At 48.1% G+C, this 57,671-nt stretch carries 55 protein-coding genes (1 of these 55 running past the window's edge); 19 read left to right on the forward strand and 36 right to left on the reverse strand.

The features are described from left to right. Positions 1-332: 332 nt before the first annotated feature. Positions 333-614, forward strand: coding sequence for a hypothetical protein (locus tag HPY27_RS21195; protein WP_007720859.1), 282 nt, complete (start codon positions 333-335; stop codon positions 612-614). Between the two features lie 68 nt (positions 615-682). Here HPY27_RS21195 and HPY27_RS21200 read toward each other — a convergent pair whose 3' ends face one another. Genes HPY27_RS21200 through HPY27_RS21210 form a run of 3 tightly spaced genes read right to left on the reverse strand, consistent with a single transcriptional unit; the run spans position 683 to position 3,896 of the window. Beyond that, positions 683-1,459 carry a fumarylacetoacetate hydrolase family protein gene (locus HPY27_RS21200; RefSeq protein ID WP_174225881.1) on the reverse strand — a complete coding sequence of 259 codons (777 nt, stop codon included), beginning with the start codon at positions 1,457-1,459 and terminating at the stop codon, positions 683-685. A 42-nt stretch (positions 1,460-1,501) separates the two neighbouring features. Next, positions 1,502-2,701, reverse strand: coding sequence for a tRNA uracil 4-sulfurtransferase ThiI (gene thiI / locus HPY27_RS21205; protein ID WP_017250400.1), 1,200 nt, complete (start codon positions 2,699-2,701; stop codon positions 1,502-1,504). Between the two features lie 25 nt (positions 2,702-2,726). Beyond that, entirely contained in the window at positions 2,727-3,896 is a 1,170-nt protein-coding gene (locus tag HPY27_RS21210) for a cysteine desulfurase family protein (RefSeq protein ID WP_174225882.1), read from the reverse strand. Between the two features lie 276 nt (positions 3,897-4,172). Between HPY27_RS21210 and HPY27_RS21215 the strand changes: the two genes are divergently transcribed. Beyond that, the gene (locus HPY27_RS21215) at positions 4,173-4,319 is read left to right on the forward strand and encodes a hypothetical protein (RefSeq protein ID WP_017250402.1); all 147 of its coding nucleotides are present in this window, start codon (positions 4,173-4,175) and stop codon (positions 4,317-4,319) included. A gap of 113 nt (positions 4,320-4,432) precedes the next feature. Here the strand turns inward: HPY27_RS21215 and dapF are convergent, their stop codons facing one another. Next, positions 4,433-5,293: a diaminopimelate epimerase gene (dapF, locus tag HPY27_RS21220; RefSeq protein WP_174225883.1), complete on the reverse strand. Its 861-nt coding sequence runs from the start codon at positions 5,291-5,293 to the stop codon at positions 4,433-4,435. Positions 5,294-5,434: 141 nt separating this feature from the next. Between dapF and HPY27_RS21225 the strand changes: the two genes are divergently transcribed. Then, positions 5,435-5,965, forward strand: a complete 531-nt coding sequence (locus tag HPY27_RS21225; protein ID WP_017250404.1) for a DUF84 family protein — start codon at positions 5,435-5,437, stop codon at positions 5,963-5,965. 64 nt (positions 5,966-6,029) lie between these two features. Here the strand turns inward: HPY27_RS21225 and HPY27_RS21230 are convergent, their stop codons facing one another. Then, on the reverse strand, positions 6,030-6,611 hold the full coding sequence (locus tag HPY27_RS21230; protein WP_017250405.1) for a DUF1700 domain-containing protein: 582 nt from the start codon (positions 6,609-6,611) through the stop codon (positions 6,030-6,032). Positions 6,612-6,708: 97 nt separating this feature from the next. Here HPY27_RS21230 and HPY27_RS21235 point away from each other — a divergent pair, with 97 nt between their 5' ends. Next, positions 6,709-7,299 (forward strand): 5' nucleotidase, NT5C type, encoded by a 591-nt coding sequence (locus HPY27_RS21235; protein ID WP_069847542.1) that lies wholly within the window; start codon positions 6,709-6,711, stop codon positions 7,297-7,299. Between the two features lie 61 nt (positions 7,300-7,360). Here the strand turns inward: HPY27_RS21235 and HPY27_RS21240 are convergent, their stop codons facing one another. Beyond that, the gene (locus HPY27_RS21240) at positions 7,361-7,585 is read right to left on the reverse strand and encodes a DUF1540 domain-containing protein (protein ID WP_173623662.1); all 225 of its coding nucleotides are present in this window, start codon (positions 7,583-7,585) and stop codon (positions 7,361-7,363) included. A 52-nt stretch (positions 7,586-7,637) separates the two neighbouring features. Here HPY27_RS21240 and HPY27_RS21245 point away from each other — a divergent pair, with 52 nt between their 5' ends. Then, positions 7,638-8,468 (forward strand): SDR family NAD(P)-dependent oxidoreductase, encoded by an 831-nt coding sequence (locus HPY27_RS21245; RefSeq protein WP_174225884.1) that lies wholly within the window; start codon positions 7,638-7,640, stop codon positions 8,466-8,468. Here the strand turns inward: HPY27_RS21245 and HPY27_RS21250 are convergent. Both HPY27_RS21250 and HPY27_RS21255 read right to left on the reverse strand, forming a co-directional pair. Next, entirely contained in the window at positions 8,445-9,701 is a 1,257-nt protein-coding gene (locus tag HPY27_RS21250) for an MFS transporter (RefSeq protein WP_174225885.1), read from the reverse strand. The genes HPY27_RS21245 and HPY27_RS21250 overlap by 24 nt on opposite strands. Before the next feature lie 135 nt (positions 9,702-9,836). Next, positions 9,837-11,057 (reverse strand): MFS transporter, encoded by a 1,221-nt coding sequence (locus HPY27_RS21255; protein WP_174225886.1) that lies wholly within the window; start codon positions 11,055-11,057, stop codon positions 9,837-9,839. Positions 11,058-11,221: 164 nt separating this feature from the next. Here HPY27_RS21255 and HPY27_RS21260 point away from each other — a divergent pair, with 164 nt between their 5' ends. Both HPY27_RS21260 and HPY27_RS21265 read left to right on the forward strand, forming a co-directional pair. Next, on the forward strand, positions 11,222-11,956 hold the full coding sequence (locus HPY27_RS21260) for a winged helix-turn-helix domain-containing protein (RefSeq protein WP_173623666.1): 735 nt from the start codon (positions 11,222-11,224) through the stop codon (positions 11,954-11,956). Then, positions 11,928-13,247: an MFS transporter gene (locus tag HPY27_RS21265; RefSeq protein WP_173623667.1), complete on the forward strand. Its 1,320-nt coding sequence runs from the start codon at positions 11,928-11,930 to the stop codon at positions 13,245-13,247. The genes HPY27_RS21260 and HPY27_RS21265 overlap by 29 nt, the downstream gene beginning before the upstream one ends. A 70-nt stretch (positions 13,248-13,317) precedes the next feature. Here HPY27_RS21265 and HPY27_RS21270 read toward each other — a convergent pair whose 3' ends face one another. From HPY27_RS21270 to codY, 10 genes are all read right to left on the reverse strand, one after another. Then, entirely contained in the window at positions 13,318-14,754 is a 1,437-nt protein-coding gene (locus HPY27_RS21270; RefSeq protein WP_174225887.1) for a serine hydrolase domain-containing protein, read from the reverse strand. A 25-nt stretch (positions 14,755-14,779) separates the two neighbouring features. Continuing rightward, positions 14,780-15,892 (reverse strand): o-succinylbenzoate synthase, encoded by a 1,113-nt coding sequence (gene menC, locus HPY27_RS21275; RefSeq protein WP_174225888.1) that lies wholly within the window; start codon positions 15,890-15,892, stop codon positions 14,780-14,782. Further along, positions 15,873-16,880, reverse strand: a complete 1,008-nt coding sequence (locus HPY27_RS21280) for an ABC transporter ATP-binding protein (protein ID WP_017250415.1) — start codon at positions 16,878-16,880, stop codon at positions 15,873-15,875. Before HPY27_RS21280 ends, menC begins: the two co-directional genes overlap by 20 nt. After that, positions 16,877-17,866, reverse strand: a complete 990-nt coding sequence (locus tag HPY27_RS21285; protein ID WP_174225889.1) for an ABC transporter ATP-binding protein — start codon at positions 17,864-17,866, stop codon at positions 16,877-16,879. The genes HPY27_RS21280 and HPY27_RS21285 overlap by 4 nt, the downstream gene beginning before the upstream one ends. 22 nt (positions 17,867-17,888) lie before the next feature. Further along, positions 17,889-18,743, reverse strand: a complete 855-nt coding sequence (locus HPY27_RS21290; protein ID WP_173623669.1) for an ABC transporter permease — start codon at positions 18,741-18,743, stop codon at positions 17,889-17,891. A gap of 15 nt (positions 18,744-18,758) precedes the next feature. Beyond that, positions 18,759-19,679, reverse strand: coding sequence for an ABC transporter permease (locus HPY27_RS21295; RefSeq protein ID WP_017250418.1), 921 nt, complete (start codon positions 19,677-19,679; stop codon positions 18,759-18,761). A gap of 17 nt (positions 19,680-19,696) precedes the next feature. Then, positions 19,697-21,295 carry an ABC transporter substrate-binding protein gene (locus tag HPY27_RS21300; protein ID WP_174225890.1) on the reverse strand — a complete coding sequence of 533 codons (1,599 nt, stop codon included), beginning with the start codon at positions 21,293-21,295 and terminating at the stop codon, positions 19,697-19,699. A gap of 25 nt (positions 21,296-21,320) precedes the next feature. After that, positions 21,321-22,199, reverse strand: a complete 879-nt coding sequence (locus tag HPY27_RS21305; protein ID WP_017250420.1) for a MurR/RpiR family transcriptional regulator — start codon at positions 22,197-22,199, stop codon at positions 21,321-21,323. After that, positions 22,200-23,693 (reverse strand): M81 family metallopeptidase, encoded by a 1,494-nt coding sequence (locus HPY27_RS21310; RefSeq protein WP_173623671.1) that lies wholly within the window; start codon positions 23,691-23,693, stop codon positions 22,200-22,202. 206 nt (positions 23,694-23,899) lie between these two features. Then, positions 23,900-24,676 carry a GTP-sensing pleiotropic transcriptional regulator CodY gene (gene codY, locus HPY27_RS21315; protein ID WP_017250422.1) on the reverse strand — a complete coding sequence of 259 codons (777 nt, stop codon included), beginning with the start codon at positions 24,674-24,676 and terminating at the stop codon, positions 23,900-23,902. A gap of 187 nt (positions 24,677-24,863) precedes the next feature. On the opposite strand from codY, the gene yjcZ reads away from it, so the two are divergent. Beyond that, complete coding sequence (yjcZ, locus tag HPY27_RS21320; RefSeq protein WP_007720887.1) at positions 24,864-24,953, forward strand: sporulation protein YjcZ; 90 nt, start codon at positions 24,864-24,866, stop codon at positions 24,951-24,953. 70 nt (positions 24,954-25,023) lie between these two features. Here the strand turns inward: yjcZ and HPY27_RS21325 are convergent, their stop codons facing one another. From HPY27_RS21325 to HPY27_RS21340, 4 genes are all read right to left on the reverse strand, one after another. Further along, positions 25,024-25,800 carry a sporulation protein gene (locus HPY27_RS21325; RefSeq protein WP_017250424.1) on the reverse strand — a complete coding sequence of 259 codons (777 nt, stop codon included), beginning with the start codon at positions 25,798-25,800 and terminating at the stop codon, positions 25,024-25,026. Between the two features lie 56 nt (positions 25,801-25,856). After that, positions 25,857-26,402, reverse strand: a complete 546-nt coding sequence (locus HPY27_RS21330) for a sporulation membrane protein YtrI (RefSeq protein ID WP_017250425.1) — start codon at positions 26,400-26,402, stop codon at positions 25,857-25,859. Continuing rightward, positions 26,399-26,710, reverse strand: coding sequence for a YtrH family sporulation protein (locus HPY27_RS21335; protein WP_007720892.1), 312 nt, complete (start codon positions 26,708-26,710; stop codon positions 26,399-26,401). The genes HPY27_RS21330 and HPY27_RS21335 overlap by 4 nt, the downstream gene beginning before the upstream one ends. A gap of 133 nt (positions 26,711-26,843) precedes the next feature. Further along, positions 26,844-27,068 (reverse strand): hypothetical protein, encoded by a 225-nt coding sequence (locus tag HPY27_RS21340; protein WP_017250427.1) that lies wholly within the window; start codon positions 27,066-27,068, stop codon positions 26,844-26,846. A gap of 331 nt (positions 27,069-27,399) precedes the next feature. Here HPY27_RS21340 and HPY27_RS21345 point away from each other — a divergent pair, with 331 nt between their 5' ends. Both HPY27_RS21345 and HPY27_RS21350 read left to right on the forward strand, forming a co-directional pair. Then, a complete protein-coding gene (locus HPY27_RS21345; RefSeq protein WP_017250429.1) occupies positions 27,400-28,647 on the forward strand; it encodes an MFS transporter in 1,248 nt (415 codons plus the stop codon). Positions 28,648-28,811: 164 nt separating this feature from the next. Then, positions 28,812-28,949, forward strand: coding sequence for a hypothetical protein (locus tag HPY27_RS21350; RefSeq protein ID WP_017250431.1), 138 nt, complete (start codon positions 28,812-28,814; stop codon positions 28,947-28,949). Positions 28,950-29,024: 75 nt separating this feature from the next. Here HPY27_RS21350 and HPY27_RS21355 read toward each other — a convergent pair whose 3' ends face one another. Both HPY27_RS21355 and HPY27_RS21360 read right to left on the reverse strand, forming a co-directional pair. Beyond that, positions 29,025-29,540 (reverse strand): hypothetical protein, encoded by a 516-nt coding sequence (locus HPY27_RS21355; RefSeq protein ID WP_174225891.1) that lies wholly within the window; start codon positions 29,538-29,540, stop codon positions 29,025-29,027. A gap of 41 nt (positions 29,541-29,581) precedes the next feature. Further along, a complete protein-coding gene (locus HPY27_RS21360; RefSeq protein WP_174225892.1) occupies positions 29,582-30,661 on the reverse strand; it encodes a M42 family metallopeptidase in 1,080 nt (359 codons plus the stop codon). A 153-nt stretch (positions 30,662-30,814) separates the two neighbouring features. Here HPY27_RS21360 and HPY27_RS21365 point away from each other — a divergent pair, with 153 nt between their 5' ends. Beyond that, positions 30,815-31,654, forward strand: coding sequence for a GNAT family N-acetyltransferase (locus tag HPY27_RS21365; protein ID WP_173623673.1), 840 nt, complete (start codon positions 30,815-30,817; stop codon positions 31,652-31,654). Between the two features lie 78 nt (positions 31,655-31,732). Continuing rightward, positions 31,733-33,034 (forward strand): BaiN/RdsA family NAD(P)/FAD-dependent oxidoreductase, encoded by a 1,302-nt coding sequence (locus HPY27_RS21370; protein ID WP_174225893.1) that lies wholly within the window; start codon positions 31,733-31,735, stop codon positions 33,032-33,034. A gap of 237 nt (positions 33,035-33,271) precedes the next feature. On the opposite strand, the gene HPY27_RS21375 is transcribed toward HPY27_RS21370, so the two are convergent. The 7 genes from HPY27_RS21375 to HPY27_RS21405 form a co-directional block, all read right to left on the reverse strand. Next, the gene (locus HPY27_RS21375; RefSeq protein WP_017250436.1) at positions 33,272-33,481 is read right to left on the reverse strand and encodes a hypothetical protein; all 210 of its coding nucleotides are present in this window, start codon (positions 33,479-33,481) and stop codon (positions 33,272-33,274) included. Further along, on the reverse strand, positions 33,478-35,925 hold the full coding sequence (locus HPY27_RS21380; RefSeq protein WP_174225894.1) for a septation ring formation regulator EzrA: 2,448 nt from the start codon (positions 35,923-35,925) through the stop codon (positions 33,478-33,480). Before HPY27_RS21380 ends, HPY27_RS21375 begins: the two co-directional genes overlap by 4 nt. Positions 35,926-35,972: 47 nt before the next feature. Continuing rightward, on the reverse strand, positions 35,973-36,575 hold the full coding sequence (gene refZ, locus HPY27_RS21385) for a forespore capture DNA-binding protein RefZ (protein WP_069847576.1): 603 nt from the start codon (positions 36,573-36,575) through the stop codon (positions 35,973-35,975). Between the two features lie 271 nt (positions 36,576-36,846). Further along, the gene (locus HPY27_RS21390; protein WP_026043240.1) at positions 36,847-37,740 is read right to left on the reverse strand and encodes a hypothetical protein; all 894 of its coding nucleotides are present in this window, start codon (positions 37,738-37,740) and stop codon (positions 36,847-36,849) included. Between the two features lie 127 nt (positions 37,741-37,867). Further along, positions 37,868-38,866 carry an MBL fold metallo-hydrolase gene (locus HPY27_RS21395; protein ID WP_017250439.1) on the reverse strand — a complete coding sequence of 333 codons (999 nt, stop codon included), beginning with the start codon at positions 38,864-38,866 and terminating at the stop codon, positions 37,868-37,870. A 66-nt stretch (positions 38,867-38,932) separates the two neighbouring features. After that, positions 38,933-41,173, reverse strand: a complete 2,241-nt coding sequence (locus HPY27_RS21400; protein WP_106834934.1) for a sensor domain-containing diguanylate cyclase — start codon at positions 41,171-41,173, stop codon at positions 38,933-38,935. A 38-nt stretch (positions 41,174-41,211) separates the two neighbouring features. Next, complete coding sequence (locus HPY27_RS21405; protein WP_069847583.1) at positions 41,212-41,793, reverse strand: histidine phosphatase family protein; 582 nt, start codon at positions 41,791-41,793, stop codon at positions 41,212-41,214. 230 nt (positions 41,794-42,023) lie between these two features. Here HPY27_RS21405 and HPY27_RS21410 point away from each other — a divergent pair, with 230 nt between their 5' ends. The 6 genes from HPY27_RS21410 to HPY27_RS21435 all read left to right on the forward strand — a co-directional run bounded on the left by HPY27_RS21410 (position 42,024) and on the right by HPY27_RS21435 (position 51,051). After that, entirely contained in the window at positions 42,024-44,312 is a 2,289-nt protein-coding gene (locus HPY27_RS21410) for an S-layer homology domain-containing protein (RefSeq protein WP_174225895.1), read from the forward strand. Between the two features lie 290 nt (positions 44,313-44,602). Next, the gene (gene rpsD, locus HPY27_RS21415) at positions 44,603-45,202 is read left to right on the forward strand and encodes a 30S ribosomal protein S4 (protein WP_016742106.1); all 600 of its coding nucleotides are present in this window, start codon (positions 44,603-44,605) and stop codon (positions 45,200-45,202) included. A gap of 180 nt (positions 45,203-45,382) precedes the next feature. Next, positions 45,383-48,523, forward strand: a complete 3,141-nt coding sequence (locus HPY27_RS21420; protein ID WP_174225896.1) for a penicillin-binding protein 1A — start codon at positions 45,383-45,385, stop codon at positions 48,521-48,523. A gap of 71 nt (positions 48,524-48,594) precedes the next feature. After that, a complete protein-coding gene (locus HPY27_RS21425) occupies positions 48,595-49,227 on the forward strand; it encodes a hypothetical protein (RefSeq protein ID WP_017250444.1) in 633 nt (210 codons plus the stop codon). Positions 49,228-49,261: 34 nt separating this feature from the next. Continuing rightward, complete coding sequence (locus tag HPY27_RS21430) at positions 49,262-49,906, forward strand: CBS and ACT domain-containing protein (RefSeq protein ID WP_174225897.1); 645 nt, start codon at positions 49,262-49,264, stop codon at positions 49,904-49,906. Then, the gene (locus tag HPY27_RS21435) at positions 49,903-51,051 is read left to right on the forward strand and encodes an acetoin utilization protein AcuC (protein ID WP_174225898.1); all 1,149 of its coding nucleotides are present in this window, start codon (positions 49,903-49,905) and stop codon (positions 51,049-51,051) included. Before HPY27_RS21430 ends, HPY27_RS21435 begins: the two co-directional genes overlap by 4 nt. A gap of 68 nt (positions 51,052-51,119) precedes the next feature. On the opposite strand, the gene HPY27_RS21440 is transcribed toward HPY27_RS21435, so the two are convergent. The 4 genes from HPY27_RS21440 to HPY27_RS21455 all read right to left on the reverse strand — a co-directional run bounded on the left by HPY27_RS21440 (position 51,120) and on the right by HPY27_RS21455 (position 54,756). Further along, complete coding sequence (locus HPY27_RS21440) at positions 51,120-52,052, reverse strand: 5'-methylthioadenosine/adenosylhomocysteine nucleosidase (protein ID WP_174225899.1); 933 nt, start codon at positions 52,050-52,052, stop codon at positions 51,120-51,122. A 44-nt stretch (positions 52,053-52,096) separates the two neighbouring features. Further along, positions 52,097-53,107, reverse strand: coding sequence for a catabolite control protein A (gene ccpA / locus HPY27_RS21445; RefSeq protein ID WP_017250448.1), 1,011 nt, complete (start codon positions 53,105-53,107; stop codon positions 52,097-52,099). A 115-nt stretch (positions 53,108-53,222) separates the two neighbouring features. After that, on the reverse strand, positions 53,223-53,531 hold the full coding sequence (locus tag HPY27_RS21450; protein ID WP_007720961.1) for a metal-sensitive transcriptional regulator: 309 nt from the start codon (positions 53,529-53,531) through the stop codon (positions 53,223-53,225). Positions 53,532-53,658: 127 nt separating this feature from the next. Next, positions 53,659-54,756, reverse strand: coding sequence for a bifunctional 3-deoxy-7-phosphoheptulonate synthase/chorismate mutase (locus HPY27_RS21455; RefSeq protein WP_017250449.1), 1,098 nt, complete (start codon positions 54,754-54,756; stop codon positions 53,659-53,661). 303 nt (positions 54,757-55,059) lie between these two features. Here HPY27_RS21455 and HPY27_RS21460 point away from each other — a divergent pair, with 303 nt between their 5' ends. After that, a complete protein-coding gene (locus HPY27_RS21460; RefSeq protein ID WP_174225900.1) occupies positions 55,060-57,216 on the forward strand; it encodes a cell division protein FtsA in 2,157 nt (718 codons plus the stop codon). A gap of 133 nt (positions 57,217-57,349) precedes the next feature. On the opposite strand, the gene ytxJ is transcribed toward HPY27_RS21460, so the two are convergent. After that, positions 57,350-57,671, reverse strand: partial view of a bacillithiol system redox-active protein YtxJ gene (ytxJ, locus tag HPY27_RS21465; RefSeq protein ID WP_017250451.1) — the 3' portion only. 5 nt of this gene lie beyond the right edge of the window; 322 of the gene's 327 nt are visible here — the last part of the coding sequence; the start codon falls outside the window, past its right edge — the gene reads right to left on this strand; its stop codon occupies positions 57,350-57,352.

The raw sequence follows: 57,671 nt of genomic DNA on the forward strand, positions 1-57,671 counted from the left end.
TTTTTGTGTCATTCGCCCGAAGGCGACTTTTCTATCTTATCATGTCGCAACCGTTTTTGCAAGAGGTTTTTTCAAGCATTTCACTTCGTTCAGCAGCGACAAGATCTAATATAACAAAATCACCAGGCATAAGTCAAGTGTTTCTCTCACTTTTTTATCAGTGATTTTTTATGTGTATTGATTGTTTCAAGCAGAATTTAAATATAAATGAAATGAATGGCGGAGTCAATAGGAAAAACGAATAGTGATTCTCTTTTTATTTCAAACTATAACCGCTGGGCGTTTAAGCTGCGTAACCGTGAAGTACCCAACAAATAAACGGCGGTGTTACTATGGATCCAAAACCAACCTATGAAGAATACGAAAACGACAATTACAGTGAATTATCTACTGTAGAGTCGCAGCGCAATGAAATCCTTCAGGAGGAATTCCCAGAGGGGCCATTTGGAGCTGCCACCAACGAAACTCGCTTAGGGAAAGCAACAGGCTGGGAGCCCGGACAGCATTCCACCACCACTCGGTTCACTTACGAAACACGGCAGATGCATCAAGACCTCCCGCGACAAGACCCATCTGCGCATCCCATTCATGATGATCCGAACAAAGAAGAATAAAATAAAAAAGCCAAGCCCCCACTTCACACAAGCAGGGGGCTTGGTCCATCTTATCAAAGAATGTATGGCTACTCCTCGGCCACTACATGAGTCGTTAAGGTTCCGATCCCTTCAATGGTTACCGAAATCTCGTCACCTGGAACAAGCTTACCTACACCAGATGGAGTCCCGGTTAAAATAACATCGCCAGGACGAAGCGTCATGACCGCAGATACAGCCTCGATCAATTGTGGAATCGAAAAAATCAATTGGTCAGTGCAAGCATTCTGACGCACTTCCCCGTTTACTCGTGTCACGATACGCAAGTTATGATAATCCAGTTTAGCCGCAATAGCAGGTCCAAGCGGACAAAATGTATCAAAACCTTTTGCCCGTGTCCATTGCCCATCGCTCATCTGCAGATCGCGCGCGGTCACATCAATCGCACAAGTGAATCCCAAGATATAATCGTCTGCATCCGCAGCCTTGATCTTCTTGGCCTCTTTCTTAATCACCACGGCGAGTTCGCCTTCATAATGAAGGTTCTGCGTCAGCTTTGGATAGACGATGGGCTCACCAGGTCCAATGACAGTTGTTGACGGCTTCAAAAACATCAACGGTTCTTTTGGCAGGTCAATCCCCATCTCAGCCGCATGGTCCCGGTAATTCAATCCGATGCATACGACCTTGCTTGGATCACTTGGCGCCTTCAACGTGACCTCATCCAAAGGCAGCTCAAGGCCCGTCATGATCGGTTTTGCCGTATGAATTTTGTAAATGTCCCCTTCAATCACGCGTACTTTGTGATCCTCTTCCACCATCCAGCCATGCTTCACCTTACCATTGCGCTCATAACGGATTATCATGGTTCCTTCTCCCCCGTGTCGCGATTTTCTCTATACTTGTATTTAGAACAGGTCGGTTGTCGTTTCTATTGGCTTCGTTGTAATCTCTTCTATTTCAGTTCTCGCTACAGCATCCTCCACTAGCGCTTCTACATCCAGTGCTTCCTCAAATTTTGCAGCGAGGCGAGGCTTCGGTCGCGTGACAGGATTTTTCGGTGTAAACACTGTGCAGCAGTCTTCATACGGCAAAATAGACAGCTCGTACGTATCGATTTGGCGAGAAAGGTCTACAATGTCTACCTTGTCCATGGCGACGAGCGGTCGCAGTATTGGAATCGAAATCACCTTGTTGATCGTATCCATGCTTTCCAAGGTTTGCGATGCGACTTGACCGAGGCTTTCCCCTGTTGCGAGTGCCTTCGCATTGGTATTTTCCGCTACACGCTCCGAAATGCGCATCATAAACCGACGCATGATGGTGATCAAATAGTCTTCTGGGCATTTTTCACGAATGGCAGTTTGAATCTCTGTAAACGGTACGACATGGAGGCGGACTGTTCCTCCCCATTTGGTCAGCTTATGTGCTAGATCCCGTACTTTTTGCAAAGCACGCTCGCTCGTAAATGGGTAGCTGTGGAAGTGAATCGCTTCAAGCGTCACACCACGCTTCAGCATCATCCAGCCAGCTACAGGACTGTCGATACCCCCAGATAGAAGCAGTAGTACTTTTCCGCTCACCCCAACTGGCAAGCCACCTGGTCCCGGGATGGTTTCACAGCTAATGTAAGTACCCTCCGTGCGAATTTCTACATTAACAATCATATCCGGCTCATGCAAATCTACACTGATAGCTGGAAGTGCACGCAAGATGTGTGTTGCCACCATACGGTTCACTTCCATCGATTGAATTGGATAGCGTTTATCTGCACGACGAGAAACCACACGGAAAGTGCGCGGTTGTGGGTCCATTTGACGAACCAAGTCCAGCGCTTTTTCCTTGATCGTTTCAATATCAGGATCTACCTGGATCGTCGGACTAAAGGAAGAAATACCAAATACACGTTTCAAACGCTCCATAACCGCATAAGCGTCCTCGCCATGCAGCTCCACATACATCCGACCGTAATTGCGTCGAACTTTTACTTTAAAAAACGAGCGCAGTACGTTTCTCACACTTTTTACAAGTGCCTCTTCGAATTGATCGCGGTTTTTTCCTTTAAGCGCCAACTCACCATAACGAATTAAAATAACATCGTAGTTCATATTTATCTCCTTTTAGTTGTCCACACTATTTTCTATGAGCGGGGGCAGGTTGTTGTTTTATATAAGAACGAAGCACACTGACGCATTCCTCTAACGCCTTCAAAAACTGCTGAATGTCCTCCGCTGTATTTTCCCGGCCCAAACTAACCCGCAAAGACGACAACGCGCAATCCCGCTCAATGCCAATCGCAGTCAGTACTCTGCTTGGCTCATTGACTTTGGATGAACATGCAGACTTGGTGGATATCAGAAAGCCTTTTTCCTCCAAAGCATGCAACAGGACTTCCGCTTTTACTCCTGGTACTGACAAGTTCATGATATGGGGAGCCGTATTCGCTTCCGGGGTATTCACTATGCAACCTTCAATCGTTGCAATCCCTTGACGAAGCTGTTGATTCAATTGTTGCAGCCTGATCATCTCCACGCTGCCTAGTTCTTCTAAAATCCGGATTGCTTTTGCCATACCGGCGATGGCTGGGAGGTTTTCCGTACCTGAGCGAACTCCGCCTTCTTGGCCGCCACCCATCATCAACGGGTGAATGATCAAGCCTTCCCGTTTATACAAAATGCCGACTCCCCTGGGTCCGTAAAACTTGTGAGCAGAGACGCTCAACAGATCAATCCCTGAATCCTTGATGCGCAAAGGAACTTTCCCAATTCCTTGGACAGCATCGACGTGAAACAAGACTTTCGGGAATTGCTTCAACCATTGTCCGATTTCCAAGATCGGTTGAATGGTTCCCAGCTCGTTGTTCACATGCATGACCGAAACGAGAATCGTATCCGGACGCATTGCTTTCTGAACAGCTTCTACCGATACGCGACCTTCACGATCTACCGGCAGATATGTCACAGTAAACCCTAGGCCTTCCAACTGTTTGCAAACATCGTAAACAGCCGGATGCTCTACCTGCGTCGTAATAATATGTTTCCCTCTGTTTTGATATTGAAAGGCTATACCCTTGATCGCCGTATTGTTGCTTTCCGTACCACCTGAAGTAAAAATAACTTCACTTTCTTTACAGCCCAAATACTGAGCGGCAACCTTTCGCGCCTGCTTCAGTACATTTTCCGCCTCTACTCCTTTTTGATGCAAAGAAGACGGGTTTCCATAGTAGCTTTCCATCGCGCGTCTAACGGTTTCAATCACTTGAGGATGAGGCCGGGTAGTCGCACTGTTGTCCAAGTAAATCACCAGTACACACCTTCCTAAGGGCAAGATGCCCGAATACTACGCTTCATCATAACATGACTTTTCGTAAAGAACATATAAAGTATTACACTTCTCGACCTTATTTTTCCCCGAGTTCGTTGCTCTCAAAAGGCCAAATCAGACAATCTGAACAAGCGTTCACAGACTATTCACGAATAAAACGCTTACATCCAGATATAGGCTATTTACATTGTTTTAGCCTTTCGTTAGAATAGTCAATAAATTTAGATAAAAAACGACAACAAGGAGAGAACCACCATGACAGCACAAGCTATGCAAGAAGAAATCAAGAAGATGGAAGCCGAATTGAAAAGACTGCAAGCGGAACTGGCGAAGATGAACAAAAATACTCCTCAGTACGATCGCACGGACGTCGCATACCTAAATGAGGTGTACAACGCGTGACACTTATTCGAATTCGATAGCGTGGTGACGGCATGAAGGATTCGCCGTGACCACGCTATTTTTTGTGAAAAAACCGCTCCTGTCGATTTCGACGGAACGGTTTTGGCTTGCTGTTATTTAAATGGGATCTCCCCCAAATACTTACCAGAAAAAACTTCAGTAGCCGGACCCGTCATATAGACGCGGTTATCCGCTTCCTTCCATTCAATAAAGAGATCGCCTCCTGCCAGATGAACAGTGACTTTTCTACCGGTCTTTCCACTCAAGTGGGCAGCTACTGCAGCAGCACAAGCTCCTGTCCCACAGGCAAGCGTTACACCCGAACCCCTCTCCCATACACGGAAAAGAATTTCCTCTTGATTCAATATTTGGATAAATTCGACATTAATTCGCTCAGGGAACCATTCGTGATACTCGATCATTGGCCCGTAGTGACGAACATCTTCTTCCTTCACTTCATCCACGAAAAGGATGACATGAGGATTGCCCATCGAAACAGCCGTCATCGTAAACGCAGTTCCACCGACTTCGATTACCTCTTCTCGCACTTGCTCTTCAGGAATGCCTGTCATCGGAATTGCTGCTCGCTCAAAATGAGGCTCTCCCATATCTATGGTTACTTGATCAACCTTACCGTCTGTTCCAAGCGATACAACAGGAGTAACGGTCCCTCCCAACGTCTCCACGGTAAACGTTGTTTGCTGAGTCAAAGCATGATCGTAAACGTACTTACTCACACAACGCAAGCCGTTTCCGCAATTTTTTGCTTCGCTGCCATCATTGTTAAATACCCGCATGCGAAAGTCTGCTCGCTCAGATGGCATAATGAGGATCAGTCCATCGCCACCAATGCCAAAATTCCGATCGCTCACCCTTCTTGCCAGTTCGGGTAAATCTACACCTGACAAGTCTTCCTCAAAACAGTTGACGTAAACGTAATCATTACCCAAGCCATGCAGCTTTGTAAATTTCATCGTCCACTCCTCTTTCTCTTTCGGATGCTAGGTCTGACTTTTCTCTATGCATTATCTTATCACAACCTGAGGAATCGCGGACGAATCAAAAGGTGGTATACTACCACTAGCATCGATGATGGAAAGAGGTGGAACAAGCCGTTGGATTATCATATTTTCCGTTATGCACTCGGAACGAAAAATGAAGCAAAACGTCTCGCTGTACAAAAAGCAACTGGAACGGAACCTTTCTGCTTATCTGTCCCCTCTGGCGTAGCGGCTCAGCCGATGAGTGAAGAAGAGACGATTACTGGAGCGATCAATCGAGCAAAAGCTGCACATAGTCAAACCCCAGAAGCAGAGATTGGGCTAGGTCTGGAAGGCGGACTTATGTACGATGAGCCGTTTACCAAACAGTGGTATTTGATTTCCATCTGCGCAGCCTGGAATGGAAGTGAGCTCTTTATTGGAAAGGGATTGGCTTTTCCTATCCCAAATCAAGCTGTCCACCGAATCCAGCAGGAGCAAATTGAGCTAAGTACCATCATAGATGAATGGGGGAAAACCGTCGGCAGTAATCACCGTGGCGGCGCCTATTCCCTTTTAACGGATAATCGCGTAAGTCGTTCTGATGTATTTTGTGACGCCGTTATCGCAGCGATTACACCTTTCGTCTCCTCCTTGTACAAATAGCAGTGGGGCAACACAAAAACCTCTCCGGCTGAATGAACCGGAGAGGTTTTGCGGTTTGATACTTTTAGCGAGCCGTATAGTACGGGTAGATGACTAATGCGCCCAAAATGGCAATAGCACCTATGATCATCGCCCAGGCTCCCAGCGTCTTCGAGTTGCGTCGATACGCCAGATAGCCAAGCACCATACCAATTGGAGCCACCAAGTACGGCATGAGAAACAGGGACAGGATCGATAAGCCCAAGCCAGTCATTCCAATACCGGTGGCCCCATTTTCCCGGCTGTCCTCGTCTGTGTCGATCTCACTGGCAGCACGACTGGTCGGAAACGGCTCGGCGATCTCCGCCGCTGCCTCGATGTCGTCATCTCTGACTTTGGCGACCCGTGAACGGTCCTCTTTTGTCAGGACAACGCCATCCAAACGCTCCGAAAAGTCGTTACGCTCCTCATCCAGCTCGCCTGTATAGCGCTCTGTAAAGGAGTGGGGGTCATAGTGAACCCTGCGCCTCGACCGCTCTTCCTCTTCGTCAAAAACGGCCTGTGTCCAAGTATTCGCTGCAAACTCCCTGTCGTGCTGATCAACCGTCTCGGAAAAACCGGTATCTTCCTTCCGCTTCGCATCATTACGTTCGTGTCGATCCAACATAGCATGCTCAGCCCCTTTTTTGGTAAAGGATTATTTAAGTGAAGGAAGTAGCCTTATTGTCTGCCTACGTTGTACAATTTAAACGGGAGGCGAGAGAATGAAACCAGACAAAATCCTAACGATTGGCATTGATATTGACGGCACAGTCACATCACCTAGCAGTATTGTTCCGTTGATGAATGAGAGCTTTGGAAGAGATTTACGATATGAAGACTGTGTGGAGTACAATTTAGCCAACGTGTATCAAATCACAGACGCAGAGTTTGAAATGTGGCTGGATCAAAACGGGGAACGCCTTTATGATGGTGCGCCTGTTCACGGAATTGCCGATCAGGTTTTGCGCGATTGGTTTACCTCCCACAAGCTGGTATATATAAGTGCTCGAGAGGATCGTCATCGCGATGTGACCTTACAATGGTTTGCTCGCTACAATATCCCTCACCATGAAGTGGATTTGATTGGGAGCCACGACAAGCTGTCAGCTGCCCGCAAATGGGGCGTGGACCTCTTTTTGGAGGATCGTCTGGAGAACGCTTTGCAATTGTCAGAGGCGCTGCAAATTCCCGTGTTCTTGTTTGACACTCCGTATAATCAAGCGTCCCTACCTCCACTCGTCCATCGAGTCACTTCTTGGGAAGAGGTTGCCCAAAAAGTCAACGAGCTTTTTCCAGCTAGGACAAGCGTATAGGTTGAATAGAAAAAAGACGTATCACCGTTTTGGGATACGTCCTTTTTGCGCCGAGATAGCGTTATTTCTTCGCTGATGTCTTCGGCTTGAACGTCAGACAACAGGTCTCAGACGATGTCTTTGCCTGATCCTGATGCTGGGTGTTTTGACCGTACTCGCCTGCGAATTCTTCTTTCAGGTTTACGGTAGCGTGTGCGTCAATCTCTACCATGATTTCTTCGGCGCTGCAAAGATTGCCCTGCGCCCAGTACTCACAGTTTGCTACAGAACATTTTACTGCTGGCATGTGCATTCACCCCCTAGAGGCTAGCCTTCACATCAACTAGGGGGCTTATACTTTGCCATTTACAGTGGAAATCAAAACTCTACACAAGAAAGAAGTGGATGACATGTCGACTCCCCGTATTGTCGTCATCACCGGGGCTTCTGGTGGCCTTGGTCTAGCTTTGACTCGACTTCATTTAGAAAAAGGTGATTGTGTCATTGCCACGAGTCGCAGAGCTATCAACGAGGAACTCGTTTTGTTACAAAACGCTTATCCGAATCATCTCCATCATTACCCGTTAGACGTCAGCAACAACGAAGACATTCGGCAGTTCGCTGCATGGGTGAACATCCGTTTCGAGCGTTGCGATTTTCTTTACAACAATGCCGGGATGGCTGTCTTTGAACCGCTGATCGACATGCGCGTAGAAGAGCTGGAAGAAACATTGCGGACGAATATTTCCGGTGTTCTCTACACAACCCGCGCCTTTTTGCCGATGATGCTTCAACAAAAGCAAGGTCATATTATCACAGTTGCCTCACTTGCCGGACAGGTCGCAACTGCCAAAGCTGCGGTGTATGCAGCCAGCAAAGCAGCTGTTATCCGCTTTAGTGAAGGATTGCGCCACGAACTGCAAGGCACTGGAATTGCTGTGACGTGTGCGATGCCAGGGCCGATCGACACGCCCTTTTTGGATAAAGCAGACAAAACGGGTAGCTATCGCAGCAAAGTGAGTCGGTATTTATTGACACCGGAACAAACGGCAAGGGCCATTTATCGAGCAGCGGAAGCAAAGCGTCCGGAGGTTGCCATGCCATTTCGTCTGCATGCGCTCTCCCGCATCTACTTCCTATTGCCTCAGTGGCTAAAACATCTCGTCTCACCTCTCCTCAATCGGAAGTGAGGAGGAATCCTCCAAGTTTTTCAATGCCCCGAATGCAAGGAGACCGAAAATGATACATACGGCTGCTCCGGCTCCAATGATCCCTTGAACGCCCAAAAAGGGTATGAGGAAGCCAGAGACAGCCGCTCCTGCTGGCATTCCTGTCCCCGTAATCGTACGAACACTGGTCAATACCCGCCCCAAGAGAGCATCAGGCACCTGTTTTTGCAGATAGCTTCTGTACATGATGTTATAAGGAGCAAAGCAAAAGCCCGCCACAACCATCGAAGCCATCGCGATCTCCAACCTTGAGAATAATGCGATCGGCAATGTGGTCAATCCCCACGCCACGATAATCCCTGCCAGTGTCGAACCCAACGGAAGTTTCCACGTAATCGTTGAGAAAAAGAGAGAGCCTAGTAATGCCCCGACTGCCAAAGAAGACCACAGCATCCCTAATGCAACAGCTCCTCCTGCCAAATCCTGATTCGCATACAGGGGGAGTGCAATTTCAATCGGACCGTACGACATGTTAAATAAAAATGTAAAAAAGATAAGAATAATCAATTGCTTGCGTCCCAATATGTAGCGATACCCTGTCCGCATGTCACTCAAGAGAGAACGAAAGAATACTCCCATTTGACCTTTTACAATCGCAGTAGGATTCGCACTTTTCGTAAGCTCACGCGGCAACCGGGAGAAGCAGAAGGCACATACAAAAAAGCTGGCCGCATCGATCAACAGAACATAAGCTTCACCAATCAACCCGATTAAAACACCCGCGAGTGCCGGTCCAAACATATAAACAATTTGCCATTGTGTTTCCATCACGCCATTTGCTTTGACCAATTGATTTTTGTCCGAAACGATTCTCGGCAACAAAGTCTGCGCCCCAGCTGTGCTCAGCGGAGAAAGGATTCCTGCAATCACAATCAGTACGTATATCACAAAAAGCGGAACTTGTTCGATCTGCAATAATGCGACCAATGCTATAAAAATGAGTCCTCGCGCCACATTGTCCATCATGATGAGCTTGCGTCGATCAAACCGATCCAGCAAAACTCCCGCCACTAAACCAGCAAAAACAGCAGGGAGCATATACGCAAGAACAACTCCACCCATCGCAGCAGGTGAGCCTGTTTTATTCATGACAAACCACGTCAAGCCCATCCAGCCAAACTGATCCCCCAAACCAGATAAAAACATCCCCAGCCAGTACCAGCGAAATGAACGCTGCCGCCATAATTCCTTCATGCTGCATCTTCCTTTTTCTCTTTTTTCCATTCATTGTATAATTGGTTTCATACTTTTTCAATAATTATATTTATTAAATCTAAAAGTTTCATTTTGTATGAAAAAAGAGCCTCTGCTCCAAATAAGCAGAGGAATCTATCCTAAGTCTAACTGTACGTCTGCGAACTTTTGCAATTTACGACGGCTCCAAAGCCACAGAAGTCCTGCTGCTACCCCAAAGAAACCAAGCCACACGGAGACAGCGGCACTCCCGACCTGCTCCGCACTGAATCCGAGAATCAAGCAGCTCGCAGAAAAGCTTCCCATGGTCGCCATTTCCCGAATGGAAAATACGCGAGCCAAATAAGCAGGATCAGACAGTCGCTGAAGCTTCGTTACAGACAATATCGACGAGCCAAACTGAGCCGTTGATGCAAAGAGGATGGCAATGGCCAGCCCAAGTAGTGGTTTCGTATGAAACACAGCGATAATCGAGCAGCCCATCGCAACGAGTGCCCAGCCTTGGACACGCCACGTTCCCTTTTCACTCAGGCTGTCAGACAGCTTGTTCACGGCAATCCCAGCGATCACACCCCCGATTCCCAGCGGAATATCTAAGAGTCCGAATACATACAAGCCCTCTCCCCGCTCCGTAAGAACATAGTACATCAGCATAATGTAATAGGCGCCACATACTCGTTCCGCCATCTGATAGCCGATCACACTGCCAATTTCCCGATGTTTGCCGATATAACGGAAGCCCTCTTTTAGCCTTTCCATAAAAGGTACAGCCGCTTTCGATACAACATGGTTAGCGATATGCGGGAGCGGAAGCAAGATAAACAGCGACAACAAATAACAGGCGGCATCGAGCAAAAAGTTGTAACGGTAGGAGAACAAGTAAACCAGAACTGCTGCCACACCCTGACAAACAATAATGAGAAACGAAGTCGTCCCCTGCAAAAGGGAATTCGCAGCCAGCCTATCCTTTTCCTCCACGGATTGTACGATCGCGACTTGCATGGCTGGTTGAAAAAAAGCACTGCAAATATTGACCAGAATCAATAACAAAAAAGCCACCCATAAGTAGGCCGCGGATGTGATGAAGAAAAACAAACTGACGAGAATGCCGCGAAGCATATTGACAACAATCATGATCCGCCGTTTATCCCAATTCTCTACAAGCGTCCCTGCGAAAAAGCTGGCAAACACATAAGGGATCATGCGAAACACAGTACCTGCCGCAAAAGAAAGACCCGATCCACTTAAATCATGTAAAAGTCCAACGACCGCAATAAATGTAAATTCATTTCCGATGATGTGTACAATGTGGGCCGTATACAAACGACGAAAGACGGGATGTTGCAAGATCGCCACAGGAATGCACCCTCTCACCGTTTTCAATATTGTAGCACTTGTCAAAAAATAAGCGCAAATTGATCTTGCGAAACAGATCGTTTTGTTGTTACAATACGTTCAAATAAAACTGAACGTCTAAAAATAAGAAAACGTTCACGTTCAACGAAACGAGGTTGATCGACTTGAAACGATACGTAGTTGTGGAAACTTTGGATCAATTAAAAGCTGTCAGCGATTCCTTGCGCCTACAGATCATCACGATGCTGGTCAAGGAGGAATACACAGGCAAGCAGCTCGCGACCCTGCTCTCCCTTTCTCCCTCTAAAGTGCATTATCACTTGAAGGAATTGGAAAGCCACGGCTTCGTTGAAGTCGTGCGTACGGAAGAAAAGAACGGGATCGTACAAAAGTTTTATCGGGCTGTTGCTTACGACTTCAAGGTTAGTGATGATTTGCTGCCCTCCCTGCGCGAAGACAGTATCCTGTTGCAGGAAACGATGATAAATCACCTGCGCTCCGGTATTAATCGCCTGTATAACGCACCAGACGAGTCATTCATGCTCTTTTCGGATCAAGAGGATCGTCCTCCTGCTATTGCAGCTAGCTCCGAAGTGAGAGCACCTCGAAAAGAAATATTTGCTTGGCTCAAAAAATATCAGGCTTTACTTGAGGAGCTATCCGAAATGGAAGATCGCTACTTAGGGAGGATTGCTACTGGAGAAGCGGAGGATACGGTTGAAAACTTTTACATGGTCACCGTCGGATTCATGACGAATGAACGTTACTACGTCGCAGAAGACGAATCCTTGCCAGATAACTATGAGCACCAACAGTCTGAATTCAAGCATTACACCAGCAAGATTGTCGTGAAGAAAAAGAAGGAGGAAAATGGAGATGAGCACTCTGGCGACAAATAATTCCCTGTGGAAAAATGGATCGTTTGTCCGGTTATGGTGCGGCACTTTATTTTCGGCAATGGCTGACGGGGCTTTCTTCATCCTGCTCAACTGGTATATCGTGAATGGCTTAGGCTCAGGAGCAATCCTCGGCACGACTTTGATTTGTCTGTCCATCCCCCGTCTCCTCTTTATGCTGGCGGGCGGGGTGGCTGCTGATCGTTTGAATCGAAAATGGATTATGTTTTCCTCCCTTCTGGTTAGGGGCATTATTTTAGCCTGCTTCAGTTTGCTTATGCTTCAAGGAAATGGCGCCTGGTTCCCAGTAAGCCTGTACGTCATGGCAGCTTTATTCGGAACAGTCGATGCATTTTTTTGGCCAGCACGCAGCTCGATTCTGCCCTCTCTTGTCTCTCGAGAACAACTTGCGCCAGCTAACAGCTTAATGGAACTATGCCATCAGATTAGCATGGTTGCCGGACCGGTAGTTACTGCCTTATTAATTGGAACCGTTAGTTATCCGATCATGTTTATGATCTTGGCATGCACCTTCTTCGTAGGAACACTCTTTGTACTCTCTCTCCATTCACACTCATACACCAAAGATACGACTTCAGCGTCTACAACAGAATCACGAGCAAGCTCATATTTCAAAGATATCGTGGGGGGCATTCGTTTTACGTATTCAATCCCGATCCTCGCACTTATTTTAACAACATCACTGTTTACCAACATGATGTTCTCCGGCCCAGTTAACATGATCATTCCCATTCATGTAAATAACCTCGGATGGGACGGGAGTGCTTTTAGTTCACTCAGTACCTCAGTTGGAGTGGGCATGATTGTCGGCGGTATTTTGACTGGATTGTTTAAAGGATTCCGTGGAAAATTTATGTTACTACCTGTCATTCTCGGTTGTATGGGAGTTGGAATCAGCTCGTATTATTTCATTGAGGAGCTTTCCTTTGGACTTGTCTCTCATTTTCTCATCGGAATGGCACTCAGTATGACGAATATTCCGTTTATCACCTACATTCAAAGTATCGTCCCTGCCAACATGCTCGGTCGTGTCATGTCATTGCTTTCCTTGATGTCCGTCGGCTTTGGGCCAGTCAGCTATGCACTGTGCTCCTTTCTTCTCGCCAAAAACATCGCAACACCGGGGCTTCTATTATTCTTTGGCGGTATCATATTTGCAAGTATCAGCCTTAGCCTGTTCTTTTTCCGCTCGTTCCGGCAAATGGAGCAGCATCCGAACTGGAAACGACCTATGGTAGAGGAGCAGCAGTTTCCTGCCACCCTTTCTTCGTAACGCCTCTATTATAAATAGAAAGAACGCGCACCTCGCAAGCATGAGCTCTTGCAGGTACGCGTTTTGCTATTTAAACAGTTTGTTCTTTTTCAGCAAAGACCTTTACCAGCTGACGACCACCAAAGCCCATCCGTGTGACTACTCCGGCCTCATCTCGTACAAAGCGGATAAACATGTCGGTTTCTCCACGTTTCATGACGAAGCTGTCTTCTCCCACTGATCGTAGCGGAATGTTCGTTCCGTTACTTTTTGCTACCAGCTCATTTTCTTCGATTTCAACTGATACGATCGCCCCTTCGGAAGAGCGATACTCGCCTGTAAATGCAGGGAGTGCTTCGACAGCCAGCTCATAATCCGGATATGGGAACGGTACCGTATCCGTAGAACGTCCGTTGGTCGCATTCAAAATACCGTGCATCACATCTGCCATTGGCCCGCCATCTGTGTTCATCAATATGGCTCCTGTCAGGCCCCGCTCCGGGAAAACAAAAATTTGTGCCGCAACTCCCTTGATCGCTCCACCGTGCTCAATGAGTGTTCCATCATGACAATTGGCTATAAACAATCCATAGCCATATGCTTGAAACGGAGAAATCGAGAAATGAGGCGCTATCATGGCCTGCACACTCTCCGGTGAGAGCAAGCGATTCTCTCCTACCAATCCACCCGTTCTGAATATTTCGGTATAGCACAATAGATCGTGAATCGTCGATTTCAGAAAACCAGCGGAGCGCATCGATGGTGAATCCCACCACGAGGGTGAACGAAATACCTCACCGCCATCCTTTGGACTTTTTCGGGTAAACAAGGTAGCTACCTCTGCTCCCTCTGGCAAATCTTCGACGAGAAAGGCACTGTTCTTCATCCCGGCTGGCACCAAAATATGGTCATGCACAAACTGCTCGTAAGAAATCCCGCTCACTCGTTCAATAATCAGACCGAGCATGGCATAACTGTCGTTGGAGTAGCTAAACTCCGTTCCAGGCGCACCTAAAAACTCGTAATCCAGCTTGCCGATGTAGGCCATGAATTCTTCTTTTGTATTGATCTCTTCCACTTTATCGAGATCAAACTCAAGACCGGAGCTAGAGGACTTAACGTCCCCACCCTTCAGAATACTTCTTTTCATCGCACCAGCTAATGTATCCAAAGGAGGGAATCCAGCCGTATGTGTCATCAGATGATGGATGGTCATCTCGCGAGTATAAGCTTCATTAGGTGTGCGTAGCTCTGGGAGATACTTAATGACCGGATCATGAACGGATAGCTTTCCTGTGTCCTGAAGCTGCATAATGGCCACACATGTAAAGGACTTGGTAGCAGAACCAATGCCAAACACCGTATCAGGCGTTAATGCTTTTGCATCCTCTGTGTTGTCTGCCAAACCGAAGCCATGGAAATACCTCAGCTCTCCTTGCTCTGCCAATCCGACCGCTGTTCCTATTACTTTTGCCTCTGCAAGCAGCTTTTGTGCGTATTCCTCAAACGACTGTACCCAATCCGCCATGCTCCTTCTCCCCTTTTCATTTTTTTTAAGGCCGGAAGTTTGCCGTACGAATCACATAATTGCCGATCGCCTTTTGGTTCAGGGTATAACCGATGCCCGGGGTATCTGGAACTGCCAATTGGCCAGGAGCCATCAGTTCTACTCCATTCTCCACGATGTCTTCCTCCCAGTAACGGCTGGAGGCGGCTGTATCACCAGGGATCGTGAAATTCGGCAAAGAGGTAATCGCAATATTGTGCGCGCGGCCGACACCCGACTCAATCATGCCTCCGCACCAAACCGGAATGTCGTGTGCCTGACATAAGTCGTGAATGCGTTTGGACTCTGTTAATCCACCGACCCTCCCCACCTTGATATTAATAATGCCGCAGCTGCCTAGCTCTATTGCTTTTCTGGCATCATCCACATTGTGAATACTTTCATCGAGGCAGATTGGCGTGGACAGCTCCCTTTGCAGCTTGGCATGATCAATAATGTCATCATGGGCGAGTGGCTGTTCGATCATCATCAGCCCATATTGATCCAGCTCCTTCATCACATCCAAATGCTCCATCGTGTATGCGGAGTTCGCATCCGCCATCAGCGGGACACCCTCTCCAAAGCGTTCGCGGATTGCTCGAATCACCTCTACGTCAAAGCCCGGCTTGATCTTTACCTTGATCTTCTTATAGCCCTCACCGAGATGGCGCTCTACTTTTGCCAAAACTTGATCGACAGTCGGTTCAATACCAATGCTGATCCCTACATCGATAACAGATTTCTCGCCTCCTAATGCTTTGGCGAGAGAGATTCCTTTCTGCTTGCTGTAGAGATCCCAGATCGCGCCTTCTAAAGCCGCCTTCGCCATGTTATTACGGCGAATGGGGGCAAAGAGCCGATCCACATCTTCCGGGGTCTCGATTTCGTTCGTGAACAGCTTCGGAATCATAAACTTCTCCATCATGTGCCATGCTGTCTCTGTCGTTTCTTCACTATAATAAGGGGCCGACATCGCCACACTTTCCGCGTGCCCTACCTCTCCCTCTCCATACACACTGACCAGAATGAGCTCCTTGATGGTCGTATATCCAAAGCTCGTTTCAAAACGGAAACGAAGTGGCATGTGCAGTTGCTGCAATTCAATTCGTTCGATTTTCAATGTACTTCATCCCTTCTGTTCCATATAAATGACAAGCAACATAATGTTGTGGCGAAGCAAGTGTAGCGACAGGACGCACTGTGCGGCAAACATCCGTAGCATAGGAGCACCTGGTATGAAACGCACAGCCAACTGGAACATTCGCTGGAGAGGGAACATCCCCGGAAAGAACGATTCTCTCCTTCTTCCGAAACGGGTTGGCTTTGGGAACCGCTGACATGAGCGCTACCGTGTACGGATGCAACGGTCGCGCAAACAAATCCTTTTTGCTGGCGATTTCGACGATTCTTCCAAGATACATGACCGCAATTCTGTCGCTGATGTGGCGAACGACACCTAGATCGTGTGAAATAAACAGATAGCTCAAGCCTAGACGTTGCTGCAAATCCTGCAACAGATTCACGATCTGCGCCTGAATGGAGACGTCAAGTGCTGAAACCGGCTCATCTGCTACGATCAATGAAGGTTCTACCGCCAATGCTCGAGCGATCCCGATTCGCTGCCGCTGCCCACCGCTGAACTCATGGGGGAAGCGAGTGGCGTATTGAGCATTCAGTCCGACCATCTGAAGCAGTTCTTTTACTTGATCGCGCCTTTCTTTCGCAGACATTTGCGGATCTTTGACGCCTAACGCTTCCTCTAAAGCCCCTTGCACGGTCATCCGTGGATTTAACGACGCATACGGGTCTTGAAACACGATTTGCATTCGTTTGCGGAGTGGACGAAATCGTGCAGCCGACATATCCAAAATGTTTTGCCCCTCAAATTCAATCGTTCCACCTGTCGGCTCAATGAGTCGCATGATGCTGCGACCAGTCGTTGACTTGCCACAACCGCTTTCTCCTACCAACCCAAGCGTTTCGCCTTTTCGTAACTGGAAAGAAACCCCATCGACTGCCTTGATCACTTCGTCGCTATTGCGAAACATTCCTTTGCTAATGGGAAAATACGTCTTTAAATCGTTTACGGATAACAAGATATCACTCATACCGCCATCTCCTTGTTCTCGTACAGCCAGCATCGAACGGCCTGTGTGCCTGTGCCCGTTGCCTTAAGCGGCGGTTTTTCTTGGTAACATCGCTCTTCGGCCTGCGAGCAGCGGAAGCGGAATGCACACCCTTGTGTCACTTCACCCAGTAGCGGGACACTGCCTTCAATCGGATCGAGACGTAGCTTCTCCTCCTCATCCAGATCGGGGATACAGCGTAAAAGTCCAATCGTATAGGGATGCTTCGGATTCGAAAACAGACTGGCAACGTCAGCTTCTTCTACGATCTCCCCGTAGTACATGACAAGTACACGATCAGCCATTTCAGCCACCACTCCCAAGTCATGCGTAATGAGCAGCAGGGAGGTATGATCGTTCTCCTTCAGATCGTTCATCAATTCCAAAATTTGCGCTTGAATGGTCACATCCAGTGCAGTCGTCGGCTCGTCCGCGATCAATAAATCCGGGTTACAAGCCATCGCCATCGCAATCATGACCCGCTGCTTCATCCCACCTGATAGCTGATGGGGATATTCCCGTATGATGTCTTCTGCCCGCGGCACGCCCACTTTTTTGAGCATCTCAACCGCTTTTGCTTGGCGTTCTTTTTTCGATAAATCGGTATGCAGCTGATACACTTCCTCCAGCTGTCGTCCGATCGTATGGACCGGATTGAGTGACGTCATCGGTTCCTGAAAAATCATCGCGATATCTTTTCCGCGAATGTTGCGAAGTTCACTGGCACTCAACTGGTTCAATAAGGTATCACGAAACCGAATGCTTCCCTCCATCTGCGCATTTGCCCGTGACAAGAGCCCCATGATTGCCAAGGACGTCACACTTTTTCCACAGCCAGACTCGCCTACCAGCGCGACCGTCTCACCTTTTTTCAGCTGAAAAGAAATGCCTTGCAGCGCTGGTAGCTCGCCCTTATCCGTCTTAAACTGCAAGCGTAAATCAATTACTTCCAAGAGTACCTCTTTCATCAGCTTGTGCCCCCTTCATCCATTACCTCGTTTTCGGGTCGAATGCATCCCGTAATCCGTCACCTAACAGATTGAAGCCAAGGACAACCAGCATAATGGCCAATCCAGGAAAAATGGACATCCACCAGGCCTGACTCAAGAATGCCTTGCCGACAAAAACCATGGCTCCCCACTCTGGCATCGGCGGTTGCGCACCCAGTCCGAGGAAGCTCAAGGCAGCTGCCGCCAAAATACTCACACCGAATTGAATGGTGGAAAGCACGATGATCGGGGAGAGAATATTGGGTAAAATATGCTTCAGTAAAATCTGCCAGTCTCTGATCCCCAGAGCGCGAACAGCCTCAACGTACTCTTTTTCCCTTATGGATAAGACTGCAGAGCGAACGACCCGCACATAAGACGGAATAACGGCAATCACTACCGCAATCATGGCATTCGTTAAACCGGGACCCAAGACCGCAATGACAGCGATCGCCAGAAGCAGAGCAGGAAGTGACATGAGAATATCCATGCCCTGCATGATAAACAGATCCACGCGACGATAATAGCCAGCGATAATACCGAGCGTTACACCTATCAAGGTAGAAAGCACAACCGTTATCAAACCCATCAGCAAGGAAATCCGTCCCCCGTGCAATAAACGGGAAAAAATATCTCTGCCAAAATCATCTGTTCCGAGAAGATGAGTCATACTCGGAGCGCTTAATCGACTGTTAAAGTTCATTTGTTCGACAGGATGAGGGGCAATGACTGGAGCAAGAAGCGAACCCAGTGTGAAGACGATTAGGATAACCACACCCGCCATTGCTGTCTTATTGCGTCTCAGCCGTTTGCCCATCCCACCCCAATACGACTCCGGACGATTACTGTTCACCATCCATCTGCTCCTTCCTTAGTCGAAATGGATTCGCGGATCAATCCGGCTGTAAATGAGATCCACGATCAAATTGGTTAAGGCAAAAATCAACGCCATGAAAAACACCATGCCCTGTATGGTCGGCATATCCCGTTTACTGATCGCCTCAATCGCCAGGCTGCCGATGCCTTGCAGAGAAAACACGGTTTCCACCACCACAGCTCCAGCCATGAGCGAACCGAACTGCAAGCCTAACATCGTGACAACAGGAATAATGGCGTTCGGCAGACCGTGGCTCACTATGATTCGGAAAAGTGCTGCCCCCTTGGCCTCAGCTGTCCGCATGTAATCCTGCTTGATGACTTCCAGCATGCTGGATCGGGTCATACGGGCGATCATCCCCGCTTCCGCCATACCCAACGTAATCGCTGGCAGCAGCAAGGAGTGAATCCCCTCATAGCCGGAAATCGGAAACAAAGCAAGTTTGTAAGCAAAAATCCAGATAAGAAACAAGGCAATCCAGAAGCCGGGTGCCGAAATACCGAGTAACGAGGTAAGCACGACAAGCCGATCGATGATGGTGTTTTGTTTGACAGCAGCAATCGTGCCCAACAAGATACCGAATATTGCGGCAATGATTACACTAAGGATGGCAAGCTGCATGGTGATCGGGAAACGGTTCATAATCTGATCCCATACCTTTTCGCCAGTGAATAACGATGTTCCCAAATCGCCAGCGAACAGGTTTCCAGCAAATCGCATGTATTGCTGCCATAGTGGTTGATCCAGACCTAGCGACGCTCTCATTTGACTGATGGCCTCTGGTGTTGCAAACTGTCCGAGTATTTGTGTTGCGGGATCACCCGGTATGAGGTGCACCATCAAGAAGATCAGGACGGAAACGCCAAACAGTGTACCTACCAGGGAAAGTAATCTTTTTACTACATATCGGCGCATGCCCTCACCCCAGTTGTCTATTTTTCGAGCATGACATCATGCAACGTAATACCTTGCGTGTACGGATTGACCGTGAAGCCTTTAACGCCGCGAGTTGCTATCACCGTCTCACTAACCCATAAAGGGACCCACGGCAAATCATTTAGCAAAATCTCCTGTGCATCTTCGTAAATCTTGAGACGCGCCTGCTCATTCATTTCCAAACGTCCTTTGTTCAGTAAAACATCCAACTCAGGGTTGTTGTAATGAGTACGGCTTGTAGAATTGCTCTTTTCAAAGATGAGGTACAAGATATCAGCATCAAACCAGCCATAGTACATCAAAGCCATGTCATACGACTTTTTCGAAATGCGCTCTTTGATGGTTGTCATTTCTTGCACGCTGATTTTCATATCAATACCTGCTTCTTTCAGCTGGCTCTGCAAAATCTGCACTGCTCGCTGAAATGCTGGCTCTTGAGAGACGAGCATTTCTACAGACAACGGTTTTCCGTCCTTATCTACGATGCCATCCCCATTACTATCCGTCCAGCCTGCTTCTGCTAGCAACTGCTTCGCTTTGCCTAAATCTCTCGTATACAACTGCTTCGCCTTACTTTCAATCGCTTCACTGTAGCCATAAATCGTGGGTGCCAATGGACCATAGACTGGCTTGCCGAATCCGTTCAATGCTACCTGAACAAGTGGATCACGATCTACGGAGAGGGCTATTGCTTTGCGCAGACGAACATCTGAAAACAGCGGGTGCTTATTGTTAAAAGCAATGTATTTGTTTCCAACGTCCATCGCTTTCTCAATCTTGACTCCGGGCAGTGTCTCAAGCTCCGCAACCGAGTTCGGCGGCGCATCATACAACACATGGACCGTACCCTTTTTGAATTCCATCAGGCGTGTATCGTCGTCTTTCATAAACCGGAACATCATGCTGTCGAATTGCAGAGGACCTTTGTTGGTAGCGTACTCCGGTCCCCAGTTATAATCAGGATTTTTCTTGTAGGTGAGCGAAGCACCCCGCTCGCGTTTGTCAAAGATAATCGGCCCCGTTGCAGATGGGTTATCTGAGAAGCCATCCCCTAATTCTTTTGCCTTTTTGGCGTCAAGAGGTGAGACTAATCCACCGACAATGACGTTAACAAAAGGAGCAAATGGTTGGCTAAAATGCACCTTGAGCGTACGCTCGTCTGTTGCTTCCACTTTTTCAATTGGACCTGCAAGCCCCTTCACAGGAGAAATGGCAAGCAAACGGTCAAACGAATCTTTTACGGATGCTGCCGTCATTGGATCGCCAGAGTGATAGCGGACATCTTTTCGGAGGGTAAATGTCCAAACCTTACCGTCCTGCGAGATCTCGTACTTCTCTGCCAAACCCGGATGGAGTTTGCCTGTTGCATCGCGGGTCAATAGAGGCTCGTATATTAAACTGTTTTCCATACTGAGCCAGCTCGTTTTGTGCATATCAAGCGAGTCTGGGTCCGTCAAGGAAGCGATGACTAATGTGTTCCCTTTGGCCGACGTGTCATTCCCCGTTTGATTGGTCGGCTGTGAGGAGCAGCCTGCAATCAACGCCGTTGCCACAAATACACTCAAGGCCCCTTGCTTCCACTTGTGAATCTTCATGTCCCATCCCCCTTATCAATGGCCGTTACACTTCTGTCCCTTCCACAAACGGGTATATTTGTCGACTTGTCTCTTCGTATTCTTTCAGTCTTTGTTGTACCTGTTCACCATCAGCCTGAACCACACCACTGATCAAAATATTCAGCATGGAAAAGATCGCCGTCATTCCTTTTAAGGCAGTAGGAGCAGGTGCGCTGACTTTCAAAATTTGGTCGGCTACCGGTCCAATCGGAGATAGCTCATCGTCTGTAATCCCGATGATTTTGGCACCTCTCTCTTTGGCTGCTTTTGCAAACAGGATGGTTTCACTCGTATAGCGGGGAAAGGAGAGTGCGATCACGAGCCACTCCTGATTGATCTGGGTCAACAGATAGTTGACGTCATCAACTGGCCCATTGTACAGATGCGCGTTTCCTCGGACGACATTCAGTGTAAAGGCGAGCCAATGGGCCGGAGCAAAGGAGCTGCGAAACCCTACGACAAGAATGTGTTTGGCTGCCATAATACTTGAAACCGCTTGCAAAAGTTGGTCCTTTTGTAGCTCCCCTAATGTTTGCCGAATATACGCAACATCCTGCTCCATGTTATAAGAAATCAGGTCTTGTTTCCCCTTCATCTCCACAGCCGCTGTACGAAAACTGTGGATGGCATCAGCTTTTGGGACTTTTTCCAATAAGGAGCTGCGGATCTCGTTTTGCAATTCGCTGTACCCGGAGTAGGCGAGAGCGTATGATAGTCGGATGATTGTGGTTTCGCTTGTGCCGCTCAATGCCCCGACAACTTTGGCTGGTTGCAGTGCAACGCTCTTCGGCTCGGCGAGAATGTATTTGGCTGCGAGTTTTTGTTGGTTGGTCAATTCCGGATAATGCTTGCGGATGCGCTCCTGTACGGATTCCATGATCATCTACTTCCTTGTCAATTGATGTAGGTTCCACTCTGTGGCTGGGTCTAACGGATAAATCGGACGAATGGCGCGCTCGTATTTGAAAAAGCGGAAGTTGAGTGTCGTCAATCCCGGCGAATCAACGGTAATGACGCGTGCGCTGATCGGTTCGAATGATGCCCGGAAATGTGTGCTTGATTTCAAGGCCACGATCTTGTATTTGGTCACGTCAATTCCGTGCAACAGAAAAATTTGCTCATCCAACACTTGCGATTTCACGGAGCAAACCAGTACATCAACCCCGTCAATTTGCAAGCGAACGGACTTGCCAAAATTCTCATGACCGCCTTGCCCCATCGGCGTCGTCGCAATGAATTTTCCATCTGTCAAAGCTTTGACGTAGGCTGTTACTTCAAGTGGCTCTCCATGCAAGTAGTCTGTCTTTCCACCAAGGGATAGCTGTAAGGTAGCGCCTACTCCAGCTTGATGGGCAATCTGTACCACTTCGGGATCGTAAATAAAACCAAAGCATGCATTTGTCAGCTGGGCTTCCAGCATGGCCCGCAGTAAATGCGTTCCGTCTCCGGGTGTGCCTCCGCCTGGATTATCTGAGGTCTCATTGATTACAATGGGCATCCCTTCCGTTTCCAGTGCCATCGCAATTCCCTCGGCAGGCGCGGGCATGTTCAGCTCGAACTCATCCCGCTTTTCCCAAATCAGACTGGCGACATCCTCGCTCACTTTTTTGGCGAGCTCCTGATCGTTATTGGTGACGCTCAAAACAGAAACGCCCAGCTCAGGAATGTCCGTATACGGAAATCCGTGGAAGAATGCACAGTCGATGACGCCTTCTTCCTTTTCCCACGTCCAGCAGGCTTCGTTTATTTCGCGTGCCGGGGAATGATGAGTAGCTGATGTCGGAATCAATAATGGCAGTCTGGTCAAATGCATGGTCGGCTTTATACCTTCCGTAACCATCTTGTGTGCCAGATCGATCGCTTCGATTCCACGTTCATAGCAATCCACGTGTGGGTAGAGATGGACACCCAGGAGCGCATCGGCTTCATCCACCATTTTTTGTGTCATGTTTGCGTGGAGGTCGAGCGTAACAATTAAGGGAATGTCATAACCGACCAACTGACGCACGGATGCCAGAAGGTCACCTTCCAGGTCATCCATTCCTTCTACGACCCCCGCTCCGTGAAGTCCTAGACAAATGGCGTCTGCACCTTCTGTCGCAGCAATGGTGTCAAGAAGCTCCTTTTTAATCCGGTCGTACGCTTCTCGCAAAATCGTCCCCGCTGGATACGTAAAGGTGAGAAAGGTCGGTAGTAGCTCGATGCCCAGCTCTTCGGCGCGATCCACCATCCCTCCTGGAAAGTTCCGAACGCCCCGATTGCGATTCACAATCGTTTCATGATAATCCCACTCATAGCTTTGAAACATCTCAAGCGTCGTGGGCACATTGGAAAACGTGTTTGTTTCATGCGCAATCCCACCAATAATCACCTTCATTCTTAGAACCTCCATTCATTCTTGAAGTATGAACTTTAAATTTTTGATTTTTTTGAAGTTTCAACCTTTGTGGACATTATAAAGGGAAGAAAATCATTTATTCAACCGCTAAATCATGAACGTTTTATCTATTCTGCTATACTCGTTGATTCATAAACAAAAGCTCTCCCTAGTATAGGGAGAGCTTTTTTCGTAGCTCATGCCATTTATGAGGTTTTCCATTTTGCCAATTCAGATGGGAACTTGTCATTCAGCACTTTGATATATGTACCCTTCATCCCTAACGAACGGGATTCCAGCACACCGGCACTTGCCAGCTTGCGAAGAGCGTTCACGATGACAGAACGTGTCAGGCCTGCTTGATCTGCCAGCTGACTAGCTACCAGCAAACCTTCGCGTGCGTCCAATTGCTCCATAATTTTTTCAATCGCGATCTGTTCACTGTAGGACAACGAAGAGAGTGCGATTTTGGCAAATGTTTTGTCGCGCACTTCATTTTCAATCTGTTCTGTGCGCTGACGAACGATTTTCATACCGATCACGGTAGCTCCGATCTCGCCCAAAATCAGATCCTCTGTTTCAAACTGACCGTAAGCACGCAGCAGGACGAGTGTGCCAAGACGGCTTCCCCCTGCATTGATAGGAACAATCGTCGTCATCATTTGCGGGAAGATCGAATTCAACTCTTTTGGAACCAGGCTGTACGGACTGGTAACCGGCTCGTTCGCCAAGGTTTGTGTAACTTCCAGCAGCTTTTGATGTACACCTTCCTGCAGCTGCGTGGAAGAACGACCGTCTTCTTGCAGGGAAATTTCCTGATTCATTCCACTTCCCAGGATCGAGCCATCTGCGGTAATGATGTAAACATTTGCAGAAATCACTTCAGATAAAAGCCTTGCGAGATCCTGGAAGCCTACTCCGCTGCCACCCATTGTTTTTTGAAGCATCACATTAATTTTTCTCGTTTTTTCTAACAAATTCATAATAATATCCTCCTCTGGATTCTTCATGCTCACAGTATTGTCAGAAAAATCCAGCCCTATACATGCAAATCGAAAAATTAAAAAGAAAGTTGTGTACAGGAATTAGGTAGAAGCCTCGACACCGATTCATAGATCAATGACTATCCTATAGGGAATTGACTACGCCTTACGTGTGGGAGGAAAATCGATGAGCTTGTTTAACGGCGGCTTTAATGGGATTGCGCTAATTCTCGTCTTGTTCGTTCTGTTGACTATCGTAGGCGTTGGCGATGATTAAGACCTCCATAAAAGAAAAAAGGCTGACAGAGTGGTCATGTTCACTCCGTCAGGCCTTTTTTGTATATTCTCTATCGAAGCTGCTGCTTAATGAGTGCTTCAATCGCTTCTGCAATGACATGCGTATGCTTGTTCACATCCGCATTCGTTAAACGGAAACGAATATAGCGTTCATCGAGATTAAACGCTTCTTCAAAAGATCCCATAAAGCCTCGCGCACGTTTATCCAGTTCCAATAAAACTTCCAATTCGCCATCGCGAAGATAGAAGACTACTTCGAGTTCCTCCAATTGGCTGCGGTAAGGCCCTGTCGGACGGAATTCAAATTCCTGTACAAACGGATGTTTGCGACCTAGGTGGCGATTGTATTCACAGTCTACCTTATACAGCTGGAATCCGATCTGTTGAACCGCATCCAACACTTTAGACATTAACGGATGTGGGCGAACCTCGATGAAATCGGAATCCCCCGGGTCAATCGCATTTTTAATATCGAGACCTGTCCGCAAGTAAACCGGTTGGCGCCCCATCGTCAATGGCGTCTCGTAAGGTAATTGAAAAGCGAATGGCAGAACGGTTTCTTCTTTCGGTTTCAATTGTACCCGCTCAGACAGACGATATTTTACAAGTGTGCATTCTTCCTTTGTCTTGGTGTCGTTGACTTCTCTTTCATAGTGTGTGACGACATACATGTAAATCTCGTCGATTTCTTGGGCCACATCTCCTCCCTTGATATGGACCTCACCTCTGACCGTATCTCCGGGAATGAGTGAATCCTGCTCAAGACGTGCATCTACTTGCGCAGAGCCAATACCTACACTAGCCAACAATTTTTTGAACATGGACATGTGTTCGCCTCTCCTTTATACCGACCCAGACCTACATAATCTGGCTATCAGATATTCTATATTGAAATATACGGCGGAAGAAATAGAAAGTTTCGCGCAATCTTTTGCCAAACATCATCAGGTATAACGTCCGCTGTCACGAACACATGCAGCGTTCTACTGATTACCACCGTTTTGATTCGTACCTCCACTGTCGTTCGATCAGACAAAATGTATTCGCGGCGTCGCAGCATTTCATGCAAGACCTGATGGACCTCCGCAACCTGCTCAACCTTCTTCCCTTTTAACGAAGCGAGATCCTTTTCCACGCGATCGACTACTTGTACCACAATGGTGGCATGGAGTGGCTGCTTCTGATCCGCAGTGAGTACAGAAGCGCGTACGTCTTCGATGACGGTCTCTTGCTTTTTCCGATAGACCCGCTGATTTTGCTTCAGCTCCAGATTTTCCTCGTACAGTTTTTTATTTTGTAGCTCCAAGCTTTTTTTGATCAGCATCATCTGTTCCATTTCGCGTCCGTATGTAAATAAAATCACGCTTCCGCCCAAGACGCACCCCATGAGCAAAAGTGCGAGGTAACGTTTCCAAAGAGTCACCTTCATGAGCGCACCTGTACCAGCCAATGCACACAAATCGTTCCGATATGGGCACCTAAGAATGCGACGACGATCATCACAAGCTGCTTAAAGACAGGTGTCAAATTTCCCATCAATATTTTTTCGATCTGCAAAAACGAATCAAAGGTTCCGCCCAATGCCCCAACTAATCCCCATATTTTGAGCTGGTCAGCCAATTGGGCCATGGATAACAGCGGGGGCTTTTCTGTGAGAAATGCGCCCACCCCACCTGAAAGAGCGCCGCCGACCACAATGCCATAAGCCACGAAAAACGTCAAAATGACTTGTGCCATGTTGTGCTTCATCCTTTCTTCGAACAAGCTGCACATGCTTATCCCTACGCTCGTCATCCCGGTTTTATAACAGGACTTGTTAGCGTTCCAAATAAAAAAGCGGCATGCTCTATTTGGCAGCATGCCGAATCGGTCAGCGTTGGTTCCTTCTCCATTTCTTCAGTTTCTTTTCAATGCGCGGCGAATTCATGATCATAAGATCCGTGAACAAGTTGACCATTTTCGGATTGCGCAGCATCTGCTTAAACACCTCTGGATTTTGCTTGAACCATTGCTCATTGGCACGAATCCATTTCTTGAAACCGTCGTTTGATTTGTAATAGTCATTCAATTGACGAACCGGCCGATATGCGCTCATCTTAATCTATCCCTTCGTCAAAAAATATAACGAGGAGAAAAACGATCACGATGATCCAGATGATCACTTCGAAACCTTCCTCGTTGAAAAAACCAAATCCTCTCACGTCAGATCCCCCTTTCATCCTGCCGCGCTCCTCGCACCATTCCCTACCGCCCATGGTACCTTTCCCTATAGGTATATGTCGTTCCACGCTTGTTGGATTGGACGCTTGCCTGCCTTCATATCGATTTTGTGTGCTGGCCTATATTTTGTTTGTGAAAACGGCTAGACGTTTTTCATAAAACAGGATGAGCATACTAGGGAGGAATGAATCAAAGAGGAGAAGAACATGACAGCCTCTACTGGATCACTGTTACGCAACAAGCCTTACTTGCTATTACTGATAGTCGTCTTTTTCATGCACATGGCCTCTTATCTGGTCATTCCCGTCTTCCCAATCTTTTTGCAAAAGGTACGGGTTCTTTCTCTCTCCCAAGTCGGCATCATTTTGGCAGCGGGAAGCATCACATACCAAATCGGAAGCTTGGCAGGCGGCTTGATGTCAGATCGCTGGGGCAAACGCTCCATCCTAGCCTTTGGGGCATTCCTTCAAGGATGTGCCATGGCAGGCTATCACTTCAGCCATTCTTATGGTTTCTTCTTGTTATTCTCCGCTGTCAACGGCTTAGGTCTTGGCCTGCTCGCTCCTACCATTAAAGCCATGATCGCGGATGAAGTGGATGAGAGCCAAAGAACCGCTGCCTTCTCGTGGAGAGGGATACTCGCTCATAGCGGGATCATTGTCGCTGGCTTGGTCATTACGTGGATGACTGCGGGTGGAAAACAACCGTTTCTCGTAGCTGCCTTTGTGTACGGAGCACTTGCTGTCTTTTCTCGCTTCATCCTCCCCGATGATCGGTGTGTGGGAACAGATTGCAAGCAAACGCCGATCAAGGAGTATCGTCACATCTTGACCCATCGCAGCTTTCTGCTTTTTTCTGGGATCTCGCTCTTAATCTGGGCGCTTTACGCTCAATTCGCCATGATCCTGCCACTGCGGGGTGAGCATGTCCTGCATTCCGCTACGATGATTGGCCTCATTTGGACGATCAACTCGCTCAGTGTCGTCGTCTTGCAAGGGTTTATCTCACGTTTTGTTCTACAGCGCATCAATCCGTACTTGTCCGTAACCATGGGAACGATCTTGTTGGGTGCAGGGCTTACGCTCATGGGATGGGCGAACCACTTTCTTACACTGTGCGGGGCTGCGATTCTTTTCATTTTGGGTGAGATGCTGTTTATGCCGATGCTGGACAGTCTCGTCACTCATTTCGCAAAGGAAGAATGGCTGGGAGCGTACTTTGGCTTTTCCAATTTCGTATCTGGTCTTGGAACGGCTCTTGGGACGGGATTGGGTGGAGCGATGGTTGAAAAGCTAGGAGGAGTCGGCAGCCATTATCCATGGATCGGCTATGGAGTGCTTACGCTGTTTTTAGCGGCCATTCTTGGTCTGTTTGCCGTATATGCAATTCCTCGCCACAAAAACAATGTGCTTGACTCGCCCTCAAAAAATCGTAGAAGGGAAGGTGCCACATGAACGCAGAGGAACACACACAGTATCAACCCGAAAAGCAAATGGAAGTGCTTAGGCGAGTGCCCCTCACCTCCCTATTCATCCAACTGGAGGACAATGTATCCTCCCGCAATCGCCAAAAAACAAATTCGCCTTGGCAGCCATGGCTCTAGGAAAGGAGTAGTTACATGACCAAGCAAAGCAAGGATTCCTCTGTACAGCAAAATCGACCAGATGAGCGCAATCGCCAGCCCAAAACTGTTCAAAACGATGCACCGGGCTATGGAGACAAAAAACTGGAGGGGCCAAATCGTCCGTCCACCTAACCCTCAGGCAAGCAATCAATAAAAAAAGTCATTTTGCGCCTTCATGCAAGGGCAAAATGACTTTTTTCGTTTCATTTACGCAATCGGCACGAGCATGTACGGCAAAGAAAATCCTTCCAATCTCTCCAAAAATGCTTGGCGAGACTTTTCATCAGGCGCAATCAGTTGCAGATAGCGCGTGAAATAAAACACGATACGATCTGCATTGCCCTCTTTTAAGCGATAGTGGGACAGCTGTGCGATGTCCGTCAAGTTGTAGAAGTATTCATAGTGCTCCTGTGTAAAAGGCACTTGAAAGATCCGGCTGACGACTACACCATTGCTCAGATTTTCCCGCATGTTCTCTTTTGTTGCCCCGAGAAAGCGAAGCAGTTCACCAGCACGCTTCGCCCCGACCTTTTCCACCAGTATGCTATCGTTGTACTCCACTTCCAGATCGGTCAAGTTGTTAGAAACGGCTGCAAGCATTGCCATCAGCACCTTGCGCACTGCCAGATTCTCCGTAGCGAATTGATTGTCAAATACATTAAATTCAAAGGACGTAGCTTCGCCCTGACGCCGTGTATACAATTTGATCGCGTTCAAAAGCACTCCTCCGCTTTCTGTTTCCTCGACGATATTCTCCAGACCATTTATCTAGGCAAAATGGATTCCCACGTGGCACGGTCCAGCTTGCGAATGACACTGAACAAGAGACGCTTGGCTGCCTCGTAATCCTCGCGATCAATGATCGAAGCATGGCTGTGAATGTAACGGGAAGGAATGCCAATAACGGCAGACGGTACTCCCTTGCCATGGTACTGCACGACCCCTGCATCCGTCCCGCCTTTTGCCACATAAATCTGGTACGGAATGTTCTCTTCTTCGCACGTGGAGATAAGAAGCTCACGCAATCCTACCGGCATGACGTACATCGGATCGTAGATGCGCATCAAAAGTCCACCGCCGAGCTTGCCTCCATCGTCTTTTACACCTGGTATGTCTGTAGCTGGACTCGCATCCACAGCCAAGAACAAATCCGGAACGATGGACGAGGCCGCAGTTTTCGCGCCGCGCTGCCCGGACAATTCTTCCTGTACAGTAGCCCCGACGTAGACGACATTCGGATGATCTGGTTTTTCGTGCAGCTCTTTTGCGAGCTCCACTGCCAAACTGCAACCATAGCGATTATCCCATGCTTTAGCCATTATGCGGCGTGGATTGGCCATGACCTGCAATGGGCAAACCGGAACGATTTGCTGGCCAGCCCGTATTCCTACCTGTTCTGCTTCCTCACGTGAATCTACGCCGATATCAATGTACATGTTGCGTACATCCATCGGGCGATTACGCTGATCGTCGCTCAAGACATGCGGCGGGATCGAGCTGATTACGCCTTCGACTGGTCCCTTGTCCGTAATAATTTGTACACGTTGCGCGAGCAGGACCTGCCCCCACCAGCCTCCCAACGTCTGAAAAGAAATAAATCCCTTATCAGAAATTCGGGTGACCATGAAGCCCACTTCGTCCATGTGACCCGCTACCATAATTTTCGGACCGTTCTCGTCACCACGCATAACGCCAAAAATACTGCCCAAATTGTCGTACATGAGTTCACTCGTATAGCTGCTTATGTATTCCCGCATAATCTCGCGTACCGGACCTTCGAAGCCAGGCGCTCCTGGTGCCTGCGTCAAACGGTTCCACAGCTCCATTTGAAATTTATTTTCCATCGCCAAAAATCCTCCTCGACCCTAGTTTCATGCCTATTATCCTTCTCTATTATCCGCGAGAGAGAATTCAGACGCAACTACTCCCAAGCAGGAATGCAAGCGCTTGTCCCGAATGAAGAAAAAAACACGAATCGTTTGAGGAGGAAAAAGTAGATGACAATCACGTTGCGAAAGTTGGCCGAATTCAGTGAGATTGAGCAATTAGAAGCAATGGAGGGGAAAATATGGGACCCTTCTACTGCTATTCCCCACCATATGACACTTACCATGCAAAAGTTTGGCGGTCTGTTTTTAGGGGCATTCGATGACGAGGAAATGATCGGCTTCTTGTACAGCTTCCCGGGCTTCACCAACGGAGAATCCCATCTTTGCTCGCACATGCTCGGCTTTTTGCCAGAGTATCGCAAGCAGGGGCTAGGCGTACAAATGAAATGGCTGCAAAAAGAAGAAGCAGCAGCAGCGGGCTATTCCAAAATCACATGGACGTACGATCCGCTTGAGACAGTAAACGGTGTTCTGAACATCGCTAAGCTGGGAGGTATCGTTCGAACTTATTTGCCAAACTGCTACGGCCAGCTCGATGACGACTTCAATCGTGGACTGCCGACAGACCGTTTCCTCGTGGAATGGTTTATCGGAAGCAATCGTGTGGAATCGCGTCAGTCTGGAAAGAGCTCTGCTCCCTCTTTTCAACAGGCACCTGACCTATTGCGTTTTGAAATCAAGGATGGTATTCCACATCCTATCGAAATCGATTTGTCACGCGATGAGCCTGCAGTACTGCTCCCTGTCCCTGCCTTCTTCCAAGATGTAAAACGAGCGGATATAAGCGTCGCTTCCTTGTGGAGAGAAATGACGCGCGAATTGTTCACGTCGTATTTTGCCAAAGGATATGTTGTCACGAATATCCTCCGTGGTCCATCCACCGTTCGTTACGCCTTAGAAAAGCAGCCATTTCCTGATATTTTAGGTGCCTCGTCCTCTCTATCTTAGCTAGAATTGCGCGTCGGGTGATCAGGTTGTGGTAAAATGGTGGTTGCCCAACCCTATACAACAAAGGACGAGAATGAAATGAATCGATCACAATACAATTATGACGTTATCATCATAGGCGGCGGCCCCTCTGGGCTGATGTCTGCAATTGCTGCTTCTGGCCAAGGAGCGAGAGTTTGTCTCGTGGAAAAAGGCTCGAAGCTCGGACGCAAGCTCATCATATCGGGCGGCGGACGCTGTAATGTAACCAATGCCAAGGAACAAGATGAATTAATCAAACAAATGCCAGGAAATGGACGCTTCATGTACAGTGCTCTCACCCAATTCGGCAACCGAGAGATTATCCAGTTTTTTGAGGAGATGGGTGTCGCGTTAAAAGAAGAGGATCGGGGCCGTATGTTTCCTGTCACAGATAAAGCAGTGACAGTCGCTCAAGCATTGATTGATTTATTGAAGCGCCAAGGTGCCACCATTCATTTAAATGCCGCTGTAAAAGAAGTTCTCTATTCGGAAGGGAGAGTCGGTGGCATCATGCTCCAGTCCGGTGAGAAAATCACCGCGCCTTGTGTGATTATTGCTGTCGGAGGCTGTTCTGTACCACAGACAGGGTCTACAGGCGATGGCTATACATGGGCGAAAGCAGCCGGGCACACAATCACAGAGCTGTATCCTACTGAAGTACCGCTTACAGCCAATGACTCTTTTATTCGCGACAAATCAATTCAGGGTCTATCGCTGCGTGACATCACGATGACCTTGTATGCGCCCAATGGGAAAAAGATCAACACCCAAGAAGGCGATATGATCTTCACTCATTTCGGAATATCAGGCCCCGCCTCCCTGCGCATGGGACACTATGTCTCTGTGTCGCAACGAAAATACAGTGCGGTTCCTCTATCTCTGACGATCGATCTCATGCCTGACAGAACAGCCGAGGAAATCATGGCGGAAAGCTGGCAGTTGATAGAGGAGCAGCCAAAAAAGGCAGTAAAAAATGCAATCAAAGGCTTCCTCCCCGAACGGATTATCCCACTCTTGCTTGCGATGGCAGGAATTTCGGAAGAAACGACCTACAGCCATATGAAAAAACAAGAGTGGAGCAAGTTCACGAGCTTGATCAAAGCTTTTCCACTCACCATTACGGGGACGCTCTCTCTTGAGGAAGCGTTCATTACAGGTGGTGGTGTAAGCGTAAAAGAGATCGATCCACGCTCGATGAGGTCCAAGCTCATGGATGGGTTGTATTTTGCTGGCGAGGTTATGGACGTCCACGCCCATACCGGTGGTTACAACATCACCATCGCCTTTTCGTCCGGCCATTCTGCGGGTACGCATAGTGCGCAGGAAGCATTTGAATTTTTTTACGAGAATGACGTTTAGATGAAGTGGGATTGGGGAAACTATGAATCAGGTTCTCTTTTCATGAAAAGAGAAATCAGCACATTACTCCCCCCTAGTTGTAATGTGCTGGTTTAACAGACCTTACTCCCTTTATCTTCCTAGATGGGCATCGCCTGCGTGAGCGATGCTTCTTTTTTTTGCCCAACAAAAAGCACCTGCTACAAAAGAAGGCTAGGCCATCTTTTCATAGCAGGTGCTTTATTCGTCGTAATTGGTTTATCCGACAAGGCGGAACAAATACGCAAACCCAGCGAAAAAAAAGGCTAGGCCCAACAGAAAAAACGTGTTGGCACGCTGCTTAATGCGCCTTTCGTCTCCTTGAAAATGAGCGTTCATCCGCGATTGCCAGCGTTTTGTCCTCGGCTGTACCATAACGAGAATGCCAGCTGCCAGTAAGAAGAGAGGAAAGATCATCATCGGACTCATCCCTTTTTCTTACGACGTAGAAGCCAACGGTTGTCCTCTTCGGCTGGTGCGCCTTCGATTACCAGACGGGCCTCCTCGGCAAGCTGATAGGCTTCTGCAAAAGCTAGTTGTCGAAATGATATCTCTGCCTTCGTCAACAATTCATTGACCTGGCGATTTTGGCGGCGATAACGGTTCGTATACTGAATGGCACCTTCTGCCATCTGACAAGTTGTAATAATGCGTTCTGCCATCCGCTCTGTTTCGCCGACCAAATCACTTGCGTCCTGAACCAGCATAGCCACCTCTTCCAGATCATAGCGATATTGCTCCATGATCGTTTGCACGCGGCCCAACGTTTGCACGACTTCTTCAAACATGTATTTCAATTGATCCGGAATCCCCGGCAAGTAGCTGCGCTTGATTTGCTGACGGACGCGGACTAATGTGTTAGAAATTCGCTCCAGTTCATCCAGCGCATCGTCTTCCGTTTCGATGACCAAATACGTTTGCTCTTCTTCTTCCTGAATCAGCTCTTCCTGTTCAGGCTGACTCTTTGGCATGACCAGTTCATACTCTTCTTCTTCGTACGCAGGCTCCTCTGCTTTAACTGGTGGCACAGGCTTTTGTGCTTTTTTATTGAAAAGCTGAGGAATTGCTTGCAACAAAACGGAACGTTCAGCTTCACTCAGCTCTGAGGATTTTCCTCGCACCGGTCGCTCTTCTTCCACTTTCGACTGCTGGAGATGAGTCGGCTTTTCAGGATCTGTTTCGCTGGTAGAATGCTCGATCTTGCTAGCTGGAGTCGGCTCAGGTATACGAATCTCCTGCTCCACAGGCGCGGATGTCGCAGCTACTTGCTGTAGCGAATCATCCTGTTCCACCTCTTCTACTTCTGCTCTCTTTTCTACCTGTACAAATTCTGTTTCATCATTGCCTTGATTCACTTCTGCTTGCGGTTCCGCTTCTGTATATACCGTCGCTGCTGCTTCATCACGGGCAAGAACGCCATCCTCTATCGCTTGATACGTTGCATCAATGAGTACTTCGAACGCTTTGACATGGGTCAACACCATTTCCAGGCTGCCCTCTTCCAAAGAGCTTTTCGCGGACATGACCAATTGCTTCGCCTGCAAAAGGGCATTGTCCAAGGAATCCTGTTTTAAATCAAAGCCGTCACGAAAGGCCTGCTCAATTCCTCCTTCCAGATGCTTGAATTCTTCCGGCATTTCTTTTTTCACACGTTGCACAAGCTTTGGAATGAGCTCCATTGCTTGTCCTACCTGCTCCAGTACTTGCTGCGCTTTTTGTGTGGTTTCGTACGCAGCAATGTCGTCCCCTGCCGCACGCGCAGTTTTCACGAGTTTTCGCATTGTGTCTACTTCATCGAGCGATGCTTTCAGCTCATGGAAAGACAATCCGTATTCCAGACGCAAATCGGACAAGCGTCGTTCCATCTGCTCCACTTGCTTTCCGATCTCTGGAACAACAACCTTGTTTTCTTGCTTGGTAACGGCCACTTTGGAAGTGTCTGTTTTTAGCTCATTCAGCTCTTCTTCAATTTTTGAAATGGCCTCTCTCGCCTCATTCAGCATGCCAAGTGCCAACGTAAAACGGAAGCGATCACAAGCCTCTTCCGCATCGAGAATCATCATTTCCACATCAGGGATGCGAATACGCAACAGATTTTCTTTTTTGTCAGCCAAGTGGTGGTAACGTACTTCTGTCATGCCGCTGGAACGGCGAAGCGGTTTTTCCACCTCGATGACATTGAGCTTCTCAACGAGCTCTTCCTTCCAATCCTCTACATCGTCTACTTGAGCAAAAATAGCACGGCGTCTGATCATCGCATAAATCAAGCCAATCGATAGGCCAGCAAATACCGCCCCCACCAGATAGATCCACCATGGAATGCCTCCGAGAGCACTACTGCTTTCACTCTCTCCCGCTTTACTTGCGTCGGTCTCACCCGGTTTTGCTGTTGCTTGCTTGCTTTCCATGCGGCTAAGCTCTTGGTTTACTTCCGCAATTAAGGTCTGAATCCCGGTCAAATACTGCTTTTGTGTACGGAATGGTTCATAGAAAGACGCGATCTTGTCATGCAGCAATGCCATTGTGGCACCTTTTGCCTGTAAGCTAGGACCTGCATAAATCCCCAGCTGTTCGGTGTTTATGTCGAGTACGATCATGAGTGCATCGTCAGCTAAATTGTAATTGTCAAACAGCTTTTGCGCGTAGATATCCGGAGATTCAGCTTCTGGTGCAGTGCTTTCCACTACCACGACTTTGTAGCTGCCCGGTATGCCGTTCAATGAATTGGCAAAGGTGGTCCTGTCTTCTTTTTTCAAATAGTTGTCAGCGTCCTGAATAACTTCTTCTTTTTTATCTGGAAACGGCGTCGCATAAGCCGGATTCGTATATAACAACATGCCTGCCAAACAGAGCATGAATAGTTTTCGTTTCACTTGTCATACATCCCCTTACTAGAATCATTCATTGGGAGAGGTCACGCCTAAACGGGCAGCAAAGAACCTCGCAGATAACACATAATCGAGGTTTGCAGCCATTGGACGAACTCCTCGGAAGATGGTTCCAGATCATAGACCTGGCGAACCATTTGTGGTTGCAAAAATGGATATATCATCTGGCTCGTCATAGCCAGCACTGTACAATCAATAGAGACGGGCAAAAACTCACCCGAGACGACACCGCACTCGATCACACGAGAAAGACCGTGCTTCCAGCGGCTCATATATAGCGTCATCACTTCACGTGCAAGCATGGATTCTACGCTCAGCTCACGATGAATCAAACGCGTGATAGGCGCATGCTCACATTGAAACTGCAAATACAGCTGTACAACTTGTTCCAATCGTTGATAGGCAGGGATGTTTTCCTGCTCGTTTTCCAGTTCTTCCAAAAGGCGAAACAACGTCTCAAAGTAAGAAGCAATCAACGTCTCCAAGACTCCTTGCTTCCCTTCAAAGTGATAGGAAATCAGCGCGGAATTTACTTGAGCAACAGAGGCAATTTGTCTTACGGAGGTCCCTTTGTAGCCATGAACATCAAAAAGCTTCGCTGCTGCGGATAAAATACGCATTTTCGTCTGATCCATCAGGCATCTTTCCCATTGTACAGATTATTCGACGAAAAAAGATAGTCTTGTTGTATGTTCGACAATGTTTTCCAGAGTTCCTTCTAGAAATGCTGATTCCATCGAAAAAAACCGCTATCGCATAGATTTTCTTCCACATAAGAAGTACGTAAAAAGCATCAAACACGTTACCTCTATTTTTAAATTTTCCCTGACAGAAAAAAGACGCTCCTGTCTGTTTTGCAAGAGGAACGTCTCACTTGATTACTCTTACTCCCTATTTGCTTTTTTCCTATGGAGCTGTGATGGGGGCTACTGCTCCGTATTGCTGCAAATACGTTTCTACTTGCGTATGCTCTTTTACACGCTGATCGTTCAAATCGTACGCTGATCGAATGGACATCGTCATGTTCGTGGGGAGCATCGTTTTTTTGTTGTAGTGAATCGTATACTCTGCCTCCACTTCCATCTGGTTCACGAGCTCGTTTACGTCCACCTTTTTCTTGGACTGAATCGTGGGTCCAGAATGTTGTGCAGGTGTCCCTCTCCAATTGCCTTCCGAGAGTGACATCGCTATCTTTAGCTTCGGTATGTAGGGTTTCTCTCGCCCTGCTATCGATTGGACTTTTGCTCCCGACTTTGTTTGTTCTTGCATTTGGGAAACAAGCCAACTCTTTAGTTTGGAAGAATCCAATACAACTCCGAACGCCTCAAAATCGTCTTTTGGATTCTCATCAGGCAGCATTCGAACGTTTCTTTTCATGTTGTCGATTTGCTGAAAGGAAGCCATAGGGTTCCAGTTGTTCATTTCTTGATGCAGGGCCGGACTATCCCCTGCGACATGTTTCCAGCTTTCGTTTTGACCATGCTTGGTATACAGCTTGTTCCCATGACTAAGTAAGGATAAGTTGTCCACTCTGTTTTCTTCTGGGACAGAGAGCTTCACGTTCATGTAAACAGCCTCTCCGTCCTTTCTGCCCGAAAAGTTAACCATGTTCGCATTGGCACTATTCGCCGTCAACAGCTTGGTTTGCCCATAGAACGCATACGATTTCTGCGCATCGAACTTGTCACGTACCTGCTCAAACGTTGTATTCGCATCCTGCTTCACACTCATTTGATTACAGCCACCTACAACAACTGTACACACAAGAGCCATCACGCAAATGGGCCAATACTTCTGCATAGATGCTACCCTCCCTCGGCTACCCTGGGTTAACCTCATGTGGGGTCCCAGAGTAATAGTCCCTTTTAGCGTTTCCGGGGAGGAATAGGCTTATTCTACTTGCAAGCCTCTCTTGTACGATCAGGTTTTACAGGTGGAAATACAAGATGCGATCCTGCTCTCTCACTTCAATCTGGTGGAGAATCATCAACAAATCTATGTGCCCTAATGTCTCGGATAGCGTCAATGGCAATTCTTTTTGGTACAAACCTGGAAATAAGAGAGCATTCAGTTCAAAAGCTGTCTTTTCTCCATCTGCAAGAAGCCTGCGGAGCGTGTCTGTTCTCTCCCAGTTCTTTTGCAGTCGAGCGAGTATGAGCTCTCGATGGTTGTAAACCGGTTGACCGTGTCCACTGAGGACCTGTTTGATCTCCATGTCCGCACACATTTGCAACGCTGTGCGGTATTGAATCAAGGTCAGTGGTCTTGTACTCGAACGATTCCGGGGTGGTTCAATGAAGGCATTGGATGATATTCGCTTGATGATATGGTCTCCACCAATCATGACTTGATCCTTTGCCCGATACAACGACAGATGGCTTTGACTGTGTCCTGGGGTATACAGTACCTGCCAGTCCTCCAAGTACGGTACCTTTTGCTCATGCTTCAGATGAAAATCAATCTGGCTTGGCGCAGAAAACGTCTTCATCAGCTTGTGAAATTTCGAGATAATGACCATCATTTTTTCTGGTACGCCACTCTGGATGTACAGCTCTTCGAAAAACTGATCATGAAAAGTCATAAACTGCTCATCCTGCTGTACATAAGGTGTTGCCTGCGGATGAGCAAACGTCTTCGCTCCCGATCGTTCCCGTACTTTTTCTAACTGCCCGCAATGATCCACATGATGATGCGTCAGTATGACTTGCTCGATATCTTCCACGCTGACCCCAATCGATTCTAAGCCTTCTGTTAAGGCCGCCCACGCATCGTCGGTCAATGGACCCACATCAACCAAGGTCAAGCGCTCCCCTTTTAACAAGTAGACGTTTACTGCCCCCACATCAAAAGGCGTAGGTATTTCCAGACAAAAAATATCAGGTGCTACTAGGGTCGCGATCGTTTGCTTGCCATCGTTCGTTGTCATTTTTTATCTACCCCTCAAGTTTTTTGCCTTTTTTTCCGAAAAGAGAAAAGAGCCATTGTTTTGGCTCTAGGCGAGAACAACTTGATTTCTACCTGAATTTTTGGCTTCATACAAAGCAATGTCTGCTTGATGGAACAGCGCTTCTACACTCAGGTTTACATCCATCTCCCTGCTCCATTTCGCTAGTCCACACGATATCGTGACCTGTGGAGACGTCTCCTGCTCGACGCATTCCCGTATGCGCTCTGCCACGGAATGCGCGGTGTTTTTGTCCACACGCGGCAAATATACAGCGAGTTCCTCTCCACCCCATCTTGCCGCGATATCACTGTCTCGGATGCTATGTCGAATCAGATTGGAGACCTGAATCAGTACTTCGTCCCCTACCTGATGGCCAAATGTATCATTCACGGTTTTAAAATAATCAATATCGATCAAGATCAACGAGCCATAGTTATCTTTTTGTAATGATCCTCTTACTCGTTCATTCAAATGTCTTCTCGTGTACAGACCTGTCAAATTATCCGTAATGACCATTCGTTCCATTTCATTATGCAGGACGGCGTTGGTCATTGCCAAGCTCGCGTGTTGTCCAAATATTTCGAGGAGTTTGTAGTCGTCAAAACTAAAAAAATGATAACGGGAATCTGCGACTAAAAGGACTCCACTAATCTCACCCTCAACAACGAGCGGTACCCCCATGAAGGAACAGCACGAAAAGAGCGAAAAAGGAAGCGGTCCTGCCCCTGGTTGAGCCAGCAGCAATGCCTGCTTGTTTTGCAAGATTTGCTGAAATGGCTTTTCTGTAGAATCGATAGCCATGCCATTGAACGCTGGAATGGAGGAAGAGAGCACATCGAAGCAATCCTCTCCTGGCGTTTTTCGCAAAATAGCACAAAACTCTGCATCAAAAGTAGCCCGCATCATCGTCGTAACAAAATCGAGAATTTCCTTTAAATCAAGACTTCTGTTCAACTGGCGCGCCATCTCATTAATCAAACGCAATTCTCGAATCAAATTGCGCGATTGCTGATAGAGCTGTGCGTTTTCAAACGCAGTGCCAGCCGTATCCGCCAAGATTGAGATGTAATCCTTTTCATGCTGATTCAAGGTGATTCGCTGATCGGACGTCACCTGCAATACTCCGTAGATTCCCTGCTTGCCTAAGAGTGGCGCTGCGATCACCGTCACCTGTTGCTCCCCTTCTCCCACTTCTTCGGCAATGAGACGTCCTTCCAAATAGGCCTTGGTACTGGTAGACGGCTCTACTTCTTGAAAAGAAAGCTGTTTGACCGGGGTGGTTGCATTGGGTTCAACCGTCAGGAAAAGCTCTGCCGACAAGTACGGATAAAGGCTGGGAATGCTCGTCACGATTTCATGCAAAACATCATTCACATCAATCGATGCCTGAATCTTTGACATCAACTGATACAACAAATCTTTTTTGCTCGCTTCACGGCGTAGGTCGTCCGACATGATCGAACGCCAAAGCGCACAGCTTGCCTTCGCGCCTACTTCCTGCAAAAAAGCAACATCCCGTTCATCGTACACGCAATCTGACTCTTCGGGTGGCAGATGCAAAAACAGTGCGTAGAGCGGTGTTTGGTTCAAGGAGACAGGAACGACGACAAGCCTGTGGTCGTCTAAAATGGAAGGCATGATCTGCGTCGTACCGAATCTCGAAACCAGTTGGGCAATGTGGGTTTGTCCAACTTCGACCGCTTGCGTTGTTACGCTCTCCTGCGGAATCAATGTGGCATTGTCCGCGAGCTTCACGGCCGAACAATAGCCTTTTTGGATAATGTCACTGATCTGACCCGTCAAGCTTTGCAGCAGCTCTTTGGTCGTATCATGCAACGTCAAATCCATGACAATCTGGCTTGTGACGTGTTGAATATAAGCATCATATCCCATGCGAATCAACGGCTCTAGCCCGCGCATGTAGGATGACAAATCGAAATGAATATGGTCTTCGGGCGCTATCATGCCAATGACAGCTCGAACCCTTCCATCTTTTTCACACAAAGGAAAGGCTCCACACACGTTGTTCGTTTCACTTCTCGTTTTAACTACGATCTCTTTGGAGGAAAGTGCCTCTAAAATAAAATCAAAGACTTTACCAATCGATACATCGTGTTGCAGGGTAAGCCCTTGAGAATTCCGAGATGGACCAACCTGCATTTCCATGAAGTTGATTACGCGGCCCCCGGAATCTGTCAAGAAAAGGATGCCTGGGCGCTTTTCCGGCCAAGATTGTAAGATAAAATGGGCCGTGTAGGAAAAGACCGTCTCTAACTTCCCCAACATTTTACTTGACACGAGAAACTCCCTCTCTCAGCATTTTCTCAAGCTTTCAAATGGTCTGTATCATTAACGGATAGAACTTCCCACCTACGATCTACATACCGAAATATCGTAATACTGGTATTATCGATACGTGTGATACCCGTTCCTTGTTCTCCTACCGTTACATAATGCAAGAAGCTATTAATGAGACCGCCGTGCGAGACAACGACAATCGCCTCACCTGGGTGGCTCCCTGCTATTTCTGTCATGGCAGCTACAGCTCGTCGCTGCATGTCTTCGAATGTCTCAATTCCACAGGAGGCTTCATCCTGATTCTCAAATCGCTCACGTATTTCTTCATAGGTGAGCCCCTCCCACTCCCCATAGCAGCGCTCCCGCAAGGTTGTCCGCGTAGAAACAGAGGATTGGAAGTTACCAGCAATCTTGGCAGCCGTATCGTGTGCCCGACTGAGATCACTCGAATAAAAAGCGTGAATCTTCTCGCCTTGGAACCTGTCTGCTACTCGCTCGGCCTGACGTACCCCGAGCTCGTTCAATGCGATGTCACTGTGGCCTTGTATACGACGAATCTGATTCCACTCCGTCTCTCCATGACGAATGAGATACATGATGGTTTCCAAAACAATTTATCTCCTTACCGTTCTGTATTCTATTCGATAGTATTTCTTATTATATAAGATGCATGTTCACAATTCTAGATTGATAAAAAAACATTTGGTACAAAATTCCTATATTTCATTCCTTTCTGCAAATAGCGGATACTTTTTTTCATGAATTTGAACTGAAACGAACTTTCACTTCCTCTCGTCAGAGGTGATAAGAAGAATATGACATCGTTGGAGGGGTTCCTATGAAACCGTGGATCATTCGGTCTAGCTCTTTTGTTCTATCTGCCAGTCTGTTGCTGCCTGTGGCTCAAGCGCATGCACAATCACCTTATGTGAGTACCAATAAAATGGCGACTACTGTGGCACAAGCTGACTCTGTGGCACAAGCTAAAGCAAAGCTGTCCAAGGAAGCTGCCTTGGCTCTCGCTACAAAAATAGTGCCTACCGCCGGGATGACGGTGCAGAATGTGTCATTTCGTTCAGCGGATAGCTGGCGCCCATTTCCAGAATGGTCGTTTAGTTGGGTGAAGAAAGATCCAGAAAACGGCAACGTCCTTCTATCCTATAGCGTCAGTATCCACGCCAATACAGGCGAGCTGACTTCCTATTCGCATCAAGAGCAGGAAGCATCCCAGCTTCCCTATGCAAAACGAATTTCCTATACAGAGGCGCAAGAACAGGCGAAGCGCTTTTTCGAGAAAAACAATGCAGGAAAAGCAGCGGAAACAAGACTGTATACGCGCGATATGCCAGAGCCAAAAACTCCGCTGAACTCGGAAGTCTACTATAATTTCCGCTTTGTTCGTGACGTGGACGGCATTCTCTTTCCTGACAACGGCGCAGATATCACGGTAGATGCTTCCGGCAAAGTGACCAACTATTCTCTGTCTTGGAACGACGTGACTTTCGAGAACACGGATACGAAAATCTCAGAAGAAGAAGCTGAGAAACTATTTAAAGAACAAGCGAATCCAAAACCAGTTTACCTGCTGCCATGGGAGCGGATGGAAACTAAAAATAACAAGCCGTCTCTCGGGTATATGAATCCCTTCACATTCTACATTGATACGGAGACTGGCAAAGCATTGACACAATCGTTGACCTCGTATCAACTAGCGAAAGATCCTGAGCCTGTAAGCAGCAAAGTCCTTCCTGCACGCCGCAGCGGACAACCGCTCTCCCAAGAGGAAGCTGTACAATGGGCATCGAAAGCGTTGAATTTGTCCAACTACGAGCTTCGCTCTGCCAATTACAATGAAAGAGACTACCGTGGCAATCGTCCCATCTGGGATCTCGAATTCGGCAAAAAGGGCAATAGCGAAGACGGATTTGCGTATGTCTCCGTGGATGCTGTAACCGGGGACATCTACCGATTGAACAAGGACTTCCGTGGCCATAAAGAAAAAACAACCGCTTCTAAAAAACCAGACATGGAAAAATTCAAGGCAAAAGCGATGGAAACAATTCGTGATTTGGCGCCAACCATGGCCCACCAGCTTTACTGGACAGAGCCTATTGAAGAGGAAAACCAAAACCAACCTGTTGATTCCGAGCGGACGCAGATCCGATTTGAGCGTTTTATCAATGGAATAGCTGCAGCTAGCGGCTCTGCCCACTTCACGTTTGACATCGAAACAGGCGATCTGCTGAATTACAGTGCTGAATTGGGCAACGAAACATACCCGACACAAGTTCCCAAGCATCTGCCTGCTGCCGAAGCGAGTGAAAAGTGGTGGACTGAGACAAAAGCAGAGGCCGTTTACGCCCTCGTCCCCCTTACTCCTGAGGATGCCAAACGCGCAAAAGAGCAGCCTTCCTACACACCGAAGCGAACGGCCAAGATTGTCTATCGCGCAACAATGACGCCGTTTGAGCAGCCGTACTACCTTGACGCTGTAACAGGCGAGTGGAGCTCTACCTCTACTGGCAAAACGATTGCGCTGCATCGCCCGGCTCCTGCCGATTTGAAAGGTCATCCAGCAGAGAAGGAACTCTCGTTGATGTATGAATATGACGCACTATCGCTTGAAAACGGCAATATTATGCCGCAAAAACCGATCACACGTGGCGAAATGATTGAAATGCTCATGATCAGTCTCAACCAGGGCAGACACTATCCACAGTACTCTCTGGAACGCAAGGCCACCTATAGCGATGTGGCAAATGGTTCGCGCTACTTCTCAGCCGTAGAAGGTGCTGTTGATCGCGGACTTCTCGATAAAAATACTTCCAAGCTGAATCCAAATGAGACGATTACACGTGAAGAGCTCGCGGATATGATTGTTCGTGCACTCGGTTACAAAAAACTGACGGACTTCCCTGGCATGTTCCAATCTGAGCTCTCAGACATTGCCAATTCGAAGTACCGCGGTTCGATCATCATCGCGACTACACTCGGTATCGTGCCGACTGACAAACAGAAGTTCCAGCCGCAAAGCCTCGTCCCTCGTGCCGATGCAGCCATTACCTTTACCCGTTTCCTCGAAAAACGGGATACTCCAGACGGTCCTGTTACTTTGTTGCGAAAATAAACCCAAAAAGCGCCATCCATCCCACTTCTTGCGGCGGATGGCGCGCTTCTTTTCCCTTGACTTTACTATATCGCGCCTAGTATTATTGAATGTATGTGTACAGGGTAGCATTGATTGTAGGTAAAAACGGAAGGATGTACCCTCTTAGTTCCCTCCCTTACAGACTGCGGCTGATCATCTGTGAGGAGCACGATGCGGAAACGCTACCGTCCGAAGTTCGTGTAGATAAAGTAGGAACTAACCTGCCGGAAGTAAACACCTGCGAATCCATATTAAAGGAGAATGAATACATGTCACGTTACACAGGACCTCGTCACAAACTTGCTCGTCGTCTGGGTATCTCCCTCGATGGTACAGGAAAAGACATCAAACGCAACTTCCCTCCAGGTCAACACGGTCACAACAACCGTCGTAAACTGAGCGAGTACGGAATCCAGTTGCAAGAAAAGCAAAAACTGCGCCACATGTTTGGCCTTAACGAAAAACAATTCCGCCGCACTTTCGACAATGCTAGCAAAATGGCTGGCGTAGTGGGCGAAAACTTCATGAAATTGCTGGAATCCCGTCTGGACAACCTGGTATACCGCATGGGCTTTGCTCCAACTCGCCCAGCTGCTCGTCAGTTGGTAAACCATGGTCACTTCCTGGTAAACGGCAAAAAAGTAAACATCCCATCCTACCGCGTACAACCGGGTGATGTAATCTCCATTCGTGAAAAGTCCCGTGGTCTGCAACTGATCAAGGACGCTCTGGAAAGCCGTACTTTCCTGCCGAACTACGTTACATTCAACGATGCTGCTGCTGAAGGTACCTTCACTCGTCTGCCAGACCGTGAAGAAATGCCAGCTGAAATCAACGAAGTTCTGATCGTTGAGTTCTACAGCCGTTAATCGTCTGAGGATAAAAAGAAAAAGAGTAGTGCCGCTTGTCGGCCTGCTCTTTTTTTATTGCCTTCATACACCCGACAACTTTCAACGGTTTTTGACACATTTTGCTATCTCCTTCGCATCTTCTATCCTCTAGGTTCCTCGTATGGTATAATCAGGTGGTATGCTAGGGGGTCGTAGACTATGTCGAATAACCACACATCTTCCTCTGAACCGACGAAGAAAAAGCGACGCAGAAGCCGTGGTAGAACGTTTTGGATCATCTTCCAAATCGTCTTCGTACTCGGGCTAATGGGAGCTGCAGTCGCGGGAGGAATCGTGACAGGTTATGTTGCCGCACTCGTGAAGGACGAGCCTGTGCGCAGCAAGGAGGAACTGGAGAATAAAATCTTCACCAACTATCTGACTGGATTCGCCTACTACAGCGACGGCTCTCTGATCGGCCAATTGCGGGCCGAAGAAGGCGATCGACGTTTGGTGAAGAAAGCAGACGTTTCTCCCTATTTAATTAATGCCATCATTGCAACTGAAGACAAAACCTACTACCACCACTCTGGAGTTTCGCTTCAATCTACCATGCGTGGAGCGATACAGGAAATTACCAACCAGCCTGTCGTAACAGGTGGTAGTACGATTACACAGCAGCTTGTAAAAAATACAATCCTTTCTGCTGAAGTTAGCCACACCCGTAAGGCCCGTGAAATCTTTACCGCGATTCGGATCGAGCGCATGTTTTCCAAAGATCAGATTCTGGAAGCCTACATGAACGAAATTTACTTCGGGAAAAACGCCAACGGATCAAACGTATACGGCGTTCAGGCTGCCGCAAAAGGGATTTTTGGCAAAGATGTAAAAGAGCTCGGGCTCGCTGAGGGCTCCTATCTTGCGGGCATGATTCAAAACCCAGGTGCCTACTCTCCATTCCGTGCAGAAAGCTATCAGCGCGGGAAGGAACGCCAAAAAATGGTGTTGGATCGCATGCTGGAAAATGGCTACATCACACAAACCCAATACGATGGAGCTCTCGCCAGTGATTTGAAGGCACAGTTAGCAAAACCGACGCAGCAAGCTTATCGAGAAGTACCTTTCTTGATGATGGAAATTGAAGATCGTGCCGCACGTCAACTTGTGGATGCAGACCTCTTGGAAAAAGGTCGAGACAAATCAACCATCGGCCGCAACGAATACCGACAGCTGGTTGAAGAGAAACGTCGCGACATACTTCGAAAAGGGTACAAGATACATACCACAATCGACAAGAGTGTATATGACATCATGCAGGCTGTTGCAGCCGATCCGAAAAACTTCGGTAAGAATCGTACCTATACGATTCGTCGCTCGAACGGCAAAACAGAAAAAATCGAAAATGCTTTGGAAGAAGTCGGCGCAATGCTGATTCACAACAAAACAGGAGCTATCCTCGGCATGATCGGGGGACGTGACTTCAAGGTGGAACAGACGAACCACGCCACCGTACCACGCCAGCCTGGTTCGGCCATGAAGCCACTTGCAGCTTATGCTCCTGCTTTTGAACTGGGATTGCTCCAGCCAGCATCCCCAATCGATGACGCTCCGGTGCTACTCGCTGACGGCCAGAACGGTTCCCATTTACCTAAGAACTGGAACAACAAATGGCAAGGGATGATGAGTGCCCGCGAAGCACTGCGGATGTCCTGGAACATTCCGGCGATCAAGACGTATTTGAAAGTTGGCATTCCAACGGCTCTTGAATACGTGAAGAAAATGGGAATCACAACATTGGTGGATGCTGACAACTATGCAGCCACCGGCGTAATTGGCGGTCTTACCTACGGAACAACTGTCGAGGAAATTACAAACGCCTATGGGACATTCGCAAATCACGGTTCTTTCGTGGATGCCTATCTGATTGACCGAGTTGAAGATAACACTGGAAAAGTCATTTATCGTCATGAAACCAGCCCTGTGCAAGTGTACAGCGAGCAAACAGCATACTTGATCACTGATATGATGCGTTCCGTTGTCAATAACGGTACAGGTACACACATCCGCAAATACGTGCCGCGCAAAGTCGATGTGGCAGGTAAAACCGGAACAACGAACAACAGCAACGACCTCTATTTCGTCGGTTACACGCCAGAGCTGTCCATGGGGGTATGGGTTGGCTTTGACGAGCCATATCCAATGCCAGACGCGGACAAATATGTTCCGATGGTCGTATGGGGTAAGGTCATGAAGGATGTCATTGCGAAGCATCCGAACCTTTCACCTCCTGACTCCACCTTTAAAAAGCCGGCTGGAATTGTCAGCGCGACTGTTGACTCGAAATCAGGTCTTTTGCCAAGTGAGCTTTCAAAAGAAGCTGGCCATTTGATCACTGATATATTCAACAGCAAATTCGTTCCAACGAAGGTGGACGACACCCACCAAAAAGCACGACTCATTTCGTATAATGGCGAACGGTATTTGGCGAAGGAAGGAACACCTGAAGATTTTGTTACCGAAGGCGTCTTCTACCGCTCACCTGATCCGCTCCCTACCAAGGAGCAAATTCAAGCGAAAAACAATAGGGTCGCCACCCAACCACCAGATTGGGAGCAACGCCTGCCTGATAAGGAAGACCCTCGTACAGAGCAAGGTGGAACACCATCTTCGCCAAGCGGTGTAACAGCTACGGGCTCAGGCAAGCAAATTACGCTTACCTGGCAATCAGCCAAAGAAGCTGACTTGGTCGGTTATCGCATCTACCGCGCTGATGTGCAGAACAGCTTTGTCAAAGTAGCGACTGTGAAAGATCCATCCGAATTGACTTTTGCTGATACGACTGCAACCCATAGAGATTTAGGCTATTATGTCACTTCTGTGGATATCGCTGGCAATGAATCGCAGCCTTCCGCAATCGCTTCTGTCGGATCTACACAGACATGGCAGTTGCCTGATCCAAATCAAGGTACGGAAACAGGTCTCCCGAATCCGACGGACAATAACGGGAATGGTCAAACAGATCCAGGTGGACCTGCGACGAACCCACCAGATGGATCAGGAGGCACGAATACAAACACAGATTCCGCTTCACCACCTGCTGCTCCGAAATCCTTGTCCATCAAGAATACGCCAAACGGTTGGCAGCTACAGTGGAAAGGCAGCAGCTCGTCTGAGCAGATGTACAACGTATATTTTAGCCCAGACTCAGCAAGCGGCTATTTGCTACTCGGTACAGTCTCTAGCACAAGCTTTACTCACGCAGCAGAAGTACCGAATGGCAGCAACTATTACATTACCGCAGTCAACAGTTACGGAGAATCGCCACATTCTAACATCGTAACTGCCAACACCACAGAATAAACTGGGATAACAACTGACAGAGATGGTTAGACGCCATCTCTGTTTTTCTACAATCGTAAGGGGGGGAACTGATGGAGCACGTCAAACGCTATCATTCATTGAGCCTAATGGTGAACAACAAGGAGCTGCTCGTCGAAGGACCGATTACAGGAAGTCATCTGGCCTCATTACGCTTTGATGAGGGACTGAAAGCTTTTCGTATCCCTGAACAGCAGCATGAAGCTCTCATCGAAATCGCAGATTTGCCTGAAGGACGCATTATTATTGCACGCGAAGGAGACCTCGTCCTCGGCTACGTTACCTTTCTGCACCCCGATCCACTGGAGCGATGGTCACAAGCGCAACTGCCCGATTTGCTGGAGCTCGGCGCGATTGAAATCAGTCATAAAGTGAGAGCAGGTGGCGTAGGCAAAAAGCTGCTGGAAGTCAGCTTCATGGACGACGCCATGGAAGACTACGTCATTATTACAACGGAGTATTACTGGCATTGGGATCTGAAAGGAACAGGACTCGATGTATGGCAATACAGAAAGGTTATGGAAAAGGTCATGGGCAGCGCAGGCCTTAGCTGGATGGCGACAGACGATCCGGAAATATGCTCACATCCCGCCAACTGTCTCATGGCCAAAATCGGCAAGCGTGTACCGCCAGAAACAGTCGTTGCCTTTGATGCTATGCGGTTTCAAAATCGTTTTCTTTACTAGTTTGGATGCCTTTTGATTCCAGGAGGTCACTCTTATGCGTATTGAAGAGATTATGCGAAAAAAAATTGTCACGATCCAGCCATCCACTACCATCGGAGAAGCGCTTCTTCTCCTCCGTGCAAACAGAATCAGGCATTTGCCTGTCATTGAAAACGACTCACTCGTAGGCATTGTCTCGGACCGTGATCTGCGAGACGCTCTCCCCTCTCGCCTGCTGACGCATGACGATGACGACACCGTCCTGCACAAGTCTGTAGCCGATATCATGAATCAACAAGTTATCACTGCCCACCCACTGGATTTCATCGAAGACGCAGCCCTCCAACTATATGAGCACAAAATCGGCTCGCTACCCATCGTCGAAGGGAATCGGCTCGTAGGATTGATCACAGAATCGGATCTCTTCTCTAGCTTGATCGAACTTTTCGGCGTTAACAAACCTAGCTCCCATATCGAAGTCGAAGTAGATGACCGCGTCGGCATGCTGGCAGAAGTCAGTCAAGTCTTTCGCGATGCACAAGTAAATGTTACGAGCGTTGTGGTCTTTCCTGGGAAACAGCCTGCAAAAAAGAACCTTGTTTTTCGGGTACAGACAATTGATCCACGTATCGTGACGAAATTGCTCCTTGAAAAGGGCTTTTCCGTAATCGGACCTACGGAAGGAGGGATACCCCAGTGAGCCGAAATGCTCGTCTGATCTACTCTCCAGACTACACGCAATATTATTTTCATGATGATCATCCGTTTAACCAGCGTCGTCTGCTCCTCACACACGATCTGATGAGCAGTTACGGAATACTCAAAGACTCAGACATCCTGACTCCCCGACCGGCGACAGATGAAGAGCTCTCCCTGGTGCATGACCCACGTTATATCCAATTTGTTCGCGATCAGGGCCATAGTGAACACGAGCTTCCGCAGGCAGCCAGTTATGGCTTGGGAACAGAGGATGTTCCCTGTTTTTCGAACATGCATGAAGCGTCCTCGCTGATCGTCGGAGGTACGTTAAACGCAGTGGACGCGGTTATGAGTGGACAGGCAGAACACGCCTTCAATCCCGCTGGCGGACTGCATCATGCCTTTCGTGGACGCGCCTCTGGATTTTGTATCTACAACGATTGCTCCGTCGCGATCGCTTATTTGCGAAAAAACTGGAATGCGCGTGTGCTGTATATCGACACGGATGCCCATCATGGAGATGGGGTACAGTGGGCGTTTTACGATGACCCTTCTGTACTAACTGTATCCATTCACGAAACGGGAAAGTATCTCTTCCCGGGAACGGGGAATTTGTCTGAACGTGGAGATGGAACCGGTTACGGTTATTCTGTCAACGTTCCGCTCGATGCCTTCACGGAAGACGATTCTTTTCTGGAAGTATATGAAGAGCTAGTGTCAAAGCTAGCAGCTGGCTTCAAGCCTGATGTCATCCTGACCCAAAATGGTTGTGACGCTCATGCGTTTGATCCCCTCACCCATTTGTCTTGCTCAATGAAAATTTATCAAGCCATTCCTCGTCTTGCCCACCGTCTTGCTCATGAATATTGCGACGGTCGTTGGATCGCTGTAGGCGGCGGGGGATACGATATTTGGCGGGTGGTGCCGCGGGCGTGGACGCTGGTATGGAGTGAGATGAGCGATCAGCCTCTGACAGACAGTGATCTTCCCGAAGCTTGGCTCAAGCGCTGGCAACCTGAGACGGATTTGCCCTTGCCACCTCGGCTTTTTGACGAACCATTCCCAACAATCCCACGACGAGCAGAGATCACGGAAAAAAATCGTCTTACGTTAGAACGTGCGATGCTGAACGCACCTATTGGATGAAAAGTAAAAAAAGCGTGCTGCCCTCGTACCTTTGGGTACTGGTCAGCACGCTTTTTCTATTCCAAACCCTATTTCACTAGCTCTTCCAGCTCAGAAGGTGCAAAGCCTTTTACCGCTTTATCGCCTACGACTGTTACAGGCACACCCATGAAGCCAAAGCGCTCCACTTCCTCTTGATAGGCACGACTCGTCATAACATCGCGCACTTCAAAGGAAACATCTTTTGCTGTCAGCCAATTTTTAACCATATCGCAATCCACACAGTTTTTCGTCGAGTAGACGATCACTCCCGCAGTTGTCGATGCTTGAGAAGCTGTCAGCATGTTACGGACAATCGCATACGAGCGCTGGGAAGCCAGCTTGGTAAATTCCACGAAGTTTACATGCGCGGAGCCGTCTGCTTTATCCGACATCGAACGAACAACGACAAACGGCACGCCATTCATCGCACATACTTGTCCGACAGATGCCCCTTCCATTTCGGTACAATGTGCTGCGAATTGCTCATACAGCCATTGCACCTTTTCCCGACTGGCAACGAACTGGTCGCCGGACAAAATACGCCCGCTCACTACTTGAACTCCCGCTTCCAGCTCCTTGCCCGCATCGATCGCTTGCTGCATCAGCCCAGCATCCGCTTGCCAAGTCCATTGCTCTGTAAACGGTATCTGTCCTGGCTCAAAGCCAAGCGGTGTCACATCAATGTCATGTTGAATGCAATCCGTCGAAACGACAATGTCACCAATATTTAATTCAGGGTGAACAGCTCCTGCCACACCTGTGAAAATGACACGTTCTACTTGGAATGAATCGATGAGGATTTGTGTCGTCACGGCAGCATTCACCTTGCCGACACCTGATTTGCACAGCACGACATCCTTGCCTTCCATTTTACCTGTGTAATAGGTAATGCCTGCTTTGGTCGCAGTAGTCGTCTCTTGCATCGCTTCCAAGTAAAGCGCGATTTCTTCATCCATCGCGCCGATAATTCCGTAACGCATTTCCCATCCTCCTCTTGCTGTCAATTGCCTACATCCCTTTGCAATCAAGCTTGCTCGGGCTTAGTGCTCTCCCGATACTCAATTCGATGTGGCAGCAGCACGACATGCTCTTCGACATTCTCGTTATTCATGTACTTGGTCAACAGGCGCATCGCCACCGCACCAATATCATACATTGGCTGTACGACAGAAGTCAGTCGTGGACGTACCATTTCAACCAAACGAATATTATCGTGACCAATGACTTCGATGTCACCTGGCACGTTCAGGCCAGAATCTTGAATGGCGTGGATCGCGCCAATGGCCATCTCATCATTCGCTGCGAAAATCGCCGTTGGCGGATTTTTAAGGGCAAGAAAAGCTTTTGTAGTGGACAAGCCAGATTCATAAAAGTAGTTGCCTGTCGCAATCAGCTCTTCATCCAGCTCGATACCCGCATCTTTCAACGCCTTTTTATATCCTTCATAGCGCATTAACCCTGCCAATGGATCGTTTGCAGGACCCGCGATCATCGCAATGCGCTTGTGCCCGCGTGCAACCAATGCTTCTGTCGCATCGTATGCGGCTTGGAAATGGTCAATGCTAACCGACGGCAGTACGTTGTCTGCATCGCGAGTCGCGGCGAGTACAGTCGGTACAGATGTGCTTGTTAATGCCTGCAAATGATCTTCTTTGATTTCTGCGCCCAGGAACAGAAGCCCGTCCACCTGCTTTTCGAGCAAGGTATTAATGAGCTGCAATTCCTTTTCCATCCGTTGGTCAGAGTTACACAGGATGATGTTGTATTTGTACATGGTAGCGATATCTTCAATCCCTCGCGCCAATTCGGAGAAAAACAAACTGGAGATATCCGGGATGATGACACCAACTGTTGTCGTTTTTTTGCTAGCGAGTCCACGAGCAACCGCATTTGGTCGATATCCCAATCGCTCAATCGCAGCCAATACCTTTTTTCGGGTCAAAGGCTTTACGTTGGGATTCCCGTTGACTACGCGGGAAACTGTCGCCATCGACACCCCCGCTTCTCTTGCTACGTCGTATATAGTAACCGGCATCATGCACCCTCATTTCCCTATTTTTTGGTTTTCATAAGCGTTTTCATAAATATATGCACCTATGATACGACAAGCCGTATGCCGTTGCAATCGTTTTTGACGGCTTGCGCACCCGTTACTTCATAAGTTTGTTCATCGTTTTCAAAAGCTCATCAATTACTTCATGATCGCCTTGCTGAATGCGATCCATCACACAGCTTTTCATATGTCCTTCGAGGAGCATTTTCCCAACCGCATTTAGTGCAGATTGCACAGCCGCAATTTGATTGAGAATGTCGTCGCAGTAGACATCCTTCTCTACCATCCCGCGAATTCCGCGAACTTGTCCCTCTACCCGATTCAAACGGGAGATGAGATTAGACTTAATTTTATCCGGCCTTTCGGTGGACCGATCAGTCGAGCAGCATTGATGGTTGTCTTCCATATGGCCTATCCTCCTTCACCAATATCAGCACGTAATTCTAGCTTACTTGGTCGCCAATGGTTCGTCAAATGAGAAAGGTCCTCCCCGCGCGCAGGAAGGACCCTCAAAACGTACCCGAAAGGTATTCTTATGCTTTTGCTGCCACAATCTCGCCTTTGTACAGGCCAGAAGCGAGCAGTTCATCAACGAACTCGTTGAATTGTGGAATGTTCAGCTGTTGCTTTGCATCAGACAGTGCCACATCTGGATCTGGGTGAACCTCTACCATGATTCCATCAGAACCGACTGCGAAGCCTGCTTTTGCGCAAGGCAAGAGCAGATCACGACGACCTGTAGAGTGCGTCACGTCTACAAACACTGGCAAGTGCGTCTCCTGCTTGAGGAGTGGTACAGCAGAAATATCGAGCGTATTGCGTGTCGCTTTTTCATACGTGCGGATTCCACGCTCGCACAGCATGACTTGTGTGTTACCTTCGGACAGGATGTACTCTGCCGCGTAGATGAACTCTTCAATCGTAGCAGAGAGGCCACGCTTCAAGAGGATCGGCTTGTTCACACGACCTGCTGCCTTCAGCAACTCGAAGTTTTGCATATTGCGAGCACCGATTTGGATGACATCGATGTATTTCGTCGCCATCTCGAGATCTGCTGGCGTCACGATTTCACTGATCGTTACGAGGTTGAATTCATCCCCGATACGCTTGAGGATTTGCAAGCCCTCTTCACCCAGACCTTGGAAGTCGTATGGCGAAGTACGAGGCTTGTACGCACCACCGCGCAGTGTGCGCAGACCGCGTTTTGCGTGGTTTTCTGCTACTGCTCTTACTTGCTCGTAGCTTTCCACGGAGCATGGACCTGAGATAAGAATCGGATTTTTCCCTCCGAACTCAACGCCTTTTACAGTGATAACAGTATCCTCTGCCTTTTTCTTACGGCTAACGAGGAGTACTTTTTTCTTATCGTCGTCTTGCAGATCTAAGGAAACTTGGAAAATTTGCTTGAACAAATGACGAATCGCATTGTCATTGAAAGGACCTTTATTGTTTTCAACGAGCAGATTGAGCATTTGGCGCTCACGCTCTGGGTCAAAACGGTTGCTGCCCTGTTTTTCTTTTTCTTTGCCGAGCTCTTGAACCAAGGTAGCTCGTTTGTTGATCAATTCAAGAATTTGCAGGTTGATCTCGTCTATCTGCTTGCGCATGGTTTCGATTTGATCGTGTGCCATCTCTCTCCACTCTCCTCTTTTTATATAGGGATTTATCGATAAATTAGGGTAATTATAATCGATTCAAACACCCTTGTCAGCAGTTTAGCGCCAAAAAGCGCGAAAGTAAATTTTTTCTGTTTTTTTATCTTTTCAAATTATTCGTCAAACCGAAGAAGATTCCTTGATTCGACAGGATTCTTTTCCTTTTGAATCGAATAGTTTTGGATATATGTTCTAGCTAAAAGTGATTGTTCCTTTCCGATACACCGATAAGTATTGTAAAGACTTTTTGAACAACCTCTTACAAGGAGTGACCTACTTTTGTCTGACATCACAGCCCCTGAGCTTATTTTTTCATTAGATATTGGAACGCGCAGCGTCGTCGGCCTGATCGTAGAAACGACCGGCGAGCAGTACCGCGTATTGGACTGCGCAATTCGAGAGCATGATGAACGCTCCATGCTCGATGGGCAAATTCACGATATTGTCGCCGTAGCTAAGGTGATTCAACAAATTAAAGAAGAGCTGGAAGGAAAATATGGAAAACTACATCAGGTAGCGGTCGCTGCTGCCGGTCGGTCATTGCGCACCCGCCGCGTTCGAGTGGACATGCCGTTAGCCAGACATGCCTTCATCTCTCGTGAAGATGTTGTCGCTTTGGAGTTTTCCGCTGTACAGGAGGCCCAAGCCGCATTAGCCCAAGAGCTAAAGGATCAAGACGTCACTCGCTATTATTGCGTCGGTTACAGCGTCGTCAATTACCATCTGGATGGCGAGTTGATCGGGAGTCTGATTGACCAGCGGGGTGACATCGCAAGCGCAGATGTGATCGCAACTTTCCTTCCACGCGTGGTTGTCGACTCGTTGATTGCTGCTCTGAAACGATGCGATCTGGAAATGCAGGCATTGACACTTGAGCCTATTGCGGCGATTAATGTCCTGATTCCTGTGACCATGCGCCGACTGAATATCGCATTGGTGGACATCGGGGCAGGTACTTCTGACGTAGCGCTGACTGAGGAAGGGGCGATTACCGCTTACGGCATGGTACCTGTTGCAGGTGATGAAATCACGGATGCGCTCATGAACGCCTTTCTCATGGATTTTCCGATGGCAGAAGAAGTGAAGCGTCTCTTATCCACCGAGGAGTCCGTCACCTTCACCGACATTCTCGGCATGGAGCATACGATGAGCGCTACCGAGGTAACGAGTGCGATTGAAGCAGACATCCAGCAACTCGCCGATAAAATTGCCTTTAAAATATTGGAGCTCAACGGAAAAGCTCCGCAAGCGGTCATGCTGATCGGCGGCGGCAGCCTCACCCCTGGGCTTACTGGAAAAGTCGCTCAGGTCTTGAATATTCCTGCCGCCCGTGTTGCTGTCAGAGGCGGCGATGCGATCAAACAGTACGTCGGAGACAATCCTGCGCTCAGTGGACCTGAGTTCGTAACGCCAGTCGGTATCGCTGTTGCTGCGCGCCGTCATCCATTGCGCTATGTAACCGTTACGGTCAATGATACTCCTGTGCGCATTTTCGATTTGCGAAAAATGACGTTGGGTGATGCGCTCATTGCATCTGGATTGGATATCCGCCGTCTGTATGGTCGCCCCGGATTGGCGATGACAGTCACCGTAAACGGACGGATGAAAATGATTCCGGGTGGTCATGGGACGGCGCCGGTGATTGAGCGCAACAAAGAGAGCGTCAGTCTTGACACGCCAATCAATGACGGGGACCACATCATCGTAGTGGCAGGTACAAATGGCGATGATGCACGTGTATTTGCCAAAGATTTATTCGATGAGCTGGACACGCTTGAAGTGATCTGCAATGACCGTCCCTACTCGCTCGGTCCAGTCGTACATGTGAACGGAGCGGTTGCTACTCTCGATACATGGATCTCTGATCGTGCCGAGGTGGATATCCGCCTTCCACGTACTGTCTATGAAGTACTCGAGCTCGCAGAACTGAAAACGTCAGCGGAATCAGGCTTGCGTTTTTCTGTGAATGGACAAGATTATTCGGTTCCGTCCCGTATGGAGGTGCTCGAGCTGAACGGAAGACCAGCAGCTTTGACAGATATCGTCCGACAAGGTGATGTCCTCGTATATCGGCTGGATGAAGTCCCTGCCCCTTCCATACAAGATGTCATCCCTTTGGAAGAATGGGTACAGGAGACAATGATTGTACACTTCAACGGTGAACGGGTCGTTTTGCCTGTCGCACAAGTAACGATTACCGTAGACGGAAAAGCGGCGAATGCCTCTGATCCCGTGAGCGAAGGTGCCGACATCACGGTAAAATCCTCACCTGCGTCTACACCTGTGTTTAGCGACGTCTTCCGTTTTGTCGATGTTTCCCTGGAAAAGCCCGACCGTGAGAGTATCTCCGGATTCGTCATGCTCGTCAACGGCGAACAAGCCAACTTCCAGACAGAATTGAAAAGTGGAGACAAGTTGGAGTTATTCTGGGAATAGTCTATCCAGCGTCCTTTTTCTCCATGCAAAAAGCCGGATTCACCTCGCTTATCGGGTGTCCCGGCTTTTTGCTTTACTCAAGAGCTGTCCGACTTTATTTATCGTCAGTAGCTTTTTTTCCTGTTATGAATGATTATGCGTTGAGCGCCTGGCCAATCGCGTCCTTTGTAATTTTCCAGTGAGACGTGTGCCATTTTACTTCGCCGTCTTCCAGCAAAAAGATTTGCGGGGATTCGTGCTTGATGGAAAAACGATCCGCTACGGCGTTGGAGACAGGGCGATCCTCTCGTACCAGAATGACCGCAGATTCCACTTGATTGTCCAGCAAATACGCCTGAAACTCTTCATAAGCGGACGTACTGATTGGGCAAATCGTGCTATGCTTAAACAAAAGCTTTTTCCCATTTTTCGCTACGAACTCATCCAGTTCTTCAATGGAGTGAAGCTGTATTTGT

The sequence above is a fragment of the Brevibacillus sp. HB1.1 genome, assembly GCF_013332445.1.
GTDB classification, from domain to species: Bacteria; Bacillota; Bacilli; order Brevibacillales; family Brevibacillaceae; genus Brevibacillus; species Brevibacillus porteri.

Coding starts and splice junctions, on each gene's coding strand:
- HPY27_RS21195 (WP_007720859.1), top strand. CDS start 333: ATGGATCCAAAACCAACCTATGAAGAATACGAAAACGACAATTACAGT.
- HPY27_RS21200 (WP_174225881.1), bottom strand. CDS start 1,459: ATGATAATCCGTTATGAGCGCAATGGTAAGGTGAAGCATGGCTGGATG.
- thiI (WP_017250400.1), bottom strand. CDS start 2,701: ATGAACTACGATGTTATTTTAATTCGTTATGGTGAGTTGGCGCTTAAA.
- HPY27_RS21215 (WP_017250402.1), top strand. CDS start 4,173: ATGACAGCACAAGCTATGCAAGAAGAAATCAAGAAGATGGAAGCCGAA.
- dapF (WP_174225883.1), bottom strand. CDS start 5,293: ATGAAATTTACAAAGCTGCATGGCTTGGGTAATGATTACGTTTACGTC.
- HPY27_RS21230 (WP_017250405.1), bottom strand. CDS start 6,611: ATGTTGGATCGACACGAACGTAATGATGCGAAGCGGAAGGAAGATACC.
- HPY27_RS21235 (WP_069847542.1), top strand. CDS start 6,709: ATGAAACCAGACAAAATCCTAACGATTGGCATTGATATTGACGGCACA.
- HPY27_RS21240 (WP_173623662.1), bottom strand. CDS start 7,585: ATGCCAGCAGTAAAATGTTCTGTAGCAAACTGTGAGTACTGGGCGCAG.
- HPY27_RS21250 (WP_174225885.1), bottom strand. CDS start 9,701: ATGAAGGAATTATGGCGGCAGCGTTCATTTCGCTGGTACTGGCTGGGG.
- HPY27_RS21265 (WP_173623667.1), top strand. CDS start 11,928: ATGGAGATGAGCACTCTGGCGACAAATAATTCCCTGTGGAAAAATGGA.
- HPY27_RS21270 (WP_174225887.1), bottom strand. CDS start 14,754: ATGGCGGATTGGGTACAGTCGTTTGAGGAATACGCACAAAAGCTGCTT.
- HPY27_RS21280 (WP_017250415.1), bottom strand. CDS start 16,880: ATGAGTGATATCTTGTTATCCGTAAACGATTTAAAGACGTATTTTCCC.
- HPY27_RS21285 (WP_174225889.1), bottom strand. CDS start 17,866: ATGAAAGAGGTACTCTTGGAAGTAATTGATTTACGCTTGCAGTTTAAG.
- HPY27_RS21290 (WP_173623669.1), bottom strand. CDS start 18,743: ATGGTGAACAGTAATCGTCCGGAGTCGTATTGGGGTGGGATGGGCAAA.
- HPY27_RS21295 (WP_017250418.1), bottom strand. CDS start 19,679: ATGCGCCGATATGTAGTAAAAAGATTACTTTCCCTGGTAGGTACACTG.
- HPY27_RS21300 (WP_174225890.1), bottom strand. CDS start 21,295: ATGAAGATTCACAAGTGGAAGCAAGGGGCCTTGAGTGTATTTGTGGCA.
- HPY27_RS21305 (WP_017250420.1), bottom strand. CDS start 22,199: ATGATCATGGAATCCGTACAGGAGCGCATCCGCAAGCATTATCCGGAA.
- HPY27_RS21310 (WP_173623671.1), bottom strand. CDS start 23,693: ATGAAGGTGATTATTGGTGGGATTGCGCATGAAACAAACACGTTTTCC.
- codY (WP_017250422.1), bottom strand. CDS start 24,676: ATGAATTTGTTAGAAAAAACGAGAAAAATTAATGTGATGCTTCAAAAA.
- yjcZ (WP_007720887.1), top strand. CDS start 24,864: ATGAGCTTGTTTAACGGCGGCTTTAATGGGATTGCGCTAATTCTCGTC.
- HPY27_RS21325 (WP_017250424.1), bottom strand. CDS start 25,800: ATGTCCATGTTCAAAAAATTGTTGGCTAGTGTAGGTATTGGCTCTGCG.
- HPY27_RS21330 (WP_017250425.1), bottom strand. CDS start 26,402: ATGAAGGTGACTCTTTGGAAACGTTACCTCGCACTTTTGCTCATGGGG.
- HPY27_RS21335 (WP_007720892.1), bottom strand. CDS start 26,710: ATGGCACAAGTCATTTTGACGTTTTTCGTGGCTTATGGCATTGTGGTC.
- HPY27_RS21340 (WP_017250427.1), bottom strand. CDS start 27,068: ATGAGCGCATATCGGCCGGTTCGTCAATTGAATGACTATTACAAATCA.
- HPY27_RS21345 (WP_017250429.1), top strand. CDS start 27,400: ATGACAGCCTCTACTGGATCACTGTTACGCAACAAGCCTTACTTGCTA.
- HPY27_RS21350 (WP_017250431.1), top strand. CDS start 28,812: ATGACCAAGCAAAGCAAGGATTCCTCTGTACAGCAAAATCGACCAGAT.
- HPY27_RS21360 (WP_174225892.1), bottom strand. CDS start 30,661: ATGGAAAATAAATTTCAAATGGAGCTGTGGAACCGTTTGACGCAGGCA.
- HPY27_RS21365 (WP_173623673.1), top strand. CDS start 30,815: ATGACAATCACGTTGCGAAAGTTGGCCGAATTCAGTGAGATTGAGCAA.
- HPY27_RS21370 (WP_174225893.1), top strand. CDS start 31,733: ATGAATCGATCACAATACAATTATGACGTTATCATCATAGGCGGCGGC.
- HPY27_RS21375 (WP_017250436.1), bottom strand. CDS start 33,481: ATGAGTCCGATGATGATCTTTCCTCTCTTCTTACTGGCAGCTGGCATT.
- refZ (WP_069847576.1), bottom strand. CDS start 36,575: ATGGATCAGACGAAAATGCGTATTTTATCCGCAGCAGCGAAGCTTTTT.
- HPY27_RS21390 (WP_026043240.1), bottom strand. CDS start 37,740: ATGCAGAAGTATTGGCCCATTTGCGTGATGGCTCTTGTGTGTACAGTT.
- HPY27_RS21395 (WP_017250439.1), bottom strand. CDS start 38,866: ATGACAACGAACGATGGCAAGCAAACGATCGCGACCCTAGTAGCACCT.
- HPY27_RS21400 (WP_106834934.1), bottom strand. CDS start 41,173: ATGTTGGGGAAGTTAGAGACGGTCTTTTCCTACACGGCCCATTTTATC.
- HPY27_RS21410 (WP_174225895.1), top strand. CDS start 42,024: ATGAAACCGTGGATCATTCGGTCTAGCTCTTTTGTTCTATCTGCCAGT.
- rpsD (WP_016742106.1), top strand. CDS start 44,603: ATGTCACGTTACACAGGACCTCGTCACAAACTTGCTCGTCGTCTGGGT.
- HPY27_RS21420 (WP_174225896.1), top strand. CDS start 45,383: ATGTCGAATAACCACACATCTTCCTCTGAACCGACGAAGAAAAAGCGA.
- HPY27_RS21425 (WP_017250444.1), top strand. CDS start 48,595: ATGGAGCACGTCAAACGCTATCATTCATTGAGCCTAATGGTGAACAAC.
- HPY27_RS21430 (WP_174225897.1), top strand. CDS start 49,262: ATGCGTATTGAAGAGATTATGCGAAAAAAAATTGTCACGATCCAGCCA.
- HPY27_RS21440 (WP_174225899.1), bottom strand. CDS start 52,052: ATGCGTTACGGAATTATCGGCGCGATGGATGAAGAAATCGCGCTTTAC.
- ccpA (WP_017250448.1), bottom strand. CDS start 53,107: ATGCCGGTTACTATATACGACGTAGCAAGAGAAGCGGGGGTGTCGATG.
- HPY27_RS21450 (WP_007720961.1), bottom strand. CDS start 53,531: ATGGAAGACAACCATCAATGCTGCTCGACTGATCGGTCCACCGAAAGG.
- HPY27_RS21455 (WP_017250449.1), bottom strand. CDS start 54,756: ATGGCACACGATCAAATCGAAACCATGCGCAAGCAGATAGACGAGATC.